The 57,671-nt window shown below is 70.6% G+C and carries 43 protein-coding genes and 5 pseudogenes (2 of these 48 only partly in view); 17 read left to right on the forward strand and 31 right to left on the reverse strand.

The features are described from left to right. The 3 genes from G3I56_RS09680 to G3I56_RS09690 form a co-directional block, all read left to right on the forward strand. Positions 1-2,510: the 3' portion of a S8 family serine peptidase gene (locus G3I56_RS09680; RefSeq protein WP_164408465.1), read on the forward strand. Its footprint begins 853 nt before the window's first position; only the last 2,510 of its 3,363 coding nucleotides appear in the window; its start codon lies beyond the left edge, outside the window; it ends in the stop codon at positions 2,508-2,510. 189 nt (positions 2,511-2,699) lie between these two features. Then, positions 2,700-5,294, forward strand: coding sequence for a hypothetical protein (locus G3I56_RS09685; RefSeq protein ID WP_164408466.1), 2,595 nt, complete (start codon positions 2,700-2,702; stop codon positions 5,292-5,294). Positions 5,295-5,376: 82 nt separating this feature from the next. Further along, complete coding sequence (locus G3I56_RS09690; protein WP_164408467.1) at positions 5,377-5,754, forward strand: hypothetical protein; 378 nt, start codon at positions 5,377-5,379, stop codon at positions 5,752-5,754. A gap of 106 nt (positions 5,755-5,860) precedes the next feature. On the opposite strand, the gene G3I56_RS09695 is transcribed toward G3I56_RS09690, so the two are convergent. The 4 genes and pseudogenes from G3I56_RS09695 to G3I56_RS09705 all read right to left on the reverse strand — a co-directional run bounded on the left by G3I56_RS09695 (position 5,861) and on the right by G3I56_RS09705 (position 8,559). Continuing rightward, complete coding sequence (locus tag G3I56_RS09695) at positions 5,861-6,064, reverse strand: hypothetical protein (RefSeq protein WP_164408468.1); 204 nt, start codon at positions 6,062-6,064, stop codon at positions 5,861-5,863. 287 nt (positions 6,065-6,351) lie between these two features. Then, a complete protein-coding gene (locus G3I56_RS09700; RefSeq protein ID WP_164408469.1) occupies positions 6,352-7,122 on the reverse strand; it encodes a hypothetical protein in 771 nt (256 codons plus the stop codon). Between the two features lie 230 nt (positions 7,123-7,352). Next, positions 7,353-7,499, reverse strand: a pseudogene (locus tag G3I56_RS43690) (NAD(P)-dependent oxidoreductase); the annotation flags it as partial. Positions 7,500-7,509: 10 nt separating this feature from the next. Continuing rightward, on the reverse strand, positions 7,510-8,559 hold the full coding sequence (locus tag G3I56_RS09705) for a Rieske 2Fe-2S domain-containing protein (RefSeq protein WP_239134788.1): 1,050 nt from the start codon (positions 8,557-8,559) through the stop codon (positions 7,510-7,512). Between the two features lie 144 nt (positions 8,560-8,703). Here G3I56_RS09705 and G3I56_RS43695 point away from each other — a divergent pair. Next, positions 8,704-8,874: pseudogene (locus tag G3I56_RS43695) on the forward strand (helix-turn-helix domain-containing protein); the annotation flags it as partial. 88 nt (positions 8,875-8,962) lie between these two features. Here G3I56_RS43695 and G3I56_RS09715 read toward each other — a convergent pair. Beyond that, positions 8,963-10,438 (reverse strand): ATP-binding protein, encoded by a 1,476-nt coding sequence (locus G3I56_RS09715; protein WP_164408471.1) that lies wholly within the window; start codon positions 10,436-10,438, stop codon positions 8,963-8,965. Between the two features lie 450 nt (positions 10,439-10,888). On the opposite strand from G3I56_RS09715, the gene G3I56_RS09720 reads away from it, so the two are divergent. Continuing rightward, complete coding sequence (locus tag G3I56_RS09720) at positions 10,889-11,701, forward strand: methyltransferase domain-containing protein (protein WP_164408472.1); 813 nt, start codon at positions 10,889-10,891, stop codon at positions 11,699-11,701. A gap of 269 nt (positions 11,702-11,970) precedes the next feature. On the opposite strand, the gene G3I56_RS09725 is transcribed toward G3I56_RS09720, so the two are convergent. The 14 genes from G3I56_RS09725 to G3I56_RS09790 all read right to left on the reverse strand — a co-directional run bounded on the left by G3I56_RS09725 (position 11,971) and on the right by G3I56_RS09790 (position 27,648). Continuing rightward, the gene (locus G3I56_RS09725; RefSeq protein ID WP_164408473.1) at positions 11,971-13,641 is read right to left on the reverse strand and encodes an AMP-binding protein; all 1,671 of its coding nucleotides are present in this window, start codon (positions 13,639-13,641) and stop codon (positions 11,971-11,973) included. A 63-nt stretch (positions 13,642-13,704) separates the two neighbouring features. Next, complete coding sequence (gene fabG, locus G3I56_RS09730; RefSeq protein WP_164408474.1) at positions 13,705-14,421, reverse strand: 3-oxoacyl-ACP reductase FabG; 717 nt, start codon at positions 14,419-14,421, stop codon at positions 13,705-13,707. Between the two features lie 243 nt (positions 14,422-14,664). Continuing rightward, on the reverse strand, positions 14,665-16,119 hold the full coding sequence (locus G3I56_RS09735; protein ID WP_164408475.1) for an adenylosuccinate lyase family protein: 1,455 nt from the start codon (positions 16,117-16,119) through the stop codon (positions 14,665-14,667). Next, on the reverse strand, positions 16,116-18,182 hold the full coding sequence (locus G3I56_RS09740; RefSeq protein ID WP_164408476.1) for an FAD/NAD(P)-binding protein: 2,067 nt from the start codon (positions 18,180-18,182) through the stop codon (positions 16,116-16,118). Before G3I56_RS09740 ends, G3I56_RS09735 begins: the two co-directional genes overlap by 4 nt. Then, positions 18,179-19,108, reverse strand: a complete 930-nt coding sequence (locus G3I56_RS09745) for an NAD(P)-dependent oxidoreductase (RefSeq protein WP_164408477.1) — start codon at positions 19,106-19,108, stop codon at positions 18,179-18,181. The genes G3I56_RS09740 and G3I56_RS09745 overlap by 4 nt, the downstream gene beginning before the upstream one ends. A 4-nt stretch (positions 19,109-19,112) precedes the next feature. After that, on the reverse strand, positions 19,113-19,697 hold the full coding sequence (locus G3I56_RS09750; protein WP_164408478.1) for a hypothetical protein: 585 nt from the start codon (positions 19,695-19,697) through the stop codon (positions 19,113-19,115). Continuing rightward, positions 19,694-21,379, reverse strand: coding sequence for a class I adenylate-forming enzyme family protein (locus G3I56_RS09755; RefSeq protein WP_164408479.1), 1,686 nt, complete (start codon positions 21,377-21,379; stop codon positions 19,694-19,696). The genes G3I56_RS09750 and G3I56_RS09755 overlap by 4 nt, the downstream gene beginning before the upstream one ends. Further along, entirely contained in the window at positions 21,366-22,139 is a 774-nt protein-coding gene (locus G3I56_RS09760; protein WP_164408480.1) for a hypothetical protein, read from the reverse strand. The genes G3I56_RS09755 and G3I56_RS09760 overlap by 14 nt, the downstream gene beginning before the upstream one ends. Further along, the gene (locus tag G3I56_RS09765; RefSeq protein ID WP_164408481.1) at positions 22,136-23,455 is read right to left on the reverse strand and encodes a beta-ketoacyl-[acyl-carrier-protein] synthase family protein; all 1,320 of its coding nucleotides are present in this window, start codon (positions 23,453-23,455) and stop codon (positions 22,136-22,138) included. Before G3I56_RS09765 ends, G3I56_RS09760 begins: the two co-directional genes overlap by 4 nt. Beyond that, positions 23,445-23,762, reverse strand: a complete 318-nt coding sequence (locus G3I56_RS09770; RefSeq protein WP_239134789.1) for an acyl carrier protein — start codon at positions 23,760-23,762, stop codon at positions 23,445-23,447. The genes G3I56_RS09765 and G3I56_RS09770 overlap by 11 nt, the downstream gene beginning before the upstream one ends. Continuing rightward, positions 23,759-24,034, reverse strand: a complete 276-nt coding sequence (locus G3I56_RS09775; RefSeq protein WP_203689508.1) for a phosphopantetheine-binding protein — start codon at positions 24,032-24,034, stop codon at positions 23,759-23,761. The genes G3I56_RS09770 and G3I56_RS09775 overlap by 4 nt, the downstream gene beginning before the upstream one ends. Before the next feature lie 135 nt (positions 24,035-24,169). Continuing rightward, positions 24,170-25,567 carry a fatty acid--CoA ligase family protein gene (locus G3I56_RS09780; protein ID WP_164408482.1) on the reverse strand — a complete coding sequence of 466 codons (1,398 nt, stop codon included), beginning with the start codon at positions 25,565-25,567 and terminating at the stop codon, positions 24,170-24,172. Between the two features lie 6 nt (positions 25,568-25,573). Beyond that, positions 25,574-26,815 (reverse strand): 3-dehydroquinate synthase II family protein, encoded by a 1,242-nt coding sequence (locus G3I56_RS09785; protein ID WP_164408483.1) that lies wholly within the window; start codon positions 26,813-26,815, stop codon positions 25,574-25,576. Continuing rightward, positions 26,812-27,648, reverse strand: coding sequence for a 2-amino-3,7-dideoxy-D-threo-hept-6-ulosonate synthase (locus tag G3I56_RS09790; RefSeq protein ID WP_164408484.1), 837 nt, complete (start codon positions 27,646-27,648; stop codon positions 26,812-26,814). The genes G3I56_RS09785 and G3I56_RS09790 overlap by 4 nt, the downstream gene beginning before the upstream one ends. 579 nt (positions 27,649-28,227) lie before the next feature. Here G3I56_RS09790 and G3I56_RS09795 point away from each other — a divergent pair. The 5 genes and pseudogenes from G3I56_RS09795 to G3I56_RS43700 form a co-directional block, all read left to right on the forward strand. Further along, complete coding sequence (locus G3I56_RS09795; RefSeq protein WP_164408485.1) at positions 28,228-29,118, forward strand: ricin-type beta-trefoil lectin domain protein; 891 nt, start codon at positions 28,228-28,230, stop codon at positions 29,116-29,118. A gap of 544 nt (positions 29,119-29,662) precedes the next feature. Next, complete coding sequence (locus G3I56_RS09800; protein WP_164408486.1) at positions 29,663-33,091, forward strand: S8 family serine peptidase; 3,429 nt, start codon at positions 29,663-29,665, stop codon at positions 33,089-33,091. Positions 33,092-33,392: 301 nt separating this feature from the next. Further along, positions 33,393-35,636 carry a hypothetical protein gene (locus G3I56_RS09805; protein WP_343239914.1) on the forward strand — a complete coding sequence of 748 codons (2,244 nt, stop codon included), beginning with the start codon at positions 33,393-33,395 and terminating at the stop codon, positions 35,634-35,636. Positions 35,637-35,666: 30 nt separating this feature from the next. Further along, positions 35,667-36,119: a DUF5955 family protein gene (locus G3I56_RS09810; RefSeq protein ID WP_239134790.1), complete on the forward strand. Its 453-nt coding sequence runs from the start codon at positions 35,667-35,669 to the stop codon at positions 36,117-36,119. Between the two features lie 107 nt (positions 36,120-36,226). After that, positions 36,227-36,511, forward strand: a pseudogene (locus tag G3I56_RS43700) (hypothetical protein); the annotation flags it as partial. A gap of 284 nt (positions 36,512-36,795) precedes the next feature. Here G3I56_RS43700 and G3I56_RS09815 read toward each other — a convergent pair. The 4 genes and pseudogenes from G3I56_RS09815 to G3I56_RS09830 all read right to left on the reverse strand — a co-directional run. Continuing rightward, positions 36,796-37,215 (reverse strand): annotated as a pseudogene (locus G3I56_RS09815) (GtrA family protein); the annotation flags it as partial. Positions 37,216-37,522: 307 nt separating this feature from the next. Beyond that, on the reverse strand, positions 37,523-39,013 hold the full coding sequence (locus G3I56_RS09820; protein ID WP_164408488.1) for an MFS transporter: 1,491 nt from the start codon (positions 39,011-39,013) through the stop codon (positions 37,523-37,525). Positions 39,014-39,199: 186 nt separating this feature from the next. Continuing rightward, on the reverse strand, positions 39,200-40,444 hold the full coding sequence (locus tag G3I56_RS09825; RefSeq protein ID WP_164408489.1) for a histidine kinase: 1,245 nt from the start codon (positions 40,442-40,444) through the stop codon (positions 39,200-39,202). 184 nt (positions 40,445-40,628) lie between these two features. Then, the gene (locus G3I56_RS09830; protein ID WP_343239915.1) at positions 40,629-42,020 is read right to left on the reverse strand and encodes a helix-turn-helix transcriptional regulator; all 1,392 of its coding nucleotides are present in this window, start codon (positions 42,018-42,020) and stop codon (positions 40,629-40,631) included. Between the two features lie 243 nt (positions 42,021-42,263). Between G3I56_RS09830 and G3I56_RS09835 the strand changes: the two genes are divergently transcribed. The 3 genes and pseudogenes from G3I56_RS09835 to G3I56_RS09845 all read left to right on the forward strand — a co-directional run. After that, positions 42,264-43,028, forward strand: a complete 765-nt coding sequence (locus G3I56_RS09835) for a DUF4232 domain-containing protein (RefSeq protein ID WP_164408491.1) — start codon at positions 42,264-42,266, stop codon at positions 43,026-43,028. 337 nt (positions 43,029-43,365) lie between these two features. Further along, positions 43,366-45,117, forward strand: coding sequence for a protein kinase (locus tag G3I56_RS09840; RefSeq protein ID WP_164408492.1), 1,752 nt, complete (start codon positions 43,366-43,368; stop codon positions 45,115-45,117). Between the two features lie 469 nt (positions 45,118-45,586). Then, positions 45,587-46,045 (forward strand): annotated as a pseudogene (locus tag G3I56_RS09845) (SRPBCC family protein); the annotation flags it as partial. A 333-nt stretch (positions 46,046-46,378) separates the two neighbouring features. Here the strand turns inward: G3I56_RS09845 and G3I56_RS09850 are convergent. Genes G3I56_RS09850 through G3I56_RS09860 form a run of 3 tightly spaced genes read right to left on the reverse strand, consistent with a single transcriptional unit; the run spans position 46,379 to position 48,367 of the window. Then, positions 46,379-47,473, reverse strand: a complete 1,095-nt coding sequence (locus tag G3I56_RS09850) for an iron-containing redox enzyme family protein (protein ID WP_164408494.1) — start codon at positions 47,471-47,473, stop codon at positions 46,379-46,381. Further along, a complete protein-coding gene (locus tag G3I56_RS09855) occupies positions 47,473-47,697 on the reverse strand; it encodes a CDGSH iron-sulfur domain-containing protein (RefSeq protein WP_164408495.1) in 225 nt (74 codons plus the stop codon). Before G3I56_RS09855 ends, G3I56_RS09850 begins: the two co-directional genes overlap by 1 nt. Next, positions 47,681-48,367: a HemK2/MTQ2 family protein methyltransferase gene (locus tag G3I56_RS09860; protein WP_164408496.1), complete on the reverse strand. Its 687-nt coding sequence runs from the start codon at positions 48,365-48,367 to the stop codon at positions 47,681-47,683. The genes G3I56_RS09855 and G3I56_RS09860 overlap by 17 nt, the downstream gene beginning before the upstream one ends. 486 nt (positions 48,368-48,853) lie before the next feature. Here G3I56_RS09860 and G3I56_RS09865 point away from each other — a divergent pair, with 486 nt between their 5' ends. Then, complete coding sequence (locus G3I56_RS09865) at positions 48,854-50,230, forward strand: phosphatase PAP2 family protein (RefSeq protein ID WP_164408497.1); 1,377 nt, start codon at positions 48,854-48,856, stop codon at positions 50,228-50,230. Positions 50,231-50,368: 138 nt separating this feature from the next. Here G3I56_RS09865 and G3I56_RS09870 read toward each other — a convergent pair whose 3' ends face one another. The 5 genes from G3I56_RS09870 to G3I56_RS09890 all read right to left on the reverse strand — a co-directional run bounded on the left by G3I56_RS09870 (position 50,369) and on the right by G3I56_RS09890 (position 54,917). Next, positions 50,369-52,132, reverse strand: a complete 1,764-nt coding sequence (locus G3I56_RS09870) for a SpoIIE family protein phosphatase (protein ID WP_164408498.1) — start codon at positions 52,130-52,132, stop codon at positions 50,369-50,371. A 180-nt stretch (positions 52,133-52,312) separates the two neighbouring features. Continuing rightward, positions 52,313-52,486, reverse strand: a complete 174-nt coding sequence (locus G3I56_RS09875; protein ID WP_164312077.1) for a hypothetical protein — start codon at positions 52,484-52,486, stop codon at positions 52,313-52,315. Between the two features lie 60 nt (positions 52,487-52,546). After that, complete coding sequence (locus G3I56_RS09880) at positions 52,547-52,903, reverse strand: PRC-barrel domain-containing protein (protein ID WP_164408499.1); 357 nt, start codon at positions 52,901-52,903, stop codon at positions 52,547-52,549. Between the two features lie 183 nt (positions 52,904-53,086). Next, a complete protein-coding gene (locus G3I56_RS09885; RefSeq protein WP_164408500.1) occupies positions 53,087-53,557 on the reverse strand; it encodes an FMN-binding protein in 471 nt (156 codons plus the stop codon). A gap of 7 nt (positions 53,558-53,564) precedes the next feature. Next, positions 53,565-54,917 carry a ferredoxin reductase family protein gene (locus G3I56_RS09890; protein ID WP_164408501.1) on the reverse strand — a complete coding sequence of 451 codons (1,353 nt, stop codon included), beginning with the start codon at positions 54,915-54,917 and terminating at the stop codon, positions 53,565-53,567. Between the two features lie 247 nt (positions 54,918-55,164). Here G3I56_RS09890 and G3I56_RS09895 point away from each other — a divergent pair, with 247 nt between their 5' ends. The 3 genes from G3I56_RS09895 to G3I56_RS09905 all read left to right on the forward strand — a co-directional run. Beyond that, complete coding sequence (locus G3I56_RS09895; protein ID WP_164312262.1) at positions 55,165-55,914, forward strand: response regulator transcription factor; 750 nt, start codon at positions 55,165-55,167, stop codon at positions 55,912-55,914. Between the two features lie 14 nt (positions 55,915-55,928). Further along, positions 55,929-57,410: a HAMP domain-containing sensor histidine kinase gene (locus G3I56_RS09900; RefSeq protein WP_203689610.1), complete on the forward strand. Its 1,482-nt coding sequence runs from the start codon at positions 55,929-55,931 to the stop codon at positions 57,408-57,410. Between the two features lie 245 nt (positions 57,411-57,655). Further along, a protein-coding gene (locus G3I56_RS09905; RefSeq protein WP_164408503.1) for a helix-turn-helix transcriptional regulator crosses the window boundary here: on the forward strand, positions 57,656-57,671 show its 5' end (the start). Its footprint extends 896 nt past the window's final position; 16 of the gene's 912 nt are visible here — the first part of the coding sequence; the start codon lies at positions 57,656-57,658; its stop codon lies off the right edge, out of view.

A 57,671-nucleotide genomic window follows, 5' to 3' on the forward strand; every position in this document is an offset into this window, starting at 1 on the left:
CGCACTCCGGGGGGAAGTACAAGGGGGTCGCGCCGGGCGCCCGGCTGATCAGCGGCAAGGTGCTCGACGACAGCGGCGACGGCGAGGAGTCCGGGGTCATCGCGGGTGCGCAGTGGGCCGTCGCGCAGGGTGCCAAGGTGATCAACCTCAGTCTGGGCGGCCCCGACAGCCCCGGTGACGACCCCGTCGAGCAGGCGGTGAACGAGCTGTCCGCCTCCTCCGGCGCCCTCTTCGTGATCGCCGCCGGCAACGAAGGCCCGGCCGCCGGCACCGTCGGATCGCCGGGCAGCGCCGCCGCCGCGCTCACCGTGGGCGCGGTGGACCGCACCGACGCGATGGCCGACTTCTCCAGCCGCGGCCCGACGGCGGACGGTTCCCTCAAGCCCGACCTGACCGCCCCCGGCGTCGACATCGTCGCCGCGAAGGCCGCCGAGGGCGCGGAGGGCGACCCGGCCGCCGACGGCTACGTCTCGATGAGCGGTACGTCGATGGCGACCCCGCATGTCGCGGGCGCCGCCGCGATCCTGGCCCAGCGCCACCCCGACTGGACCGGTGAGCGCCTCAAGGCCGCGCTCACCGCATCCGCCAAACCGACCGCCGGTGTCTCGGCGTTCGCGCAGGGCACGGGCCGTACGGACATCGTCCGCGCCCTCGACCAGCAGCTCACCACCACCCCGGCCACCGTCGGTTTCCCCGCCCAGCAGTGGCCGCACACCGACGACCAGCCGGCCACGAAGACGGTCACCTACCGCAATGACGGCGACCGCCCCCTCACCCTCGACCTGACCACCGAGGCGTACGGCGAGGACGGAAAGCCCGCCGCCGAGGGCATGTTCGAGGTCTCGCCCAAGCAACTCACCGTCCCGGCGGGCAGCACGGCGACCGCCCAGGTCACGGCCGACTCCAGCGCGGGCACGGCCGACGGCTCCTTCGGCGGCGCGCTCACCGCGACGGACGGCGCGGGTACGACCGTACGGACCGGCATCGGCGTACACCGCGAGGTCGAGTCGTACGACCTGACCGTCCGGCACCTCGACCTGAAGGGCAAGCCCGCCGCCCGCTCCGAGACGGGTGTGCAGGGCCTGGACAACCAGATCTGGCAGGACTACTCCGACGACACGGACGGCGAGTTCACGATCCGGCTCCCCAAGGGCCGGTACAGCCTCGAAGGCCGGATCGACACGGGCGCGACCCCGGACGCCCGTTCCGGGGAGCTGGCCCTTCTCCTCAACCCGAAGTTCTCGCTCAGCCGTGACACCACCCTCGTCATGGACGCCCGCAAGGCCAAGCCGATCCGGATCACCGTGCCGGACAGCAGGGCGAAGCACACCGACGGCACCTTCAACTACGGGTTCGACATCGCCGGGAACCAGAGCATCTCGACGTACATGGGCAGCTTCGGCAACCTGCGCGTCGGGCAGTTCGGCGCCCGGCTGCCGGCGGGCGAGGCGTTCGCGCAGTACAACGGCACCTGGAAGCACGGCAGTACGAGCTACCGGCCGGTCTGGAACCGTACCGGCGATCTGTCGGGCTTCACCGCGAACCTGAAGCGCGGGCAGTTCGCCAAGATCACGATTCCTGTCGGTACGCCCGTCAAGGGCAAGTCGGCGGCGCTCACCGCCGCGCCGCTGACGCCGGGCGGCTCGTGGTTCGCCTTCTACCAGGGGACGCGCTCCCTGCCGGGCGGCTTCACCGACTACGTCCTGCCGGGCGTGAAGTGGCGGTACGCCGTCTCGCAGGAGGGCGGCAAGGACGCGGACGGCGAACCGGTGTGGGACGGCGGTCAGTGGACCCCGAAGCCCCGCTCCTACACCGCGGGGAAGGAGTACACCGAGCGCTTCAACACCGGCGTCTTCGGCCCGCACCTCACCGGCCCGCTGACCGACGGCGAGGACCGCCCCGGCGCGGTCCGTATGGGCGACACCTTCCTCGCCTACCTCCCCCTGTTCTCCGACGGCGCCGGTCACGTCGGCGACTCCCGCTACAGCAGGGCCAGGAGCACCCTGTACGCGGACGGCGGCACACGAGTCTTCGCCATTGACGAGCCCTTGAACGGCGTCTCATACGAACTCCCCGCCGGCAAGCGCACGTTCCGTCTCACCACGGACGTCTCACGCCCCACCACGCTGTCCTCGGTGAGCACCCGGGTCACCGCCGAGTGGACCTTCACCTCCGCGCACGTCACCGGTGTCGGGCAGCGGCTGCCCCTGTCGGTGGTCCGCTTCACACCCCGACTGAGCTCGGCCACCACGGCCAAGGCGGGTACGCGCTTCTCGGTCCCGTTCACGGTCGAGGGCGCCGCCACCGCGCGCACCGCCCGCAAGCTGGCCTTCTCCGTCTCGTACGACGACGGCCGCACCTGGCACCCGGCGAAGGCGGTCGGCGGCAAGCGCCTCGACCTGAGCCACCCGGCGAAGGCGGGCACGGTCTCCCTGCGCGTGACCCTCACGGACGCGGCCGGCAACACCCTGAAGCAGACGATCCATCGGGCCTACCGGACCACCAAGTAGGCGTCTGTACAAGCACGTTGACAGACCGCCCTGGGTCGGCTTCGGCCGACCCAGGGCGGTCTCGCGCGTGAACTGCCTTTGGTTCTTACCCGATTCATGACGGGATCGGAGCCGGATCGTACAGGTGGGCCAGCAGCGCGAGTTATGGTCCGACCGGCCAGTTCACCCTTCTCCGCCCAGGAGTTCCCCTTGCGTCGGCGCCCCAAGCAGGTCTCGCTCTCGCTGACGACGGCGATATCGGTCGTCGCGGGGCTGACGACCGCCACCGTCGGCCTCACGGGTCTCACGGGCTCCGCCGCCTGGGCCGACAGCACGGCCGCGCTGCCGCTGTCCCAGTACGCGCGCATGCTGGTCGACACCGCTCACCAGCACATCTTCTTCAGTCAGGGCGCCGGTTCGACCGGCATTGTGGTGACCGACCTGTCCGGCACCCCGGTCACCACCATCGGCGACGAGCAGGGCGCGACGGGTCTTGCCCTGTCACCCGACGGCAGCACGCTCTACGCGGCCCTGACGGACGGCGACGCGCTGGCCGCGATCGACACGACGACGCTGACCGAATCCACCCGGGTCCCGACGGGCACGGGCAGCGCCCCGGTCTCGGTGACGGTGGCGGGCGGCAAGCTCTGGTACGGCTACACGGACCCGGCGGCGGACGGTAAGGGCGCCATCGGTTCGGTGGACCCGACGGCAGCGGACCCCGTGGCAACTCCTCAGTCCACGATGGGCAGTTGGTCGGTCGCCCCGCTCCTCGCCGCGGGCGGTGGCGTCCTGGCCGCCGAGGAACCGCAACAGAGCCTCAGTCACGTGGCCACCTACGACGTCTCCTCGGGGACGGCGACGACGAAAGCCAACACGTTCGTCCACGGCGGTACGGCAACGGGCCTGCAGGTAACGGCCGACGGTGCCCAACTCCTGCTGGCCGCCGCCCAGCAGCCGGCCCTCCAGGCATACGGCACCACGGATCTCCTCTCCGCAGCCCGCCCCGGGTACTACACGGGCGGCGTGAACTCGGCCCCGAACTCCGTCGCCGCCGACACGGACGGCACGATCGCCGTGGGCTCGACAGCGGGCTCGGACGCGGGCCTGTACCTGTACGCCGGTTCGGGCCTCGCCGAGAACCAGATCACCTTCCCGACCGGGACCCTGGCCCCGGATGGCCTGAAGTGGGCGGCGGACGGCACGACGCTGTACGCGGTCACGAAGGACGCGACGGGCGCCTACACGCTGAACGTACTGAGCGATGCGAAGCTCACCGACACCGAACTGGCCCTGGACTCCCCGCACTACGCGGTCCCGACCCAGCCGTTCCGGTTCACTGGAACCCTGAGCACGAACGGCTGGCTGCCGACGGGCGCGGCCCTCCAGGTGACCCGGGACGGCGAGTCCCTGCCCGAGGCCACGGCCACGGTCGCGAAGGACGGCACGTTCGCTGTCACGGACACCCGCGGGCAGGTGGGCGCGTACACCTACGAGGTGACGTACGCCGGTGACGCGACCCACCGCCCGGCGACGGCCTCGCTGACAGTGAACGTGCTGAAGCTCCAGACGACGATCCCGAACCCGAACGTCACCTCGGCGAAGTCCGGCGCGGTGGCGTTCACGGACACACTGGCGACATCCCTGAACCTCGGCAGCCTGCCGCAGGGCACCACGGTCCAGGTGTCGAGAACGAACGAGGACACACACGAGACCGTGCAACTCCCGTCGGCCCAGGTCGACCTGTCCACAACGGAGTTCAAGGTCGCGGACGCGCCGGGAACGGCGGGCAGGTTCACCTATCACCTCTCCTACGTGGGCGACGAGACCCACGAGCCGACGGCCACGGACGAGACCCTCCAGGTCTCCCCGTACACTCCGGCCCTGACGCTGAAGGCACCGGCCACGGCGACGCGGGGTGCCGCCCTGAACTTCTCCGGCACGCTGACCGACGCTCCGTACGCGAGCGGCGAGACGGTGACGGTGACGCGGGCGGACGCGGGGCACACCTCAACTCCCGTGCGGTGGAAGTCCGTTGTCGGTGCGGACGGCAAGTTCACGATCAAGGACACGCCAACCATCGGCGGCGCGAACACCTACACGGTCAGCTATCCGGGCGACGCCTCGCACCAGGCGGCGACGGCGTCGGCGATCGTTCAGGTGTCGCGGGTCGCGACGAGTCTGTCGGTGGCGACGAACGCGTCCACGTACACATACGGGGCGACAGCCACAGTGACGGCCCACCTGGGCGCGACGTACAACAGCCGCACGGTGTCCATCTGGGCGACGCCGGCGGGAGGAACGAAGACGCTGGTGAAGTCGGCGGCCGTGGACAGCGCCGGCAACCTGAGGGCGACGTACGGGCTGACCCACAACACGACGTTCACGGCATCCTTCGGCGGCGACTACCGCTACGCCCCGAAGTCGACGACGCGGACGGTGAACGACCAGGTGAGGGTCGCGACGACACTCGGCGGCTACTACGGCACGGCGACGTACGGCGGCACGACGTACCGCGTCTACCACCACACCGTGAAGCCACAGGTGGCGGCCACGGTGACCCCGGACAAGTCGGGCCAGTGCTCGGTTTTCCAGGCCCAGGAGTACTACGGCGGCGCCTGGCACACACTCACCACGTCACCCTGCTTCTCCCTGGCGCCGAGCGGCGTGGCGGTGACACACCTGAGCCTGACCGACGCGGTCAACCAGAAGTTCCGAGTGCGGGCGGAGTATGTGCGCAGCGCCAAGGACACTACGAATGTGAGTACTTGGGGCGGATGGCTGTATCTGACGGTCAGGAACTGAGACGGCCCGAGAACGGCTTGAGGGTGACATGGGAGCGGCCCGAGAACGGCCTGCGGCGCCGTCCGTCGGGCAGGATGACCTCATGACAAATCTGCTGGAACGGTCGACCGGTCGTACCTCCACCGGTTCGGTGCTGTCGCTGTGGTCACAGGACTCCGTGTTGTCGATCGGCTCGGTCGGGTCGGTACTGTCCGTGGGATCCGTCGGTTCGGCCCTGTCGATCGGCTCCATCGGAAGTGCCCTGTCGGTCGGCTCGATCGGGTCCGCCCTGTCGCTGATCTCGACCGGGTCGTGGCTGAGTACGGGATCGCTGTTCTCCGCGCAGTCACGGTGGTCGGTCCTGTCCTGGCGTTCCTCCGGCGGCTTCCTGGCCGCGGGAGCGGTGGGCGTGGGGGCGGCTGCAGGGGGCGCCCTGCTGCTGGCCCAACTGCTGCACAGGGCGGAAACCGGCGCCGAGTAGCCCTGACCGACGGAGCCGACGCACAGTCACTCCGCCTCACCTCACCCAGCCTCAGCTCGGTGGACACGACGGTGCCCACCGAGAAGCCGAATCGGACGGGCCTGTCCTAGTCGTCCCCGTCGGACCCCTGGTTGCTGCTGCCGTTGTTGCTCTTGGTCCCCATCTTGCTCACCAGCCGGGCCGCCAGCAGGGTCGCGGTGGACACCGCGCGCACCCAGGGCGGTCCGCCCCGCGCGGCCCATACGACACAGACGCATCCGCCGACGGCGAGCACGAGGACGCCGATCAGTAGAAACAGCAGCACGCTCATCTCCTTCTTTCCGTTCCGGTATGCGCATCCTCGCAGCACGCGTGGACTCGGGCGGGACTGATCCCGGCTGTGGAGAGCGAGTTGAGCCCCTGGCGGTTCACTCGCGGCAGCAAGTCCGTGCGCGCTGAAGGGAATTCGCAGATCATCACTCGGCGCGGCAAGCAGGAAGCACCGCGCACAGCCTGAACTGGCTTGCCCTGTGCGGTAGTCGGCGCCTCCGCGAGGGGTCACGGAGACGCCGGACCCAGCCGTCGGATTGGCCTTGGGCCAGCGGATGGTCCGGTTGCTCAGCCTGCCTGTGCGGCATCCACCAGCGCGCCGAGGTCGGTGGTGTCCTTGGCCGGCGGGGTCTCGATCGTCACCGGCTGATTGATTTCGAGGAAGGTGATGGTCATGTCGAGCGGCCCGCCGCCGGTTCCGCCCTGCACGTCATACTTCTCGCCCCGCATGCGGAACTGCTTGGCGTGGTTGTCGCCGTCGATCCACAGGTCCATGGTGAGGGTGTTCCCAAGGCTAAGCACCATGAACTGATCCAGACTGTCGATCTGGCGTTGCCGGGTCGCCTTGTCCTTGGCGGCGTCTCGTGCGGCGCCCAAGCCGCTGCTGGTGACTGTTCCTCTGTAGTGGGTGGTCCTGGTTCCTTCGACCGTCTCCGTGCCGATGCTCCGCACGTCCTTGGAGCCGGTCAGGATCGTGGACTGGACTACCGGGCTTGGCTCGATCTGGGTAGGCACTACACCGTAGGTGTTGTTGTCCATACCGCCACGGCCCCATACGGCTGGGTCCGCCCTCAACCAGTTCTTGCCGTTCAGCTTCGGCGAGGCGACCGCGCTTCCGCCCGCGTAGATCACCCCATCGACGAACCGGATCTCCAGCGGGTCGTGCGCACTTTGGCCTGCTGTGGTCAGTTTCATGCTCATGGCCAGCGGTTCCGTCTTCATGGACGCCTCGGCGCTGACACGGCCCCTCTTCGGCAGGCTCCCGACGATCCGGTAGTTGAGGGACGTGATGTCCTCCGCGTTCTCGGCCGCCTTCGCCACGGCCGCCGCAGCCGTCACAGCCGCCTCGGGCGTTGTCCTCGGTGAGTCCGCCTTCGCGGAAGTGCTCTGGGTGCCCTTTGTGCAGGCGGCCGTTCCTCCACCGAGCAGTGTGGCGGCGAACGCCATGCACGTCAGTTTGCGCGGTATGGAGCCGCGCACAGAAATCCCCATGATTCCCCCGGAACCAATGTCATATCCACATCAAGGATGCGAGCCTATCCCGGCGAGTGTCGTGTGATCCGCAGGGTTCAGGTGGCGGTGCTCGCCTGTGCCTCGGCCTTCTTCATGAGTTCCACCAGGCTGGAGGCACTGTCCGCAGCGCGCCCGGCGTCCATTCCCCGTCGGAACAGGTCGGCGACAGCGGCCGGCAGCGATGTGTCGACGCCCGAGTCGGCGATCGGGGAGTCACGGGCCGGCTTCGAATCGTCTCGGTGACGTCGGCTGACGCGCCCCCGGAATCGCCACGTCCGACGACGGATAGAACTGCGCGTACCACCGCCGCAGCGCCCTGATCCCCTTCTCGTGCGGGAGCAGCACCGGGCGGGCCTGGTGGATCTTGTGGTCCCAGATCTCGACCTCCTCGCGCACCTCTCCCAGGGCTTCCGCGCGGAACGCGAGCTTGAAGAGTGGTGTCAGGAAGGGGAGTCGGGCCGGTTTGCGCAGGTAGTACAGCATCCGGAGTTCGCTCGTGCGGTCGTCGATCGGGGTGGTGAGGGCGACCGCGGTCACCGACAGGACGGGACCGTGGACGCGGACCACCATGACGCCCGGGCCGTACATGAACGCGTCGAAGGTGTTGTTGATGTCCCAGGCGAGGACACGTCGGGAGATCCGGCCGCGGGCCTCGGCGTACGGGCCGTCCTCGCGCCAGTCCTGGACGGGGGGTTCGCTCTGGCCGTGGATGAAGTGGAAGTGGGACTCGTCGACGATGTTCTCGCGCATCTCCTGGACGTGGACGCGCGCCCGGCAGGTGTCGTCGATGGGGGTGGCGTAGTCCTTCGATTCCGTCTCGGGGATTTCCGGTATCTCCCAAGTCGGCTCGCCCGGACCGGCGTAGACGAGGACCAGTCCGCTGTGTTCGCGGACCGGGAATCCGCCGAGGGACACCTTGGGGGTGTGCGCGGCGAACGGCGCCTCCACGCACCTGCCGTCCGTACCGAACCGCCAGCCGTGGAACGGGCACACCACCGTGCCGTCCACGACCTTGCCGCCGGCGCCCAGATGCGCGCCGTAGTGGGGGCAGTGCGCGTCCCGGACAGTCGCCCGCCCGTCGGCTCCCCGGAAGGCGATGAGTGCGCGGCCGAAGTAGTGGAGGCTGACGACCTTGCCCGGCCTCAATTCGGCGCTGCGGAGTACGGCGTACCAGCCGTACGGGACGAACGGCATCGGGTACTCGTCGGCCCGGGGGTCGCGGGGGAGGGATGCGACCGTGTCATGACTCCGCCATAAACGCATGTGCCGATGCTAGGTCCTGTCGTCACATTCCTGTCCGGCGGGGAAGGCGGGATCCGTCGTCTGTCCGGGGGCGTGATCTCCCTGCCGTTCGACTTACCGTTCGATCCGGGCATTCAGGTGATTTATGCGCTGACATGGACTTCTGGCTACCTGACATGGTGGCGGATGGCCTCGGCAGCACGCCTGTTGCGGGCGTCTGACGCGCCGTTGAGATCCGTGGCCGTTCAGGTTGGCTACACCTCCGAGTTCCCCTTCGCCCACGCGTTCAAGCGCGCCTACGGGGCAGCGCCAGGCGCGTATCGGCGGAGCGGCTGAAGAGTTCGGGAAGTGTGCCGCAGGTGAACGTGATCACCCGTCGTCGCCCTGGTCGGCCACCAGCACGGTCGCCGAGGGGCGGCCTGTATCAGGCGGAGCGGTAGAGGGCCGCGAGGTCGATCAGCCGGACGTCGGGATTCGCCGTTGACGACGTCTGCGCCTTGTTGTTGAAGTCCGATCCGGTGAAGCAGATGAGCCGGGTGCCGCTCGTGTCGTAGCGGCCCGCCAAGGTGATGAGGTCGCGGATGTGCCGGAGTCGGTCGATGTGGGCGATGCCCATCGTGTCGTTCCATTTGGCCTCGCCGATGGCCAGGAGCGGGGGCTTGGCGTGGCCGTCGGCGATGCCGATGACCGCCACGTCGACCTCGTGGCTGGTGCGGGTTTTCGGATCGTGGACCATTCCGTGGCCGACTCGGGCGGGCAGGCCGCCCAGAAGCTCGGGGTCGGCATGGTGCAGGGCCCACTCGCGGCAGACCTGTTCGAAGTGAGGGCCGAGTACGTTGCTGACGAAGCGCCGACGGCTGGCTGCCCAGACGCGCGCCGCACTGCCGGGGCGTTCGAGCTGGTCCCAGACCGGGCGCATGATCGCGTGGTGGAAGGCGATCAGCGGTTCGGCGATGCGGTAGGTGGGCCGGTTCTCGCGGAAGGCGTCGGCGTCCCGGTGCAGCAGTCCGGCGTCTTCCAGGACGTTGATGGGGTGCGCGATGTCGACGGCCTTGCGTTCCAGGTAGCCGGCGATACCACCGCGGGTGGAGTTGCCGTCGGCGACGGCGGCCAGGACGGACAGGTACAGGGCGGTGTCGCGAAGGTCGGGTTCCTCGGCGAGCAGGTAGCGGGCCTCGCGGAAGAGGGGGGTTTCGGGGTTGAGGACGGTGCGGACCACCCAGTCGTCGAAGTCGTCTGGTCCCTCGGGGGTGTCGCCGCGCGCGAACTCGCGCCGGTAGGCGGGGGTGCCGCCGACGATCGCGTTCACCTTCAACGCCAGGTGGGGATCGGTGATGCCCCAGAATTCCGCAGCGAGACGGTGGTCGAGGGGGCGGACGATCAGTTCCAGGCCGGCTCGTCCGCGCAAGGGTGCGTTGCCCGACAGCAGGCGGCCCATGAAGGACAGGGCCGAGCCGCACAGCAGGAGTCGGGTGCGGGAGGCGGTGCGCTGGTCACGCAGGGTTCGCAGCGCCTCCTGGATGATCGACGGCAGTTCGGGGTTGGCCTTGGCGAGGTAGGGAAACTCGTCGATCACCACGGGGACGGGCCGTTCGGAGCCGAGTGCGAGCAGCGCGTCGACTGCCTCCGACCAGTCGGCGAAGTGGAAGGGGCTGGCCGGGCGCACGTGGGTCGTCAGCGCGGTGCCCATCCGGCGCAGTGACTCGGCGTCAGTGGCCTCGGTCGCCCCGAAGTAGAACCCTCCGGTGGCCCGGCAGGCGGCGTCCAGAAGGAAGGTCTTGCCTTGGCGGCGCCGCCCGGAGACCACGCCAAGGGTCGCACCGGGCTGAGGGTCGGCGATGAACCGACTCAGCGCCGACCACTCGAAATCCCGGTCGAACATCTCGGCGGGCTTGTCCACCGGCCCTCCAGAAGATAGAAGTACGTTTTCATAAAGTGTACTTCTATATTCTGCGCGCTGCTGGGATGGTCCGCGAGGCGGAGCGAAACCTCGCACCTCCTCAGTGCCCCAGCCCCGCACCCCCGTTCACCGGAATCACGGCCCCTCGCACATACCCCGCCCTCGCAGAAAGGTCACCGCGTCCGCGACCTCGTCAGGGCGGGCGAGGCGGACGGCCGGGGGCTGGCGGAGGAGGTCGTGGCGCTTTCGGGAGTGAGGGCGCTGCTCATGTCCGTCTCCGTGAGGCCGGGAGCCACCACGTTGCAGGTGATGTCCCGGGGGGTTGTCCGCACCATAGGTCCAGCCCTCCAGGCTAGCCATCAACTCCCTTGTTGATAAGCTGAGTTGGCCCATCGACAAGCGCCACCCGCACTGAAGCATCAGGCACCCCCCGACGGGAGACAGCTGCACGTGGACACCACCGGACCACGCACCGCCGAAAGTCTTGCCGCACGCTTCCACGACGTCGACTCCTCCGGCGTCCCCGAGGACTTCATCGCCTATCTGCGGAAGATGGAGGAGAGCGAGAGCGGCCGCACCGTACGGGAGGCCACCTACCGGGCCGTGGAGGCAGCCGAGGGCAAGGGAGCGGACATCGGGTGCGGCGCGGGCCGTGCCGTCGCGGATCTCGTACGGCTCGGAAAGGACGCCGTGGGGGTCGACAGTAGCCAGGCCATGGTCGACGCGGCCCTGGCCAGGTTCCCGCACTGTCGCGTCGTCACGGGCAGCGCCTTCGATCTGCCGTTCGAGGACGGTGAACTGTCGTGGTACCGGTCCGAGCGGACCTTTCTCCACTTCGGCGCTCCCGCCGAGGCGCTCTCCGAGGCCCGCAGGGTGCTGAGGCCGGGCGGGACAATCGTTCTCGCGGACCCCGATCTCGGGTCGATGGTGGTGAGTTCGCGGTTCCCGGAGACGACCGCCGCGGTCAAGGACGCGTTCTGCTCAGCCGTCCCGAATCCCCACGCCGGCACCCACAGCGCCTGCCACCTCGCCGACGCGGGATTCACCGGCATCGAGGTCGTTCCCGTCCTGGCGACCCTGAACGACCACGCGTCCGCGTTCGACGTGGTGCTGGAGCCGGCTCTGACAGCGGCTCTCGCCCGGGGCGCCGTCAGCGAGGAGGAGGCGGCGCGGTGGAAGGACGACTTGGGCGATCTCTCTCGCCGGCACGCCTTCACCGCGACGGCGACCTTCTTCGTCACCACGGCCCGCCTGGCGTCGTAGGGGCTGGTACACGCGGTGGAAAGGGAGTTGGAGCTGCTCACCAAGGCGTGCACACGACGCCGAATCGGCTCGGCCGTGTGATGGGCGGCTCCTGGGCTCGCGGTCCCCTGGGCCGTCCGGGTCCACCGTGATCGTGCGATCTCGGACGCCTGGTACGGAGTCTCGGGGAGTGCGGGGCCCCTGCTCCACCGGAGTGACGGTTCAGGGCCTGGCAGTCGGGTCGCCCGGGGACGAATCTCCCGGGCGACCCGAACCTCTCACTGAACCTCTCAGTCGGCCGAGCGGAGCTGAAGCCGTTCCCGGAGCAGGTTCTTCTGTACCTTGCCGGTGTTGTTGCGCGACAGTTCGGGCAGGAGTTCCAGGCGGGACGGCAGGCACCATTCGCTCATGCCGAGCCCGCCGAGCCAGTCGCGCAGGCCCTCGAGGGTGGGAGTGCGCTCCCCGGGGACGACGACCGCGCAGGCGAGCTCGCCGCCTTGGCTGCCCGGGTAGCCGACCAGGGCGACATCCCGTACGTCGGGGTGGTCCAGCAGTGCCGACTCGACGTCACTGACCGGGATCATGATGTCGCCGATCCGGTCTTCGGCGCGGCCGTGCAGCCGCACACCGCCGTGGCCGTCCGGTGCCGCGAGGTCACCGGTGTCGTACCAGCCGTCGTTGTGCTCGGCGAGCACGGTCAGTCGGCCGTCGTCCCGGCCCCAGGTGGCCAGGCACAGCGAAGGGCCGCGGGCGAAGAGACGCCCGGGTCGGTCGTCGCTGATCGGGTGGTCGGCCCGCAGGTCGATCTCGTGGCCCGGGGCGCAGCGCCCGACAGTGCGCCCGGCCAGGTCCGGGTGTTCTCCGGAGCGGGTGAAGATGTTGGCGCCCTCAGTCATGCCCCAGCCCACATCCAGCGGGATTCCGAAGGTCTCGGTCACCCTCCTGAACAGCGGCTGCGGGACCGTGGTGCCTCCCGCGCGGATGATCCGCACGGTGGGCAGTCGCAGCGACGTGCGTTCCATCGCGTCGATCAGGGCGGAGAGGAAGAACGGGACGACGACTATCCAGCTGACGTGGGCCTCGGCCAGGAAGGGGACGACGGCCTCCGGCTCCCAGCGGTCCGTCATGACCGCGCAGGCCCCACGGTGCAGCGGCATGAGGAGCCCCATGGTGAGGCCGACGATGTGCGTCGCCGCGTTCGGTGAGTAGACGCGGCTGTCGGGGCCGATGCCGTCGGCGGCTGCGACGCCGGAGTACCAGGCGTACGAGGTGTTGAGGGTGTGCAGCACGGCCTTCGGCTCGCCGGAGGTGCCGGAGGTGAACAGCACCAGGGAGACCCGGTCCGGGTCCACGACGGACGGATCCGGCAGGGTGGTGTGCTCCGTGTGCTCGAAGTACTCGCGGAAATCGAGTTCGCCGTGGTCCCCGTCGTCCCCGCCGTGCCCGTCTGCGGGCCGCTCGCCGAGCACCACACGGTGGCGCAGTGCGGGCAGCCGGGGTGCCATCTCGGCCAGCGCCGCGGCGTGCTCGAAGTTGTCCCACCGATCGATGGTCACGCAGACGACGGCATCCAACCGGCGGAGCATCCGCTCCAGCTCACGGGGGCGGAACGCGCACATGATCGGCGCGGCGACGGCCCCGAGCCGGGCGCAGGCCAGTACCAGCGGTCCGACCTGCCAGAGGTTCGGCAACTGCATCGCGACGACCTGACCGCTGCGCACCCCCAACGCGTGCAACGCGCCGGCGAAGCGGTCCACATACTCGGCGTACTGCGCGTAGTTCAGCTGCAGGGTGCCCCGGCCGGCCTCCGACACGAGGAGGGCGGGGGCGTCGGGAGTCTCGGCACGCCACCGTGCCAGGTCGTCCAGGATGCTGCCGGCGCGCCAGAGGTCCTCCTTGAGGTACTGCTCCACGGTGGTGGCGGATGGGCGCAACGCGGTGATCGGGTTCACAATTTCCACTCCAATAATTCAATAGGATAAAATTGTGTGTTTTTCTTCTGTTTTATTCCTTCGAGGTAGCCCTCAGTGCCCCAGTCCGGCGCCTCCGTCGACCGGGATCACGGCGCCGCGTACATATCCGGCACCGGCCAGGAACGCCACCGCGTCGGCGACCTCGTCGGGGTGGGCCGGCCGTCCGGCCGGGGTCTGCCGCAGCAACTCCTGGCGCTGCTCCGCGGTGAGCGCACGGGTCATGTCCGTCTCGGTCAGGCCGGGCGCCACCACATTGCAGGTGATGTCCCGGGGGCCGAGCTCCTGGGACAGTGACCGTGCGAAGCCGACCAGCCCCGCCTTCGCCGCCGCGTAGTTGGTCTGCCCGGCGGCGCCGTGGAGGGCCGCCGTGGAGGAGATCAGCACGATACGGCCATGGCGTTCCCGGAGCATGCCGCGCACCGCGCGCTGGGCGACGCGGAAGGCCCCGGTGAGGTTGGTGTCGATGACGGAGGTGAAGTCCGCCTCGCTCATCCGTACCAGCAGCCGGTCCTGGGTGGCGCCCGCGTTGGCGACCAGGACGGTGACCGGACCGTGGGTCGACTCGGCCTTGTTGAAGGCCTGGTCCACCTGCTGACTGTTCGTCACATCGCACCGCACGGAAAGGAAACCCTCGTCGCCGGGTGGTGCCTCACTGCGGTAGGTCACCGTGACCAGGTCCCCGGCCGCCGCGAAGCGGCGGGCTATGGCCAGCCCGATCCCCCTGTTTCCCCCGGTCACCAGGACCGAGCGGGGTGTTGCCTGAGTCATCGTGCCTTCGCTTCCCTTCCTGTCGTGCCCCGTCGTGCCCCGTCGTGCCCTGTCGTGTTGTGCCGTCGGCGTCGGCCGGATCCGGTTCGTCCCCCACATGCCCCTGCGGCCACAGGGCGTGAGGATCGAGGTGCCCGGTGCCCAGCCGGATCGGCATCTTGGCGCAGACCGTCACCAGGAGGACGGCTCAGGGCCGGGGCGGGACGGACCTGCCCGCTGTCCTGCTCCCGCCGCTCGTATCGCTCATCGGACACCCCCGCTGTCTCCGTGGCCCCCGTATCTGCGCAGCGCCCGGTCGACCAGTGCGTCGGCCGCGCCCGTGTAGCGGGTCGGGTCGAGTAGTCCCGACAGCTCGGCGGGGGTGAAACAGGCCGACAGCCCGGGGTGGCCGGACAGCACCTCGCCGATCGTCCGCCCCGTGTCGGCCGCCTCGGCCGAGGCTGTCGCCAGCAGTTTCTTCGCGTGCGCCTTGCCGAGCACCGGGGCGAGTACGACCGCCAGTCGTTCGGTGACGATCGCGCCGCCCGTCAGGCCGAGGTTGGCCAGCATGCGTTCCGGGTGGACGATCAGGCCCTCCGCCAGCTCCACCGCCGTGTGCGCCGCGCCGCCCGCAAGCCGCAGTGCCTCCCGGAGCGGCTGCCACTCGGCGTGCCATGCCCCGGCGGGGCGTTCGTCCTCGGCCAGCAGGCACTGGGCCAACACCAGTGCGTACGCGGGGACTTGGCGGGCGGCCGACACGATGAGGGTGGCGAGGGCCGGGTTGCGTTTCTGCGGCATCGCCGACGAGGCGCCTCGTCCCGCCGCCGCCGGCTCGGACACCTCGCCGATCTCCGTACGGGACAGAGTCTGCACGTCCAGCGCGAACTTGCCGAGCGCCCCGGTGACCAGCTGAAGTACCGCGCCCAGTTCGGCGATCGGCGTGCGTACGGTGTGCCAGGGCAGCGTCGGCTCCGCCAGGCCGAGGGCCTTCGCGAAGGGGGCCAGCAATTCGATTCCGCCCTCGCTCCCCTCGGGCGGCCTGCCCGACCTTCCCGCCCTGTCGTCCAAGGTCGCGTACTCGCGGTATGCGGCCAACGTGCCGGCCGCGCCGCCGAGTTGGGCGGGGAGCTCACCGGCTACCGCCCGTACTCGGGTCAGGGCGTCCGTGACGAGTTGAAGCCAGGTCGCTGCCTTCAGGCCGAGGGTGGTGGGTACCGCGTGCTGGGCCAGGGTGCGGGCCGCCAGGACGGTGTGGCGGTGGGTGTCCGCGAGTGCGGCCAGGGCGGTGGCGGTGCGTTCGAGGTCGGTGGCGATCAGGGTGAGTACGCGGCGGGCGATCAGCATGGCCGCCGAGTCCAGGATGTCCTGGCTGGTCGAACCCCGGTGTACGTACTCGGCGGCGGCCGGGTCCTTCTCGGCGACCACCTCGGTGAAGGCGGCGACCAGGGCGACCACCGGGTTGGCCGCGCCTCGGGCCGCGTGCGCCAGGGCGACCAGGTCCAGGCGGTCCGCGTGGGCCTGGGAGGCGATCGACGCGAGCGCGGCGGCAGGTGTCAGGCCGACCTCGAACTGGGCCTGGCACAAGGCAACTTCAACGTCCAGCATCGCCTGGAGCCATGCCTCGTCGGTCACTTCGGCCGCCGCCTGCGTGCCCGCCCATGTGGGTGCGAGCAGCCCCGCGTCGGTGCCGACGGACGCAGGGGCCGTCCTCCCGTTCATGATCGTCGACTCCCTGCGCCAGAAATCTGATGTGCAGTCAACTGGCTTGCTCGAGGCTGTTGTTCATGCTTCCCCAGTCCCGCTCCCAGCCCCAGTACCGCCCGCGCTATCGCGTCCGAGTCCTCCAGTGTCACCGAGCCCACGCCTGGTCTGATGCCTACCGCCGTCACCCAGCGAACCCCCTCCGTCGGCACCCCGAACGCGAACCGGCGCGGATGCGGTCGCCCCGCCGCGTCCAACAGCCGGGGCGCGCCGTCACTCACCGCCATCCCGCCCGTCTCGTGTGCCTCGTGACCGCCCGGCCGGTACGGGACGCACCCGCCCTCCGCCAGCAGCCCCCGCAGCAGCGGATCGGCGCTGCGCCGCAGGTCGATGCCGGGCAGCCGCGCCTCGACGAGCGCCCTCACCAGCACCGGCTGCTCCGACACCTCCTCCGCGTCCACGAGGAAACCGGGCCCACGGAGACTGTCCTCACCGTCTGTCGGACGCACCCGCATCCCCGGACCGACCACCTGCAGCACCTCCGCCTCGATCAGCGCGATCAGCTGCTCGATCCGGAACGCGGGCGGGCCGATCGACGTGAACGCGTTCAACGGCGTGTACCAGCCGTCCAGTTCGGCCCGGTACGACTCACCGGCGACCCCGCCGTGATCGACCACCAGCCGGACCTCGTTGCGCAGGTCCCGCAACGCGTCCAGCGCTGCTTTCAGCGGCCCGTTCACATTGCCGAGGCGGGCGGCGGAGACGTCCTGCCGCAGGTATGCGAGCAGCCAGTGCCGGAAGTCGGCGCGATCCGTGAAGTGCCTGTCTCCGTAAGGACGTTCAACGCGCCGCCAGTCCCATCGCTCGTCGGGCGGTACGTCGAACCGGTCGAGGAGCGCCGACTCGGCGTCGCGGCCCGCGAGGCAGGACCGCACGAACTCCGTTGCCACCGAAGGGCCTTGGGCGGCCCGGAGCAACGCCTCGTAGTAGACGGTCCGGACCTCTCGGTCGATCAGTGGCCAGATGTCGCTGCGGAAGCCGACCGGCCGCCGTCGCCGGAGTCCCGCGATGACCTCCGGGGTCAGGAAGCGGGGGTGGTGGCGGCCCAGTGCGCCCTTCTCGTTCTCGCCGCGTGCGTGGTACGGCACACCGCGTCGCGAACCGGCGTACAGCACCGGCTCGTTGCCGCTCGGGATGTACACGAGCCCCGCACCATGGCCGTCCTGGTCACCCTGCTTGAACGTGCCGCCGCGGCCCTCGGTGAGCAGCGCCAACTGGTCGAAGAAGTTCAGGCCGAGTCCGCGCAGAGCGACGGGGGTGCCGGGGCGGATTCCGCTCAGGTCGGCGTCGGCCGGGTTGGCGGGACCCACGAAGGACACGCCGGCCCCGACACGGGTACCAGCACCAGTGGTTGTACCGGTGCCGGCACTTGCGTGGCGGGCGGCGAAGGACCGCAGGTCCCGTTCCTCCGGGCTCGGGGACAACTGCCCGTGTCCCAGGGCCAGTACGACCGCGTCCAGGTCGGTGAGGCGGTCGTCGTCCGCCAGGGTCACTCTCTGGCGGGAGCCCGGGGAGTGACCGTCCTCGTCGGACAGTGCGATCGCCGTCGTCCGGTGTGTGTGGACCGTGACCTCGGGCGGGGCGGTGCGTAACAGGCGCCGGAAGACCCACTCCAGGTAGTGGCCGTGGAAGGCGCGGGTCGGGTAGGTGTCCGGGCCGATGCGGCGGGCCTCCGCCCGGACCGGGGGCGGGTACGCGCCCGATTCCAGGGTGCGCGCCCACTCGTACAGGCTCGGGCCTGGTATCGACGGGCCCTCGCACGGCACGCTGTCGTCGGTGAACAGGGTCACCTGGGAGGCGACCGTGTTCATCAGCAGTTCGGGTGGCTGGTCGGTGCGCCACACCGCGCCCGGGCCCGGCGGGTACGGGTCGACGAGGTGAACCACGACCGGGCGGCCGGCCTCGCCCGCGTTGGCGCAGAGTCGCTCCAGGACCGAGAGCCCGCGCGGACCGGCGCCGATCACGCACACGGTGATGGAGTCACGGGCGTCGCCCGAAAGGCCGGGTCCGGGTCCGGTCATTCCTGGCCCAGCCTGTCGCGCCAGCTCGGCCGCAGCGGCTTCCAGCCAAGTTCCGTACGCGCCCGGGCGTTCGAAGCGCCGGCCGCCGCGGTGAGTTGGTGGGCCATGAACCAGCCGAGCAACCGGGGTGCCATCTCCGCAGGGATCGCGGGCGGCGCCGGAGCGTCCAGCGCCCGGGCGTAGTGGGGCAACCACTGGGCGGCCGGGGCCGGTTCGTCGTCCGTGATGTGGAAGACGCCGGTGGCCTCCGACTCCACGGCGGCCACCGCCGCCCCCACGGCGTCCTCCACATGCAGGAACGAGGTGACCCCGGCCCCGTCTCCGGGCAGCGGGAACTTCCCCGCCAGTACGAATTGCGCGGTCCCGCCGCCGGTACGGGCGTACGCGGTGCCGGGTCCGTACAGCGACCCGTACCGCAGCACCGCGCCACTCAACTCCGGTGCAGCGCCCAGCACTTGTGCCTCAAGCTTGGCGACCGCCTGTACGGTGGCCGCCCAGCCGGGGTCCGGGGCGTCCACGTACAGCGGTACGTCCTCGTCGACGAGCGTGTCGCCGGTCGGCGCGGATGCGAAGGCAATGGACTGCGCGACCAGCCGCCGGGCACCGGCCGCCCGGGCCGCCGCGACCAGGTTGGCGGTGCCCTCCGTGCGCAGTCGCGCGGTCTGGGCGAAAGCCCCCGCTGGGTCGTCGCCCATCAGCCGCAGCGCCGTCAACTGATGGACGACCACCTCAGGGCGTGCGTCCGACACTGCGGCCAGCAGTGCTTCCCGGTCGAGAACGTCGGCGACCACGATCGCGTCCGCTTCCGGAGCGCGGGCCCGGGACTCCTCCCGTACCAGCGCGCTCACCTGGTGGCCCCGCGCCCGCAGCGCGCCCACCAGGGGACGGCCGACCACTCCGGTGGATCCTGCGACAAGTATCCGCATGGCGTCAGTCCTTCGTATCGTTCGTATCGTTGTGGACAAGGGGTGTGCGTACGCGCATCAGCAGTCGGCATGCCTTGTCGCCGTCGCGCAGGCATGTCTCGGCGCGGTTCTCCGTCAGGGTGACGCCGAGGCCCTCGGACCAGCCCGCGTGGATGTCGGTGCACGGGCACTGGTAGCCGTCCAGTGAACCGGCCATCCGCACCATGGTGACGGCGAAGCTGCGGCGCAGGGTGAGGACGATCAGGCCGTCGTCATCGGTCGTGTCCTCGACCTCCGTGGAGGCGTTGCGCAGTTCCGGCGGGAACATCCGGTCCCCGCAGTCGTCGTACCGGCGGCGCAGTTCCTCCAGGTCCTTGAGGGTGTCGCCGGTGGCGGGGAGCGGGCCGGCCAGGCGGCCGACGCGCTGTCCGACGTGCGTCGCGACCTTGCGCAGCGCCTCGGCGTTTAGCTCGTTCGCCGCCTCCTGCCCGAACCGGCTCGCCACTCCCTGGTACCAGTTCGCGTCGTGCTGCCACCACAGCCGGTACGCCTCGCTCGCCCGGGCACGGTAGTTGACGTCCCCCGTACCTGTACCCGTACCCGTGCTCATCGCTGCTCCTTGGCCGAGGAGGCGGCGAAGCGGTCGCGCATCACTCGCTTGAGGACCTTGCCGGTGGCGCCCTTGGCGACGTCGTCGGGCTTCATGCGCAGGGCGCGGGTGACAGGGGGGAATCCGGCGGCCTGGAGGGCCGTGTTGACCCGGACGGTCAACTCGCCGTCAGCGCCTGCCTCTTCACCGCCGTCCTCTTCATCGGCGAGCTGGAGCAGTGCGTAGGCGTTTGCCACTCCGTCGCCGTCCCAGTCCGCCCGTATGCCGTCGTCGGCGACCCCGACGACCGTGCAGTCGGCCAGCTCGGGCAGTTCGCGGAGCAGGAGTTCCTCGGTGCGGGTGCTGAAGACGACACCGGCGGAGGTCCGGATGGCGTCCGGGGCGCGGTCGAGGTGGTAGAAGTTGCCGTCCTCGTCCTGGTGGGCGAGGTCGCCGGTGAGCCAGTAGCCGCCGAGGCGCATCCGGTTCCAGGTCAGCGAGTCGTTCCAGTAACCGGGTGTGAGCGTAGGGGACTTGAGGCCCAGGCGGCCGATCTCGCCGGGCGGCAGCGGGGTGCCGTCCTCGGCGAGCACGGCGGCCTCGGCGAAGCTGATCGGCCTGCCGACGCAGCGCGAGTAGGCCGAGGTGTCCTTGGTGTGCCGGTTGTGGAAGACGGAGTAGCCGGCCTCGGAGGAGCCGAGCCCGTCGACGAAGACGGAGCCGTCGAGCCGTACGCGCCGCAGGTCCTTGCCTATCGTCTGGTGGCTGCCGTGCTCCACGAGGGCCCGGATGTGTGACTCGTGCGCCGCGTCACCGGTGTTGAACCACACCTGCACGCTGGACAGGTCGCGGTTCGACAGGTCCTCGGCGGCCATCTCGCCGAAGGTCCCGGCGAAGGCCAGCACGGTAGTCGGCCTGAACTCCTCGATGGCGTCCAGTACTTCGGTGCCGCGCTGGCTGGAGAGCAGTTTGATGTCGGTGCGCAGGAGGAGGCAGTACAGCAGCGTCGCCACCATCGCGTTGTGCGCGCCGGGCAGCCCGACCAGGGTGCGTTCCATGTCGGTGCCGGTGGAGTAACGCAGACGGTGCAACTGCGCGTACATCAGCGTCCGGTGGGTGTGCGGAACCCCCTTGGGCATACCGGTGGTTCCGGACGAGTGCGAGATGAGCACCGGGTCGGTGGGGTCGTGCCGGTACGGGTGAGAGGCCGGGAGTGAGGCGCGGTGTTCGGGGCGGATGTCGGCGGCGGTCGCGCAGAAGCCCAGGTCGGACGCCTCCGTCGCCAACACCTCGCGGTGCTCCCGGTCCGTGAAGGCACCTACGGCGCCCTGCCGTCGTACGTACTCCCGCGCGATGCCCGGCGGCAGGTTGCCGTTGACGAACGACGGGATCGCGCCGAGGGACGTCAGTGCCAGGAAGTTCACCGCGAACTCGGCGCTGGAGTAGGAGTGGAGGGCGACCGGGTCGCGGGGGCGCACACCCTGGGTGGCGTACCAGCCCGCATAGGTCTCGACGACCTCGCGCAACTCCCCGAGAGTGAGGTGGGTGGGGTGACTCCCGTCCGGGGCCTGCCAGTTGCCGTCCATCCGGAGTACGACCTCGTCGTGCGGACGGTCGTATTCCGCCAGACGGGCCAGGATGTTGCCGGCGCCCAGTTCGGTGTCGGAGCAGATCCGGGCCCGCTCCTGCCTACTGATGAGCATGGGTGGAGGTCTCCGTCTCGGTGCTTGCTTCGGCGTGGGCGGTGGCCAGGTCGAACAGGCCCTGGATACTGCCGAGTTGCTTGACCTGGCCGGTTGATCCCGTGGACCTGATCGGCACCTGTGCCCCGGCGTCGGCATCGGTGTTGTCGTCGTCGCCCGGACGGCCGAGCAGCACCGCCGCCGCCAGCCCGGCGGACTCCGGGAGGGCCGGTATCGGGCGCCCGCTGTGGGCTGCGGCCAGTTCGCGGTGCACGGCGGCCACGCGTTCGCCGCCGCCCAGCTCCACGCCCAGCACCAGGACCCGGTCCAGTTCGGGGTCCTCCAGCAACAGGTCTGCCATGGCCAGGAGTTCGGTCAGTGGGTCGTCGAGGGTGGAGAGGCTGAACATCTGGCCGGTGATGCCGAACTCCCGGCTCATGTGCCCCAGCACGGAGTTGGCGGTGGCCTGCATGAACAGCAGCGGGTTGTGGACCCGTCCGGACACCATGCGCCGGCTGGCCAGGTCCGCGGTGGTGGTGTCACCCGCCAGAGTGACCAGCGCCACGGCGGTACGGTCACCGTCCCCGGGACGCGCGGTCAGACACCTGCTGCTCACCTCGTACGCCAGCGGGCTGAACGCCGACTCCACGAAGCCGGGCAGCTTCGGCAGCGTGATGTCGTCGTCCCGGCCGGTGTTGTGGGTCGCGGTGGCGGTGGCGAGGACCGAGAGGGAGGAACGGAACGCGGTCTCGTTGGCCGCGGTCTCGTGGGTCGTGGTCACGGCCGCTCCAGGACGAGTGCGGTGTTGGTGCCCCCGAAGGCGGCGTTGATGGTGAGGGCCCGGCGCGGGTCGGCGGGGCGCGGCTCGTTCGGTACGTAGTCGAGGTCGCACTCCGGGTCGGGGCTGCCGTATCCGGCGGTCGGCGGGAGTACGCCGTCCAGCAGGGTCAGCATCGTGATCACGAACTCCACGACGCCCGCGGCTTCCAGGAGGTGGCCGGTGGTGCTCTTGGTCGAGCTGACCGGTATCGACCCGGCGCGCTCCGGGAAGGCGGCGCGCAGGCCCCGCGTCTCGGCGCCGTCGTTGTACTTGGTGCCGGTGCCATGGGCGTTGATGTAGCCGAGGGACGCCCCGTCCGGGTCCCCGGCCTGCCGCATCGCCTGCCGTGCGGCGCGGGCGAGGCCGGCGCCTTCGGGGTGCGGCTGGGCGATGTGGTGGGCGTCGGTGGCGGCGCCCCATCCGACGACGGACACGAGCGGCCGGGCCCCGCGCCGCCGGGCGTGCTCGGTCGACTCCAGTACGACGGCCGCGACACCGTCGCCGAGCAACAGCCCGCTGCGGTCGGCACTGAACGGCCGCACCATGCCGTCCCGCGACAACGCCCGCCCGGAGTCGAACTTCCCGAAGGTCTCCTCCTCGACCAGATACCCACCCGCGCAGACGGCGGTGTCGATCCGCCCGGAGGAGATCAGCCGACAGGCGTGAATGATCGCGGCGGCGGAAGCGACACAGGCATTGGTGAAGGTGAGCCGCGGCCCGGTCAGCCCCAGGCCGTCGGCCAGCAACTCGGTGAGCTGGGCAGGTACGGCATCGGCGAGACGAGCCCCTTCAGAGGCGGATCCTTGCAACTCGCCGCGGGACAGCGCCCCTTCAGGGGCGCGGGGCTGTGACATTTGCGGCTCTGCCGCGTGGGCGCGACCAGCCACAACGGACCCGCGGCCTTCATACGGCAATCCCCCCGGAGCGGCGGGCACGGATTCCCCGGCCCCCCGCCAATACCGGGTAACGCTCCGATGATCCCCGGCAACCCCCAAAATCACGGCCGCCTCCGCACCGGCGCTCAACCCCGCCATACCGAGCGCCTCGTCACCACACCGCCGGAGCGCGTCCCGCAACGCCCACCCCTCGACCCCGTCGACCCCCTCGGCCCCGTCGGGAGCAGCCGCGGCGAACCCCGTCCGGTACGGCCCGGTGTCGAACCGCGTCGTGGGCCGGAACGCCGGAACCCCCGCGAACACCCCGCGCCGCAGAGCCTCCGCCCCTTCGCCGAACGCGGTCCGTACCCCGTATCCGGTCACTGTCACTTCACGCGTCATCCCGGGCGCCCTCCTTCTGGGCGGTACGCAGGTATCGGGTGAGGCGCCGGAGCGAGGTCAGCCCGGCGATGTCCTCGTCGGTGGGCTCGACGACCAGGCCGTACCGCTCCTCCACCACGTGGAGCAGCCACACCAACCCGAGGGAGTCCAGGACCAGTTCGGCGTCCTCGCCGAGGTCGTCGGGCAGCCCCGGGAAGACCTTGCGGTCAGACAGAAGCTCCCGTACGGAGTCGGCGGTGATGCCAGTGCCAGTGCCAGTCCCGGTGTCGGTGTCGGTGCCGGTGGCCCCCGTGCTCGTACTACTCATGCCTTCGCACCGCGGCGGACGACCTCGGCGACGAGCCCGCCGAGGGTCAGGGTGGCCAGGGGCTCGATGTCGGTGTCGGGTATCTCGACGCCGAACCGCGACTCCAGCCGCAGTGTGAGTTCGATCAGGCTCAGGGAGTCGACATCCAGGCCGCCGACGGTCACCGGGCTGTCGTCCGTGATGCCGTCGCGGCTCAGCAGGATGTTCATGTCGTCGATGACCGCGGTCAGGACGAACTCGCGGATCTCGTCTTCCAGGGTAGACGTGCTCATGCTCGGTATCTCCAGAAAGAGGGGGAGTAGAGCGCCCCCTTTGGGGGCGCGAGGCTGTGACATTTGCGGCTCCGCCGCGCGGGCGCGACAAGCCACAACGGCTCCGCAGACGACCGACAACCGGCGGCAGCAGCCCTACCCGGCGGAACGCAAAGTGTCGGCCTGCCGAACCAACTTCCCGTTGGAAGTACGAGGCAACGCATCCAACACCCGCACAACCCGAGGCACCTTGTAGTCGGCCAACCGCTCCCGGCACCACCGCAACAACTCCTCGGCGGAAGGCCGCTCCCCACCCGCGCGCACCGCGACATACGCCTCGGTCACGTCCTCGTGGACCAGAACCGCCTGTTCGACGGCCGGGTGCTCGCGGAGTACGTTCTCCACCTCGGTGAGGTCCACCTTGAGGCCGCCGATGACGACGAGGGAGTCGGCGCGCCCCTGTACGAGTACCGCGCCGGTGGTGTCCAGCGCGGCCCGGTCCCGGGTGTGCAGCCAGCCGTCGGCGTACTGGGTGCCGCCCGAGTCGAAGAGGTACGGCGACTCGTCGAGGGCGACGTCCAGTTCGCCTCGCGCGACCCGGACCGACACTCCCGGTGCTGCCCGGCCGACCGCGGGGCGCAGCGTGCCGCCGACGTCGATCGCGACGATGCCGGTCTCCGTGGTCCCGTACGCCTCGCCGACCTGGACGCCGTACTGCTGCGCGAACCGGGCGGCGACCTGCGGGGGCATGATCTCGCCGCCCGACACCGCGATCCGCAGGTCGGGCAGCGCGGGTGGATCGGCGGTGGCGGCGAGCAGTTCGAAGTGCGTCGGTACGCCGAACAGGGCGGTGATCCGGTGCTCCAGCGCGGTCCGCAGCATGTCGCGGGCGGAGACGCGGGGCGCGAAGACGACGGAGACGCCGGCGGCCAGGGAGTACAGCAGGCCGCCGATCAGACCGAAGCTGTGCGCCGTCGAGCTGAGCAGCAGCAGTCGGTCGCCCTCGACCGGCATGCCCGGGACGCCGGCGAACCGGTCCACCTCGGTGGCGAGCGACCGGGCGGTCCTGCCGATGACTTTCGGCCGTCCGGTGGAGCCCGAGCTGAACTGGACGAGACGGTGTCCGGTGGTGGCCGCGAGGCCGGTTCGGCGTCGTTCGGTGACGACCTCGTACTCGGACCGGAAACCGAACGTGGCCCGGACGTTGGAACCGGCGCTGACCATGAACTGCGGCCGGCAGGACGCGCAGAGCGCTGCCACCTCGGGTGGTTTGAGCCGGAAGTCGAAGAGCAGCACCTGCGCGCCCAGCCGCCACAGGGCGAGCAGCACCTCGATCTGCGTGAAACTGGGCGGGGTCCGCAGCCCCACGGTGCTGCCCGGCCCGATGCCGTACCCCGCGAAGACGGCGGCCTGCTTGCTCACCCGTTCGCGTAACTCGCCGCGGGTGACGGTCTCCTGCTGATGCGTCAGATACGGCAGCCGATCGTCGCGAGCGTCGAACGACTTCTGGACCAGGTCGGCGAGATCCGACCCCGGGTCTTCGAGTTGGCCCATCGAACCTCAGACCTCCTTGCAGAACTCGCCGATGGGCAGGCCCACATGGCGCTTGTCGGCGGCCAGATAGCCGAGCAACTCGTCGCCCGTCTGCAACTCGGTGACATTGAGGACCTTTCCGCCCGGGCCGAGCACCCGTACGTGCCAGTCGTCCTGCACGGTCAGGCTGACCAGCCGGCCGTCCTCGGCGTGGGTACGGATCTCCAGCAGCGGCCGGGATTCGAGCTTCGCCCGCCCGACGACTACCCGGCGGGTGCGCCCGTCGGCGCCGACCGCGAGCAGTGCGCTGCCCGAGCCGACCTCGCTGAGGTAGCTGGTGCGGTTGTCGGGGCCGAGCGTGTACGAGTGCAGGGCGCCCGCGTTGACCCGGAACGGCCGGGTCGGCATGTAGGGCAGGGGGTGGGTCTCGCTGCAGCACAGCACGAACCCGGAGGAGTAGGAGCCGACGAGGATGCCCTCGTCCTCCTCGAAGTGCGAGCAGGTGTCCACGCAGACGCGGTCGCCGAGCCCGACGTGCCGGATGCTCTCCACGGTCAGGGTGGACAGCTCCAGCTGGGGCGTCGTCGCCTCCAACAGCCGTGCCAGCGCGAAGACCTCGTCGGCGCTGCGGGGCGTGAAGAGGATGCCGTCCGAGCCGCGTTCCAGCACGTCGAAGACGATGGCCGCCTCTTCCAGGCCGTCGACGACCGTCACCAGCTTGCCCTCGGCGGACTCGGCCGCGGCGAGCACGATCTCCAGGGGGATCTTGGTCGGGTCGGCGAAGTGGATGACCGTGTACGGCAGCACCATGGCGCCCGCGCACGACAGTTGGAGGGTGCGGTCGTCACGTACGTCGATGAACCCGGAGACCGGTGTGCCACCGGCGTCACCGGTGCGGGTGCCGGCACGGTGGTCGGCGGCGAGGGCGTCCAGCTGGTCCTGGGTGCCGAACCTCCGCAGGAGTATGTCGAATGCGGAGCCGGACGGAGAACTGCCGCTCACGGCAGGGGACTTGGCGTCCTTGTCCGCGGCCTTCGTCTCCTTGTCGCCGGACTTCTTCACGGCGGCCGGTAACGGTAACGGTGCCGGAGTCGGAGCCGGGCCGCCGCCCTCGGAGACCAGTACCCGGGTGACAGTCGGGGGCAGGGTCCCGAGCAGTTCGGCGTCGGCGGCCACGACACCCGCCATCCGGGCGTGGATTGCCGCGTCCACCACCGCCTGGAGCTGCGGACGGGGGACCTCACGCAGATCGATCCATGCGAACCTCATGCCACTCCTGCCACGATCGTCGAGTAATTGGCCATACGCATGTCACCGCTGATGCCGTCGTTGCCGATGCCGGTGTTCCCGCCGTGCACGACCGCCGAGAGCCGGGACACCAGTGCGGCGGGCGTCGGGGAGGAGAAGATCCGGCGGCCGATGGCCAGGCCCCGGCAGCCGGCCGCCATCACCGCCGTGCCGTATTCGACCAGGTCGGAGCCGTCCGGTGGTCCGCCGGCCGCGAGGACGGGGATGGGGCTGTTCGCCACCACCTCGGCCATGCGCTCGATCGGCAGGGCGACGGAGGTCTTCACGATGTCCGCGCCCAGGTCCGCGGCGACGTTGGCCAGGTGGGAGAGGAGGGCCGGGTCGCGCGGGTCCTCGATCCGGGGGCCGCGCGGATAGACCATCGCGATCAGGGGCATGCCCCACGCGTCGCAGGAACGGGCCACCGCCCCCAGATCGGCCAGTTGCCGTGCCTCGGTGTCCGAGCCGATGTTCACATGGACGCTGACCGCGTCCGCGCCGAGCGTCAGCGCCTCCTCGACATCGGCGACCAGTACCTTGGCATGGACGTCGGCGGAGCAGGAGGTACTGGCGCTCAGGTGCACCACCAGCGCGCAGCTCTTCAGGATGTCCGGCGCGAAGGAGCGGGCGCGCCCCTTGTGGACGATGATCCCGTCGGCCCCGCCGGCCACCAGCGCCCGCAGCAGGTCGTCCCACTTGTCGGCGGCGACGATCGGACCGTCCGAGACGCTGTGGTCGAGCGGGACGAGCAGATGCCGGTCGTCACCCGCGAGCGAAAGCCTTCTCAAGCGTAATTGCTTGCCCGTTTTCAGCATGGGAATTGTGATTCTCCGTGTCCGAAAATCGATGGTTGTAGAACTTTCAAGTTAAGCGATCACGAGCATTCTCGTGTGGCTGTCGGTTGGCAAGGTGCAATCGCCGGTAAATTTTTATACGGCGGACAGCATGATTATTGACAGCGGATTGACAGGTTACGTGGGGTTGACTGCGCCGGGGCGTACTGTTCGTGTGCTCTATGCGCGTTGGGGCGTTCTGCCCCCGCCTGCGAATGAGCTTCTTGTCGAAATTGAATTTCGATGATTAGGGTGACTCTCCTTCCTGCTTTTTCGCTCAGGATTCGGAAGTGCCCCCCCATGCCCGAATTGCCGACACTGCACGCGTCCCCACCGCGGGCAGCGAAGATGGAGGCCCCGAAGGTCGCCGTCGCGAGCCTGGTCGGCACGACGATCGAGTAGTACGACTTCGCCGTGTACGGCACCGCCTCCGTGTTTCGATGTGTGCTCTGGTCTGAGCCGAAGTGGGTCGCGAAATACGCACGGAGTCGCACTCAGGCTAGGAGTTTCCGATTGGCTACTCACCGTTACAAATCCAGGTCCATGCGATACGGATTGGTAATGGCATCGCTGGGGCTGATGACCGCCGGGGCCGCGATATCCGCCCCGGCGGCATCGGCCGCCGTCTCGACCGCGGCCCTTCGGGGTGCTGATTCCGGGCGATGTCTGGACGTCCCCGGCGGAAAGACCGAGAACGGCACCGAACTCACGCTGTGGGACTGCAACGGGGGTAGTAACCAGCAGTGGTCGTACGACACGACGACCAAAGCGCTGGGCGTTTATGGAAGCAAATGCCTGGACAGCGAGAGCGACAGCGCGGTCAACGGCGTGGCCGTGCTCGTACGGGACTGCACGGGCGGCACCACCCAGCAGTGGGACGTCGTATCCGGGGGGACCGTCAGGAACGTCGGTCTGGGCCTCTGCCTGGACGCGGCCGAGCTGGGTGTCGCAAACGGGACTCCGATCCAGCTGTGGTCCTGCAACGGCGGCGGAAACCAGCAGTGGAGCGGAATCACACCCGCCACGCCTGCCGACACGACGGGCATGACGTCGCTGGAGAAGCAGGCGTTCGACACCGTCAACGCGCAACGGACCGCCAACGGCTGCGCGGCCCTGGTGGTCGATGCGAGCCTGCAGAAGGCCGCCCACGACTATGCGGCCGAGATGGTGCGGACCCACAACTTCTCGCACACTTCGGCGAGCGGAAAGAGCCCCACCGACCGGGTCAAGGACGCCGGATACACCCGGGGCGGCGTCGGCGAGAACATCGCGATGGGTTTCGAGGGCGACCCGAACGGCGTGGTCAACAACGCGACCTACGGGTGGATGAGCAGTTCCGGCCATCGCGCGAACATCCTCAATTGCGGCTACACCAGGACCGGTATGGGATACGACTCGGGGAACATCGACCCGAACTACGCCGACGGTTCCTGGGTGCAGGTATTCGGCTGAAGCCTGTGCCTGTGCCGATGCCGATGTGAGGTGACTGGTCCGCGCCGGGCCGCCGATGCCTTCCCGAGGGCGACCCGGCAGGTGCGCGCCGCATCCCACGAAGGCCGCTCCGACCGCCGTCGTGGTCGTGCTTTCTTGAGTACGTCCACTGGGCGGCGGCGGCGGCCGGCGCGGCCACGGCCAGTGTGGTGACCCGTGCCAGGTGCCGGTTCGTCCGCGCTCCGCGCGGCGGTGCCTTCCCCATGTCCGACTCCCCTGCCGTCCGTGTCGCCCCGCGCACTTCTCGCGGGGCCCGGTAGCCCACTCTGCTGCCCCGGAGGGCAGCACCGCCTCGGCCGAACGGCCGGAACCCGCAGACCGGAACCGCCTCTGTACTGGCCGAACGGAGGAGGCGGGGCTCGTGCGGAGAGGCGCACACTGACATCTCGTCAGAAACCCGTCGGACGTATTTCCAACCCGATGCCACCTCCGTCCGTCTCTAGGCCCGAGCCGTCGGGAGTACGTGCGACGGCTCCTGTCCGATGTCGAGGTGTCAGGAGTTCAGGTGCAGTTACGTGCGAGACCGACACGTGCGGTTGTGGCGGCGGGGGTGGCCTCGACGGCTCTTCTGCTGGCCGGTGTCCCGGGTGCGGAAGCCCAGGACACGAGCGGCGCCGGTACTACGGTCGAGGCGGCCGAGACGTCCAAGCCCGCCAAGGCGTCCGGTACGGCCAGGGCGGTGAAGACGGTGACCCTGGTGACGGGTGACCAGGTCATGGTGGACGGCGCCGGAAAGGTCACCGGCGTGGTCCGGGGCGAGGGCCGGGAGAAGGTGGCGTTCTCCGTCCGGGACGTCGGCGGTCACACCCGGGTCGTGCCCGGTGATGCCGAACTGCTGCTGGCGCAGGGCAGGTTGGACGCCCGGCTGTTCGACGTGACCCAGCTGGTCGCGGACGGCTATGACGACGCGGGGCGTGGTGACGTACCGCTGATCGTCACCTTCAGGGGCAAGAAGGCGCCCTCGATGTCCCCGTTCACCGGGGCGGGGGCGAAGGTCGGCCGGGCGTTGCCGGTGGTCAACGGCAAGGCGATACGGCCCGTGAAGAAGCGCGGCGCCGACTTCTGGAACGCCGTGACCGGTAGTGACGGAAAGGCCGACGAGGCAGCGGAGTTCACCGCCTCGACCGCCGTCGAGAAGGTGTGGCTGGACGGCAGGCGAAAGGCCAGCCTCGACAAGAGCGTGCCGCAGATCGGCGCGCCGACCGCCTGGGCCGCCGGCTACGACGGCACCGGCGTCAAGGTCGCCGTGCTCGACACCGGGATCGACACGACCCACCCCGACCTCGCGAGCCAGGTGGTGGCCGAACAGGACTTCAGCGGATCGTCGGGCACCGGCGACAAGTTCGGCCACGGCACGCATGTGGCGTCCACGGTGGCAGGTACGGGCGCCAAGGCCGGGGGCAAGTACAAGGGCGTCGCCCCGGGGGCCAAGATCCTGAACGGCAAGGTCCTCGACGACAGCGGCTTCGGCATGGACTCCGGGATCATCGCGGGCATGGAGTGGGCGGTGGCCCAGGGGGCCGCGGTCGTCAACCTGAGCCTCGGCGGCGAGGACATGCCCGGCATCGACCCGATGGAGGAGACGGTCAACAGGCTCTCCGCCGAGAGCGACACCCTCTTCGTCATCGCGGCCGGAAACGAGGGAGAGGGCGGCGAGAGCACGGTCGGCTCGCCCGGCAGCGCGGACGCCGCGCTCACCGTCGGCGCGGTCGACAAGTCCGACGCTCTCGCCGACTTCTCCAGCCGGGGCCCGCGCGTCGGTGACGGTGGGGTCAAGCCCGATCTGACCGCGCCCGGCGTCGACATCACGGCCGCCTCGGCCCCCGGCAGCATCCTTGAGGGGGAGTACCCCTCCGACATACCCGGCTACCTCACCATCAGCGGCACCTCCATGGCGACCCCGCATGTCGCGGGCGCCGCCGCACTCCTCGCCCAGCAGCACCCCGACTGGACCGGCGAGCGCCTCAAGGCCGTCCTCACCGGCTCGGCCAAGCCGGGCTCGTACAGCTCCTTCCAGCAGGGCACCGGGCGCACCGACCTGGTCCGGGCGCTGGACCAGAGCGTCATCACCGAGCCGCAGCCGCTCGACTTCGGTCTCCAGCAGTGGCCGCACGGCGACGACACCCCGACGACCAAGCAGGTGACGTACCGCAACCTCGGTACCGAGCCGGTCACCCTCGACCTGTCCGTCGACGCCCTCTCGGTGGACGGCAAGCCCGCCGCCCAGGGCATGTTCACCGTGTCGCCGCAGCGGGTCACCGTCCCGGCGGGCGGCACGGCGAGTGCCTCCGTCACCGCCGACACCCGAGTCGGCGGCGTCGACGGCTCCTTCGGCGGCTCGGTGCAGGCCACCTCGACCGACGGCAAGATCCAGGTACGCACCGCCGTCGGCGTGGAGCGCGAGGTCGAGTCGTACAGCCTGACGCTGAAGCACCTCGACGAGAACGGCGCGCCGACCGGCGACGCCGCCACCTCCCTCTCCGACCTCGGCAGCGACTTCTACGCCGACTACGCCGACGAGCAGGACGGCGAGCTCACGGTGCGGCTGCCGAAGGGCGACTATGCCCTCAGCGGGGTGATCCACCCGTCCTACGAATCCGCCACCCACGCCATCCTGGTGCAGCCGAAGCTGACCCTGGACCGGGACACCACCTTCACGGTCGACGCCCGGCAGACGCGGCCGGTCGCGGTCACCGTGCCGGACGCGGCGGCGGAGAACACCGAGGCCACGGCCTACTTCAGCTACGCCCGCGGCGAGGGCCTGCGCCCGGGCCGCATGGAGTTCATCCTGCCCACCTTCAAGGGCACGACCTTCGGACAGCTCGGACCCGAGCCGTCCGCCGGCCAGACGCCCGCCGTGTTCGCCGGCGACTGGACCCGCGAGGATGCCGAGGGCCGGCCGGTCACCTACCACCTGGGCTGGAACCGCCCCGGCGGCCTGGACGGATTCACCGCCGAGGTGCGGAAGAACCAGCTCGCCAAGGTCGCCGTGCAGGTCGGCGTGCCCGTCGCCGGGAGGCGCGTCCAGTTCGAGGTGACGCCGCACACCCCCGACGGTGACCTGATCCGCACCAACTACGACCTGCGGGGCGACCTGCCGCTGCGCACCACGGACTACGTCCTCGACAACGACGTCAAGTGGTCCTTCCGCGCATGGCAGATGTTCGGCGAGGGCCACGACTCGCACTCCGAGACCTTCCTGATGCGGATGCCGAGGACCTGGCAGGCTGGTCACAACTACACCGAGCGGTTCAACGTCGGCGTCTTCGGCCCGACCCTGCCCGCCGCGGGCGACCTCGGACCGGAGCGGGGACTCCCCGGCGTCGTGCGGTACGGGAACGTCATCAGGGCCTTCACACCGCAGTTCGGCGACGGCGCCGGACACTGGGGCCTCAGCGAATACACCTCGGTGACCGGCTCGCTCCAGGCGGACGGCAAGGAGATACCCGACGAATACGGCATCTCGCCGATCGACCTCACCGAGTACACCGTTCCCGCCCAGGACAGCGCGTACAAGCTGACCGTGGACGCGTCCCGTGATCCCGCGGTGTACCCGGTCAGCACCCGCGTCCGTACGGAGTGGACCTTCCGCTCCGCCACCACCCCCGAGGACGCGAACACCACCCTCCCGCTGTCGGTGGTCCGTTTCTCGCCCGACCTGAGCCTGTCCAGCACGGCGAAGGCGGGCAAGCGGTTCACGGTGCCCTTCACCGTCGAGGGCGCGGCGGCCGGAAAGAAGCCCGCCAAGCTCACCTTCGAGGTCTCGTACGACGACGGCGCCACCTGGCAGCACGCCAAGGCCGTCGGCGGTACGCACCTGGCGCTGACCCACCCGGCCACCGCGGGCTCCGTCTCGCTGCGGGCGAAGCTGACCGACCGCGCCGGCAACACACTGGTCCAGACGATCGAACGCGCCTACCTCACCACCAAGTAGCTCTCCGGAAAGCGCGTCGAGTCCCGTTCCGGGCGGTGTCACCCACCGCCCGGAACGGGACTCTTCGTCGTTCCACCGCCGTTCCACCGCCGCTCCATCGTCGTCCCACAACTGTCTCTCCGGTCACGCGAGTTCACGGGTTCCCATTCACCGCGAGCGGGGATAGCCATAGGGTGCGGCCACAGGTCGCGGGGACCGGCGACGGGGGGAACGCCACGTGTTCATGTCCCGATGGAGTGCGTCCGGGGCCAGAGCGCCTTCACTCGGACGCATCGCACTGCTGTGCCTGATCCTTCTCCTCGTGGGCAGCTCCTGGGGGCAGGACCGCGTGGAGGGTTTGTACCTGGACCACTCCGAGAGCGGGCCGACGCGGTGGCTGGTCGTGGGCGCGTACGTCCCGAGTTGGTACTTCTCCACCGACGCGTCCACCGACGCGTCCACCGACGCGTACATCGACGAAGTCGGCTCGAGCATGCGGGTCGTGCAGAACATCAGCGTCGTGCTGCTGCTCGTGGCACTCGCCTGGGTACTGGCGCGGTCGCGGCCCCCGGGGGTGGCCGGCTGGATCCGCTGCCTCGTCGCGGGTGTGCTGGTGTCGGAGATCGTGGCCCTGCTGCGGTGGTGGATGCTCGACACCTTCGTCGACGGACTGACCCTGTCGACCGCCGGACTGCGCGAGGAAGTCACGAACGCGGCCCTCTCCTTCGGCCTGATGGCCGGTGTCCTGCTCGCCCTCCTGACCATCGGGCTGCCGCGTGTACGCGTCAACACGTCAGTCGGCGCCACCAAGTCGCTGTTCCGTCCGAGAAAGGGAGATGCCGCCATGACGACCCCGCAGGCGCACATGCCGGTCGGGAGCATGCCGGGTGATGTCACCCGGTACCTGTGCGCCGGGGCCTACGTCGACGAGGGCTTCGCCGACCGGGTGGTGGAGGGTGTGCTCGCCGACGAGGCCGGCGCCGTGGCGCCCTCGCCCGATGTCGACCTGGTGGCGGTGGCCCGCCACTGCCTGGCGGCGCAGGACCTCCGTCGCGACCGCGACCTGCGGCTGACCGGGGCGTTCGCGGTCGTGGCACTGTTCGCACCGCTGTGGCTGCTGTTCCCCGCGGTGCTCCTGGCCGCCGTCACAGCGGCGAGCCGCCCGCGCCCCAGCCGCGCCACCCGTGGCCAACGCCAGCCCGGCAGCAGGGTGTTGATGGGTACGGGGTTCACCGCGACCGTGGTGGTGCTCTGCGCCTTCCCCTTCGCCATCGGCATCGCGGCACTGCCCGTCTCCGGCCTCGCGAGCTGGCTGTTGGGCGCCTACCTGGCCGGGGTACCGGCCGTACTCGCGTCCGTCGGCGCGACGCTCTTCGCGTACGCGACGGTCGTGCGGCACGATCTCGCCGTCGACAGGCTGCTGCGCACCACCATGACCCGCGAGACGTTCACCCGGCAGCCCCCGCCGTCCGTGCCCCGGCGGGTGTGGATCGCCAGACGGCTGGCGGTCCTCAAGGAGGCACGCGACGGCAACGTCACCGTGTACAGCGGCTTCTCACCGTTCGTCGGTTACGCCAAGGCCGCCTCCAACTGGTCGCTCGCCGTGCCGCTCCTGCCCGCCGACGACACCCCCGGCAAGAGGTCGCGCCCCGCCGAGCCGGAGGCGTTCACCGTCGTCGAACTCGTCGACCACGTACGCGAACAGCTCCGCGCGGTCGCCGTGCACGGCGGTCTCAACGGGACGGCGGACGCCACCTCGGCGGACCTCCGCTCCCTCACCGTCGAGGACCGAATCTTCGTGGACGGTACGACCATCGGCGACGACCCCCGGTTCATGTCGACCACCGGCCTGTCACCGGCCGCGCGGCTGTCGGCCGAGGAGATCCAGGAGATCGTGCTCCGTCCGACCGGCGCGGTCCGTCACCATCTGGCGGTCCACGTACCGCTGTGGGGCGGCGACGTGGTGCCGAGCGTGTTCCTGCACTTCTCGACCGAGGGCAGGACCCTGCACCTGCAGTGCGGCAACCATGTGCTCGGTCCGGTGGCCGCCGCCTACCACGTGGTGGACCGACTGCGTGACCCCCTCACCCCCGAGCGGCAGCGCGGGCTGCTGACGGACGCTCTTCCCCGTACCCGCCCGGCGTTCTTCGGGGCCCCCTCCCGCGCGCTGCGCCAGGCGCGTTTCGAGGCCAGGCGCACCCGGCGGATGGTGGACGAACTGACCGCCCTGGAGCAGGACCCGGTCTTCGACTACGGCGCTCGGCTGAGCGTGAGAGAGATGGCGCTGAGCCCCAGCTACCACAACTACTTCCAGGTGGTGGACGCCGGACGGATCACGTCGGCGGTGGAACGCCACACCCTCGCCGCGATCCGGGAGTTCCTCGACGCGCGCGGCTACGACATCACCGACTTCCGCAGCCAGCAGCAGACCATCCTCAACCAGGGCCTCATCCAGCAGGGCGGTACGAGCATCATCGGCAACCAGGCGATCGGCCCGGGTTCCAGCGCCACCCAGAACGTCACGCGGAAGACCGGCCCGGCCGCCACCGCCGGCGCCGAGAAGTAGCCCCAGATGACCGGAAGGCAGGGATTCGCGATGAGCAGCGCTAGCGGCAGCAGCAGTAGCGGTAGCAGTGAGGTCGGCCGTCCGGAGCCGCCCGTCCGCCCCGAGCCGCCTGTCAACAACGGCCTGGTGATCAACGGCGGTACGCACTACGTGGGCAACCAGGCGATCGGCCACCGCGCCCAGGCGTTCTCCGGTTCGGTCGGCTTCCAGCCGCAGGGCGCGGAGCAGGCCGCCGCCCGGATGACCGAACTCCTCGTCCAGGTCGAGCAGTTGCTCGCCCAACACCGCGAGGCGCTGGCCGACCCCGAGGCCACCACCCGGGAACTGCGCCGCCTGCGGGAGGAACTCGACGAGGAGGAGCCGGAGCCGACGGTCCTGCGACGCGCCCTTGACCGCCTGACCGAGTTTGTCCAGCCGGTGACCCCGCTGGTACTCGCGGTAGGGGAACTCGCGCAGACGGTACGGGGGGCTCTGAGCGTCTGACGGCCCTGGTGCCGACGCGCCGGCCTCCACCGTGTCGGCACTCGGGCGACCTTCGCCGCGGCCCGGGAGCCGGACTGCGGCGAGCGAGAAGGCACGGCCGACGACATCCGTCGCTGGACGACCACCCGGCGGCGGCCCACTCGGTCCGCGCCCGCCACAACGCGCTGGACCCGGACCTGGACCCGGACGTGTACTTCGCCGCAGCCGCAGCCGCAGCCGCAGCCGCAGCCGCAGCCGCAGCCGCAGCCGCAGCCGTGGACGCGGCACCGGCCGCCGACTACGCCACCGACGCGATCCGCACCCTTGACCGGCGCGATTCCCGGACCGTACGACCCTTGAGCCGGCACAGGGCGTTCCGGGTACTGCCCGACGTGCCCGACGACCCACCGCTCCGACGCTGTGGGCGGGTCCCCGTCGGACCTGTCGGACTCGTCGGACGGTGGGAGTGGTTCGGCGTCGGCCGAGGGCGTGGGACGTGGTGCGTTTCCCGCCGGGGGAGATGCGCGGACCGGAGCCCGCGCCCGTACCCGCGCCCGTACCCGTACCCGGAGGGTCCGGCGACCACCGGTCGTGCCGTGACGGTGCTCGCCCCACCGGTGATGGCACTGGCCGGGACGCACTCCTGAACCGGCTCCGCGGCGCGACCGGTACTCGTACCAGTACCGCGACCGGTGGTGGCGAAGACGAACAGCCGCAGGACCAGGAAGCGGCCGAGGCCGGCGAGGCCGGAGGCGCTGAGGTAGACGATCTGCTCGGTCAGGGCCGAGGGCGACGACTGGACCAGGTGCAGCAGGAGCATCGCCGCGCAGGTCACCACGTACGCCACCGCCGCCGAGCCCGCCGACTGCCAGTGTTCGCGTCTGCCGGCGCGGCGACCCGCCCCGAAGGTGAAGCGGGCGTGCAGCTCGGTGCAGAGAAGGGTGGAGGCGACGGTGATCACCGCGTTCGCCAGTCCCCAGGGCATCGACAGGGCCAGCAGTGTCACAGCGAAGCTGGAGAGGACACCGACACCCCCGCCGCACACCACGAACCGGGCGAAGGAGGCGAGCGGGCCGGGAGCGGCCGGGGCCACCGGGGTCCGGGACGCTTCGTCCATGGCGGGTCTCCATCCGCTCCGTACGCGCAGGATCAATGTCTGCGACGTGAACTTGCTTGACTTACTCAAGTATATCGAATTGCTTGAGTTACGCAAGCAATACCGGGTTGGGTGTTGCAGGGATCACGGCCCATCCGCCGCAGCTCGCGCAGGAGGGCGGAAGGCGGACGGGGCGCGGAGGGGGAGAGCGCTGACGGGGACGCGGACAGGGGCGGGGGCGGGGACGGGGACGCGAAGAAGCCGCCGCCCGCGGGTGCGGGTGGCGGCCTCGTCGCGTGTTCGTCGGCTGAAGGGACGGGACGTATGCCTACGCCTTGATCGCGGCGACCTCCGCACCCTCCGGCGACTCGACCGGGCTGTCGGACGCGGTCCCCTTCGTCTCCTCGCGTCGGCGCGGGATGAAGGAGGCGAGGAAGAAGGCCAGCAGGGCGGCTCCGGCGCCGATGGCCATGACGACCTTGAAGCCGTTCTCCGAGGGCAGTGCCACGCCGCCGAAGTCGGTGGTCATCTGGGCCAGGATCACGCCGGCGAGAGCGCTGGCGAAGGAGGTGCCCAGGGACCGCATCAGGGTGTTGAGGCTGTTGGCGGCACCCGTCTGGGTGGGGTCCACGGCGCCCATGATCAGGGCGGGCAGCGCACCGTAGGTGAAGCCGATGCCGGCGCCGATGACGCAGGACACGAGGACCAGGTGCCAGACCTCGGACATCAGGAGGAGGTTCAGGCCGTAACCGCCGGCCACGATCAGCGCGCCGATCATCAGGGTGACCTTCGGGCCCTTGGCCTTGGTGACCTTCGCGGACACGGCGGACATGACCATCATGACCAGGCCCTGCGGAGCCAGCACCAGGCCGACGGTCAGCATGGACTTGCCCAGGCCGTAGCCGGTCGTCCCGGGCAGCTGGAGCAGCTGCGGCAGGACCAGGGACATCGCGAACATCGAGAAGCCGAGCGCGATCGAGGCGAGGTTGGTGAACAGGACCTGCGGGCGGACGGTGGTGCGCAGGTCGACCAGCGGCTGCGGGCTGCGCAGCTCCCACCAGCCCCAGGCCAGCAGGATCACGACGGCGGCGACGCCCAGGCCGAGGGTCGTGGCGCTGGTCCAGCCCCAGTCGCCGCCCTTGGAGACGGCCAGCAGCAGGGACATCAGACCGGCCGCGAGGCCGAGCGAGCCGACCAGGTCGAACCGGCCACCGGCGCGCACCTTCGACTCCGGCACGATCAGCACGACGAGTACGAGGGCGACGACGCCCAGGGCCGCGGAGACCCAGAAGAGGATGTGCCAGTCCCAGTTGTCGGCGATGAACGCGGCGCTGGGCAGTCCCAGCGCACCGCCGACACCGAGCGAGGCGCTCATCAGCGCGGTGGATCCGGCCAGCCGGTCGGCGGGCAGTGCGTCACGCATGATGCTGATGCCGAGCGGTACGACCGCTGCCGCGAGGCCCTGCAGGGCGCGCCCGATGATCATCGGGACGAGGGAGTCGGCCAGCGCGCAGACCACCGAACCGGACACCAGCAGCACGATGCTGACCAGCAGCATCCGGCGCTTGCCGAACATGTCGCCGAGCCTGCCCACCACCGGTGTGGCGACGGAGGCCGCGAGCAGGGTGGCGGTGACCGCCCAGGCGGTGTCGGACGCCGGGGCGTTCAGGAGCTTCGGCAGCTCGGGGACGATCGGGATGACCAGAGTCTGCATCAGCGAGACGACGATCCCGGCCAGGGCCAGTACCGCCACCACGGCGTTCGGCCTCGGCGGAGCGGATTGTTCCGCTCCGGCGGGACGGGTAAGGGCGTTGGACATGGCGTCGGTCCTCCGTGGGGCGAGTCGTGGAATCGAGCGTCGAGTCGGGTACCGGATCGAGTGCTGAGTCGAGTACCGAGTCGAGTACTGAATCGAGTCGAGCATCAAATTGCTTGACTTACGCAAGCATAAAGAGGATTGCTTGACTTACGCAAGTTCAATGAGAGGGGGGTGTGGTGGTCTGCGTCACAGTGGGGCCTGCTCGGCCTGGAGGGGCAGCTCGGCGACGACTCCGAAGCCGCCCTGGCGTCGCTGCTCCGCACGGAAGTGTCCGCCGACGGACTGGGCCCGTTCCCGCATGCCGATGAGGCCGTAACCGCCGCTCGCGCAAGGGGAGTCGGACGAGCTGGACGGGCCGGGTCTCCTCCCCGGTCCCTCGTCGGTGACGGCCAGGACGACGCCGGCCGCCGAGTAGGTGAGCCGCACCTCGGCGGAACGGGCGGCGGCGTGCTTGGTGACGTTGGTCAGGGCCTCCTGCACTATCCGGTACGCCGTGAGGTCCACCCCGGCCGACAGTGGCCGCGGTTCCCCTTCCACGGTGACGGCGACGGTGAGCCCGGCGTGCTGGAAGGAGGCGGCGAGCTCGGGCAGCCGGGCGAGTCCGGGAGTGGGTTCCATGGGTGGGTCCAGGTCGTCGGACTGCCTCAACAAGCCGACGGTGGACTTGAGTTCGCGCAGGGCCGAGGAGGTCGTGCCGGTCAGTTCGGCGACGATCCGCGCCGCCTCGTCGGGCCGGGCGGGCAGCTGACGGGCGACGGCGCCGGCCTGGAGGTTGGCCAGGACCAGGTGGTGGGCGACGACGTCGTGCAGGTCGCGCGCGATCCGCATCCGCTCCTCGGCGACCCGGCGCCGCGCCTCCTCCTCCCGGGTGCGTTCCGCGTGCTCGGCACGGGCCCGGACCGCCTCCAGATAGTCCCCGCGCAGTCGGGTCGCGGTCCCCAGTGAGGTGGGCAGCAGCAGCCAGGCGGCGGGACCGACCAGCTTGAGGACCAGCGGTTCCCCGGCGGGACCGACGAACAGCGCCGTGCCGACCATCAGGACGATGCCGCCGCAGGTGAGGGAGTTGGCGGTCCTGCGGTCGGTCCGCAGGGCCAGCGAGTGGAGCGCGACCATGAGCGGCCCCAGCAGCAGAACCGAGAGAACGTGGCCCATTCCCACCATGACGGTGGCGCAGAGGGCGGTTACCACCACGGTGGTTCGGGGCCGGCAGCGGTGCCACAGCAACGCCAGGCAGGAGACGCCGGTCAGCAGCGCGCCGGGCCACCACTGAAGCTCCGGGCCGCCCGGCAACGTGACGAGACTGCCGGGAAAGGAACAGGCGAAGACGGCGGCGGCGACAGCGGCGTCGACGGGGCCGGGATGCGCCACGGGTTCGGGATGCCCTACGGGGCTTGGGCGGCTGCGCAGTTGCCGCTGCAGGCTGCTGATCATGGGGGAGCGGTCCCTGTGCGCTAGATAATATTGCTTGACTCAGGCAAGCATAAAAGAGTTACTTAAGTCAAGCAACCTTCTTGATCGTTTGGCGTCGCCACCTCAGCCGGAAAAGTTCAGCCCGAAAAAGTCCAACCCGGAAAAGTTCAGCCCGGAACGCTCAACCGAAAGTGCTCAGCAGTGCTCAACCGGGAATATCGGGCTCGTACGGGTGCCGCCCCCACTCGGAGTCACCGAGGGGATAGTTGTACGCGGGCCGCCCCACGTTCCCGCTGGTCCGGAACGGGTTGCCCCTGTCGTCGACGCGTATGACGCCCTGCTCGTCGCCGCTGGACCAGTCCAGCTCCAGGTACCAGCTCACGTTGTGGGTCCGGGCGTCGGCGAAGACGTAGAAGACCTCGGGGTCGGACTCGCTCACCTTGTACGGGAAGTCACGCTGCCCGGCCTTGGTCGAGACCGAGGGCCGCCCGGCATCGAGATCCACTGTGAACGACGTCGTCTGCACTTCACCACCGCACCCGACCCCCATCGCGTAGTCGTTCCAGGCGAGCGGCGCGCTCTTCTCCACCACCCGCACATGCAGCGCCTCCAGGACTACCGTCGCCTTCCCGGTGCCCTGCACGGTGAGCGCGAGCATCTGCTGCCCGCCGGTGATCCCGCCGAGCGCGGTGACCCACCCACGGGCGTCCGGCTCGGTCGGCGGCGGTGGCACCTGCTCCGGCTTCTGGTCGATCAGGTAGTGGGCGCTGCACGGCCCCTCCCACTTGTACGGGTTGACGGCCACGTTGGGCGCGCCGGCCCCGTCCGCGGAACCGTCGCCCTGCGCCACCGCCTCGCCCCCACCGCTCCGGGAGGCGGAAGCGGAGGCGGACGGGGAGACGGACAGGGAGGGGGAGGGGACAGCCGAGGGCCCTGCGTCGCGTGAGGCGGACGGTGTCGCCGATCCGCCCTTCGCGGTGGCCGACACGGAGGCGACCGGACTCCGGCCGAGCGGCGCGGAGCCCCCGGCCCCCGCGGACTGCTTACCGCTCCGGTCGTCGTCCCCCTTGCCGGGTACGAGATTCACCACGAGCGTGGCCGCGGCGACAGCGGCGACCACAGCGGCCCCGGCAAGCGCGACGGTACGCCGACGCCGAGCCGGGGAGGCCCCCGCCGCCCCGGTCGCCAACCCGGCGGCCTCGGTCACCAACTCCGCTGCCGATGCCTGCTGTTCCTCCCCGGCGGCCCCGACGGTCAGGACGGTCTCGGCCGTGGCGGCGGGCGGGGCTGCCTCGGTAGACGCAGCCGCAGCGGAGGAGGCTTCCTCCTCCGGCGGAGCCCCGCTCGTCTTCTGTTGCCTTCGCATGGCATCCGCGAGGATCCACCGGCGATGCAGCTCCACCAGTTCCTCGGGCGTCGCCCTGCACACCCGGGCGAACCGCTCCACGGGTGCGTAGTCCGTCGGTACGGCGTCCCCGTTCACGTACCGGTGAAGCGTGGACGCACTCATGTGCAGTCGCTTCCCCAGCACTCCGTAACTGAGCCCGGACCGTTCCTTCAACCGGCCCAGCAGCTCCGGGAACTCGTCCCCCGTCACCGTTCCTCCATCTCTCCGCGTCCCGGACAACCGTTCCAGGCGACAGTCGTTCCCCCAGGTCAGGGGGGTATGAGCGTTCCAGCGTTCCGGATGTCCCGGCGTTTGTGGCGGCTGGGACGGATCACGGAACAAGCTCTGGCCATCCAAGCACGCCGCTTCCGGATCCCGGTCAAGTGGCCTGCGTACAGAGCCGTTTGACATCCCGTCAATCGTCGATCGCGTCAATCGCACCAGGGGAATCACATGTCCGCACGTACCGCCCGCACCCGCCTGCTCGCCGCCGCCGCACTCACGGCGGTCACTCTGACTCTGACGGCGTGCAGCAGCGGGGAGGGCGCTCACGACGAGGGAGCCGCGACGGGGTCGCCGTCCGTCTCGTCCACCGCGTCCGACTCCTCGTCCACGACCGGTGGAACGTCGACGGAGGCCGGACAGGCCGACGCCAAGAACTCGACGGGCAGCACCGGAAACACGGGCAGCACCGGCAGCACCGGTTCGAGCGGGACGACGGGCTCCACAAACGCGTCCGGCTCCACCGGTTCCTCGGGCTCGACGGGCTCGAACGCCTCCCAGCCCGCCTCCGACTCCGATTCCGTCCGCTCCCCCTGCTCGCCCGCCTCCACCCGGACGACCGCCACGGTGGTCTCCCGCCCGCTGAACCACCTTCTCCTCACCGTCACCAACACCGGCTCGAAGAACTGTGACCTCGTCGACTACCCGGCCCTTCGGTTCGGTGACGCGCAGTCCGTCCCGCCGGTCGTCGAGGAATCCAAGCCGCAGGCCGTGGTCACACTGGCCCCCGGTGAGTCGGGCTACGCGAGCGTCCTCCTCTCGATGGCGGACGGCAGCGGCTCGAGCGGCTACACGGCGAAGACCCTGGGGGTCTACTTCAACGTAGAGAGCCCGAGCGCCGCCCACCCCGCGCTCCCCGCGAAGGGCGTGTACGTCGACAGCTCGATCAGCGTCTCGTACTGGCAGTCGGACATGGGCGACGCCCTGGCCTGGTGACACCGCGCCTCATGGGCACCCGGCCACCGCGGTGACCCCAGACACCGCCACCTCGTCGCGCCCCGACCCGGGCGGACCAGTCGTACGAGCCGCAGGTCGGGCCGTGCGGCGAGGACCTACCGGGTCGGGCGTCATGTGGAGGGAGGTGGGTGTCGGTCCTGTCAGGCTCGGCCGCACACTCTCGCGTGAAAGTATGATTACGCCCTCTGTCGGCGTCGGGCTCTTCAACGGGCCGTAGATCAAGGGCTGTTGGGGGAATCCCCGATTCCTGGAGTGCTGTGCCGTGCCGTGACACTGCTGACCGGCACAGTCCCGCAGTGGCGGAAAGGAACCCACGGTGTCCGACGAAGGACGGCTGGTCGCCGGCCGGTACCGCCTCCTCGACCGCATCGGCCGAGGCGGTATGGGCACCGTCTGGCGCGCCCACGACATCGTCCTCGGCCGCCAGGTCGCCGTGAAGAAGCTCCACCCCCAGCCCCACCTCAGCGAGGACGAGCTGGCCACTCTCCACGAGCGCACCCGTCGAGAGGCCCGCAGCGCCGCCCGGATCAGCCACCCCAACGTCGTCGTCGTCCACGACGTGGTGGACGACGAGGGCCTGCCCGCCATCGTCATGGAGTACGTGCCCTCCCGCACCCTCGCCGACCTGATCGAAGCGCACGGCCCGGTCTCGCCCGCCGAGGCCGCCAGGATCGGCCTCGGCGTCCTGGCCGCGCTGCGGGCGGCGCACCGGGCAGGGGTCCTGCACCGGGACGTGAAGCCCGCCAACGTGCTGCTCGCCGAGGAGGACCGGGTGGTCCTGACCGACTTCGGTATCGCCCAGGCCTCCGACACCTCGACTCTCACCGTCACCGGCCGACTGGTGGGGTCGGTCGACTTCATCGCCCCCGAGCGCCTCGCCGGCGGCAGACCGGGCCCGGAGGCCGACTTGTGGGCGCTGGGCGCGACGCTCTTCCAGGCGGTCGACGGCCACTCACCGTTCCTCCGGGACACGGTGTCGGAGACCATGTACGCCATCGCCCTGGGGCCGCTGCCCGAAGTCCGTCACGCCGGACCACTCGCCCCGCTGATCCAGGGTCTGATCGCCACCAAGCCCGACGAGCGCCTGTCGGCCGAGGAGGCCGAACGCCTCCTGCGAACGGCAGCCGCCGAAGGACCCGCCTCCGTCGCGGTGCCCGCCGCACCCACCGTGCCCGCCGCGAACGTGGGTCCCGGTACGGCTCCGGAGCCGATACCGGCGCGGGATCCGGCTGGTGGTCCTGAGCCGGATCACGGAGAACGAGTGGCGTCGACCGCCGGGGCGGCCCCGGACGGCACGGCGGCCACCTCGGCCGGTCGGCGGCGGTCGCAGCCGCAGTCGCGCCCGGGCCGCTGGAAGAAGCCGGTGGTGATCGGCACAGCGGTCGCCACGGCACTGCTGATCGCGATCCCGCTGCTGATCACACTGACGGCGGGCAAGGGCAGCCCGGGCGCCACGGCACCGGCCGGCACACGCGTGACGGCCGACGGGTCCGCGCCGCAGAGCCCGAGCCCGTCCGGATCCGTGACGCCCGCTTCCGTCTCCTCCCCGTCGAACTCCCCGGGTTCCGACGCCACGTTGCCGACGACTCCGCTCCCCTCCTCGTCGAAGTCGGCATCAGGGGCCGCGAAAGTCGATACCGGCACGAATCCCGGAGCCGACGACACACCCACGAGGAGCGAATCCGACTCCTCGACCTCCCGGACCGGCCATGCCCTGGTGGTCGCCGCCTCGGGGAAGTGCCTGAGCAGTGGCGACGGGACCGAGGGGACGCAACTGTTCCAGGCCGCGTGCGACGGCTCTACGGCGCAGCGGTGGCTGACCGGGTCCGGGACCATCCGGTCGGCGGGCAAGTGCATGACCGTGGCCGGGGGAGCGACCGACGACCGCACCGCGATCCAACTGGCCGACTGCGACGGCCGGGGCAGCCAGCGGTTCAGCCTCAGCGGTACGGAACTGCTGGCAGGGCAGTCCCAGAAGTGCGTCGACATCTTCGGCGGCGCGTCCGGCACGGCGGCGGTCCTCTGGGAGTGCAACGGCAGGGACAACCAGACCTGGACACTCGGCTGACCGACCGCCGGCGCCTGTCGCGTTCGGCGGCGGCATGCCACCAGCCGGGCGGGGACAGGCCGACGACTTCGGCGGTGGGCTGGTCGGGATGCGGTCCGAGCCGCCGTCCAGTACGTCCGCCCGGACACGGATGTCGAACCAGCCGTGCCAGCGGCCGTGAGGCCCGATGCCGCAGGCAGGTCCCCAGCGGATCTCGTCCTGTTCGAAGGGCATCCAGTCGATGCCGCGGTCGCGCAGTCAGGCGCGCGCGGCGGCCATCGGCCGGAGGCGGCGGCGGTGGCGGCGGCGGTCGTCCATAGGGCCCGGGCCCGTCCGGCGGTGGCGTCGCTTGTCCGTGATCGAGGCCGCCGTATGCCCCTCATGCCGGGGGATACGCCCCGATCGGGATGTCTTCATCCCGTCGGCCTGGGTACCCGAGTCTGTGCGGAAGACCGCCAATGCCGCCAACACCTCGAATAAGGAGGAATGCATGAGCACGGTCAAGGAAGTAGTGGACGTGGAAGTTCCCGTACACACCGCCTACAGCCAGTGGACTCAGTTCGAGGAGTTCCCGAAGTTCATGGAAGGCGTCGAGGAGGTCAAGCAGCTGGACGAGAGGCACAACCACTGGACCACCAAGATCGGTGGGGTGAAGCGCGAGTTCGACACCGAGATCGTCGACCAGCTCCAGGACGACCGGATCACCTGGCGTTCCGTCGGCGGCGACACCCACCAGCGCGGTTCGGTCCGGTTCGAGCGTCTCGACGAGACGCACACCCGCGTGGAGCTGACGATGGAGGTCGAGCCCACCGGCATGGTCGAGAAGGGCGCGGACGCGCTCGGCATCATCGACCGCCGTGTCAAGGGCGACCTGCACCGCTTCAAGGACTACGTCGAGGAGCACGGCGGCGAGACGGGCGCCTGGCGCGGACGCATCCGCCCCGGAGACGCGGGTGCCACCGAGACGCCCGGTACCACCAGGACGCCTGGAACGCCTGGGCCCACTGGAACGACCCGTATGCCCGGTGCTCCCAACACTCCCGGTACCCCCGGTACTGCTGGGGCCCCTGGGACGACCGGCATCCCCGGCAGTCCCCACACCCCTGGTACCTCCGGTACCCGTGGCACGCCGGGCACTCCCGGCACCCCCGGTCCGCTCATCTGAGCATTGAGGCCTGGATTCAGAGGCCCGGGTTCTGAGGCCTGAGTCCTCCTCCACCCCGATGGGCGCCGTACGCGGCGCCCATCGGTCTGTCCTCCTCCGGTCCTCCTCCGCGCGACGCTAGGCCGAGCGCCGCCGCCGCTCACCTGCTGTCGGCCCCGCTGCCGGCCAGTCCCCGCGCAGGCCGGTGGCGCCCTCGCGCCAGGCGCCGAGCAGCCTGTCCGCGAGGCGGTTCTCGAGGTGGGCGGTCGCGTGGATGCCGAACACCACGTCGGCGTCCAGATGCGGTTCGCCCTCCAGGAGTCCGCCGACGACGTCGTGCCGTACGACCTGTTCGTGCACCGCGTCCGCCGTCACGTGCTCGGTGTAGAACCGCTCGGCGGCCGGGCCGGCGCCCACGCGGCGCATCGCCTCGGCGAGGCGGCGCGAGCCCGGGGACGAGGTCACCTCGACGGCCGCGAAGTGCCCGACGAGCGCGGCGCGCAGCGCGCGGTGCAGACCGAACAGGGACATCAGGTTGACGGTGGCGAGCATCTCGGCCGGCGCCGCGTCGACGTAGTGCCCGTACGTGGTGTCCAGCCGCAGGTCCGCCATGAGGTCGGCGAACAGCTGCGCGTGGATCTCGTCGGCCCGGCCCCCGCCGAACTCGTCGAACTCCACGGCGACCATGGCCGCCTTCGCCCGGCCGTGGAGCCGGGGGATGACCCAGGCGTGCGGGTCGGCTTCCTTGAGGTGGTAGAGGGAGCGCGCCGCCGCGTACGCGCGCACATGATCGAGGGTGCCTTCGTCCCGCAGGAAGTACGAGACGCCGGTGCCGTCGTCGCCGACCGGTTCGAGCTGGAGATCGTCCAGCGCCTGTTCCGCCGTCTCCGCGCTGTCGATGGGCACGTCCCTGCGCAGTGCGCCCAGGAAGACCTCCTCCATCGCACCGCGGCAGGCCAGCAGACCGCTGTCCCACTCAAGGCTGTCGGGGACGTCCTGGAAGCCCTGGTAGTGCAGCTCGTAGAGGACGTAGAGGGAGAGTTGCAGGTCGTCGCCGTACGGGGAGCAGTTCTCGGGAGACGGGACGGGAAGCGGCGTACTCCCCGGGGCCGTTCCCCGCAGCCGGGCCGTCACCGCGGCGGAGAGCGGGCCACGCGGCTCGGGCAGCGGCGGGGGACGGAGCCGGGACTGCTGCCGGGTGAGGGAAGGGGCGGGGGCGGGGGCGCCGGTCATCAGGTCTTGTCCTCCTTCTCGGACGGTTTGCGGCAGCGGCGGCGGTGGCTGGTGTCGCACCAGGGGAAGTCGCGGCTGCGGCGGCAGGTGCAGATCGCCACGGTGAAGCGGTGCGAGACGGACACCTCACCGTCCTCGCCGACCACCTCGAGCGGGCCCTCGACGAGCAGGGGCCCGTCGCGCTGGACGCGGATCCGGCGTGGACGTTCAGGTGTGTTCGGCACGGATCACCACCAGCTCCTCGGTCGTTCCCTCGTCCGCCGTCAGTCCTTGCTGACGCAGCCAGGTGAGCCGGGAACGCAGCACCCGGCCGTAGGGCAGCAGGGCCCGGTCGACGACCTGCGCGCGCAGCCCGGCCTGCTCCAGGCGGGCCAGCGTCGCGTCGACGCCGCACAGGTGCGAGTGCACGATCAGCAGGGTCCCCTGCGGCCGGAGGACCGTCGGCGCGGTGTCGCAGATGCGGTCGATCAGCAGACGGCCGTCCTGGCCGGCGTCCCAGGCCCTGGCGAGGCCCCGGGGCGGCTCGGTGTCGGGGGCGGGCACGTAGGGCGGGTTGCTGATGACCAGGTCGAAGCGGCTGCCGGGTACGGCCGACGCCAGGTCGCCGTGGCGTACGCGCAGGGACTGTCCGTTCAGCAGGGCGTTCAGCCGGGCGGTGGCGAGCGCCCGCCAGGAGATGTCGACGGCGGTGACCCGGCCGCCGAGCCGGGCCGCCTCGACGGCGAGCATGCCGCTTCCGGTGCCCAGGTCCAGTACGTCCGCCCCCTCCGAGACGCCCTCGCGGTGGATCGCCCGCCGCAGGAGCCGGGTGTCGGTCTGGGGTGCGTACACGCCCCGGGGCACCCAGCAGCGGAGCCGGGGGGCGGCGCTGAGGGATTCGGCTTCGACTGTCATGGGAGCAGCGCCTCGGTGCGGGAGGGCTCAGGGGATTGCTTGAGAGTGCGGTTGTCGACAGGTGCTCGCACGATCGCTCCGACGTAGGGGGACAGACGGCTCACCGCGCGGACACGAGCCGGCAGTCCACCACGGGTACCCCCTGGCAGCAGACGTAACGGGCGAAAGGCGTGTCCATCCGCCTCCTGAGAGTCGACTCACCTGCTGAGGTCGACGAGGGCGCACGGTGGTTCGCCGTCCAGCTGGTGTTGTCCCGGACTTCACCTCGTCCGTCGGCTGGAGTATCGTCCTCGCGGTCCTCTCCGGGCGCGAACGCTTCCGGGAGCACTGCCGCGATCTGCCGCCGGACCCGGGAACTCTCCGAGTCCGGAACCTGGACCGTGATCCAGCCATCTTTACCTGTCGGGAGCCGCTGACAGGTCTCACACAGGTTGACTTTGTGGGGGAGAAAGCTGCCCATAAGGCGAAGCGAACGGGAACTCTTATATGCCGCCAGGAGTGTTTGAGCGAATACATCGCAGAACCGTGTTCTCGACGGTCTCGGTGTGGCGGCAACCCTCGGCGCGGCTCTGGGCCGTGGCGGGTGTGGTGGCTCTCGGGTTCCTTGTCGCGCTGGAGATCGCCGCGCGTCACTACGGCCTGCCGGGGCCGATCACCAACCAGGTGCGAGAGGTGATATTCGCGCCCAAATCGGGGCCCCTGCTGTACGCGAGCATGGCGTTGACGATGGTGGTGCTCACCTGGCGGGAACGGTTCATCGCGGTCGGCGTCGCCATCGGCATCGACGTCGTGCTGGTGCTGGTGCGGGTGGCGGCCGGCGCCAGGTTGGACGGCGGCCACTCCTTCGGCAACGGCGCCCTGTGGGTGATGCTGGGCTGCGCGGTCATCGCCGTCACGCGCCGCACCGGCCAGGAACGGCTCCTGTTGCTGAAGGGCGTCGGGCTGGGCCTGCTGCTGGTGGCCGGCCGCAAGGCGGGCGACACCTGGCTGCTGATCACGTCGAAGACCCGCCCGATGGTGCTCGACCAGTACGTGGCGACCGCCGATCACGCGCTGGGCGATCCGTCGTGGCTGGTGGGCCGGATGGTCAGGGCCACGGGCCCGATCGGCACCCATCTTCTCGACTGGGTCTACATCCAGCTCGCGGTCGCCGCGGTCTGCGTCGCGCTGTACCAGCTGCGCAACGTGGCCGCCGAAGGCCGTTTCCCGCGCCATCACGTGGTGCGCACCTTTCTGGCGATCGGCCTTCTCGGACCGGGCATCTACATGATCTTCCCGGTCGTCGGACCGGTCTTCGCCTACGGCTCCGGCGCCTTCGGCACCGGCGGCGGACACTGGGCGGTGGCCGACCTGTGGCCGAACACACCGCTGCCGATCACCACCCCGCACCCGATGCCGTACGACGGGATCACGCCCCGCAACTGCATGCCCAGCCTGCACACGGCGTGGGCCACCGTGATCTTCGTCCACTCCCGCAAGGGCCCACGGTTCCTGCGGTTCGCGGGCACGTTCTGGCTGGTCGCCACGCTCACCGCGACGCTGGGCTTCGGCTACCACTACGGCGCGGACCTCGTGGCCGGCGTGGTGTTCGCGCTGACGGTCGAGGCGGCTCTGCGCTCGCTCGCACGCGGCTGGGACCGGTCGGCGACCTGGCTGGTCGCCCACGGAGCGACGGTCTTCGCCGCGCTCCTGGTGTCGTATCGCTATCTGTCGACGGAGATAGCCGAACATCCGTGGGTGTTCGGGCCACTGATCATTCTGGCGATGCTCTCGGTGATCGACGGGTACGTACGGACCACCAGACGGTGGGAGCCGACACCCGCGGCGGCGCCGCGACCGGAACGGCGACTCGAACTGGTCTGAGGTACGGGCTACGGACAGGACGGCGCCCCGGCACTCTCCGCCGGCTGCGTTACGCACGAGCAGGCCGGCCGGGCACCGCGCGTCCTCACCGAACAGTGCGCCGCGACCGGCCCTCGTCCCGCCCGATCACCTTCCCTGTCACAGTTCCGGCAGCCGCAGCGCGAGGAGCGCCACGTCGTCCGTGCTGCCCGGTGGCATCCGGGCCAGGAGCTGGTCGCACAGGGTGTCCAGGGGTGCGTGGGCGAGGTCCAGGGCGTGGCGGCGCAGGCGGCGCAGGCCGGTGTCGAGGTCGCTGCCGGGGATCTCGATCAGGCCGTCGGTGTAGAGCAGCAGGGTGGAGCCAGGCGGCAGGGGCTGGGTGGCGGTCGGCCGGCTCTCGGCGTCCCGCTGGTGGGCGCCGAGGAGAAGGCCCTGCCCGGCTTCGAGGTACCGCGCGTGCCCGCCGGGGGTCAGCAGGAGCGGCGGGGGGTGGCCGGCGCTGGTCCACCGCAGGGTCCACGGGCCCGTGTCCGGGTGGCCTTCCACCCGGGCGAGGACGAGGGTGGCCATGGGGACGGTGGTGATGGCCGGCATGGCGTCGTCGAGACGGTCGACGACGGTGCCCGGCGGCCCGGAGCGGTCCCAGGCCAACGAGCGCAGGATGCCGTGCAGTTGGGCCATCCCGGCCGCCGCCGTCAGGTCGTGGCCCACGACGTCGCCGATGACCAGCGCGAGCGTGCCGTCCTTCAGCTCGAAAGCGTCGTACCAGTCGCCGCCGACCTGGGAGCCGACGGGGGCGGGCTGGTAGCGGGCGGCCAGCCGCAGCCGGCCGGGCTGGGGCAGCGGGGCGAGCAGGTTGCGCTGCATGGCCTCGGCGACGGCCCGCTGGCGGCCGAACCGGCGGGCGTTGTCGATGACCAGGCCGACCCGCCGGCCGATGTCGCTCACCACCCCGAGATCGGCGTCGTCGAAGGGGTGCGCCGGGTCGGTGCGCACCACCGTCAGGGCGCCGGTGATCTGCCGTTCGGAGCCGGAGCCCAGCGGCACCGTGATGGCGGACGTCGCGCGCACCGTCCACAGGAAGTCGCTGTGCACGGCGGCCAGGCCGGAGCCGGGCGGTGCGGCGGCGGCCATCTCCGGCACGCCCTGCCGTACGGGATCACCGCCGTTCAGCACCTGGACGAGGGGCGACCAGTCACCCTCCCGCTCCCCGGCCTTGGGAAGGCGCTCGCGCCCGCCCTCCAGCGCGGCGTCCCGGCCCGCGGGTCCGGTCACCGCCACCCGGTGGATCCGCCCGGAACCGGTCCGGAGGTCCACCGCGACCCAGTCGGCGAGGCGGGGGACCAGCAGGCGGCCCAGTCGGGCAAGAGCCTCGTCGGTCTCCAGGGTCTGGCCCAGTACGTCGGTGATCTCCGCGACCAGGGTCAGCCGCTCGTTGAGGTCCTCCAGGGCGCTCGTGTAGGCGGCGCCTTCGCGACGCGCGCCCGGGTCGCCGCTGCTGTCGGTGCCGTCGGCGCTGTCGGTGAGCAGCACCGCCATGCCCTTGAAGGAACCGTCGTCCACCAGGGGAGAGGCGGACCAGGAGACCGTGACCAGGCGGCCGTCGCCGCGCAGACAGCTGTAGCCGTCACCGCGTGCGGCACTCTTCCCGGCCAGCGCCCGGAGCAGCGGGCACCGCTCGCGCGGGAGGGTGCCGCCGGCCGCGTCCCGGTGCAGCAGGTCGTGGGCGTCCTTCCCGCGTACCGCCGCGGCGGTACGGCCCAGCAGCCGCTCGGCGGCCGGGTTGACGGCGTCGATCCGGCCGGTCGGACCGACCACCAACAGGGCTGTGCTCAGCCGCTCGACGACCTGTCTCCAGAACTTCGGCCCGGCCGCCGACCGTGACCCCGACCCTGACCCCGACTCGTCACCCGCACCGGGCACCGTACCCTCCACCACGCCGCCCTCGAGTCAGGGCGGCCTCGCACCGAAGCCCGCGGGCGCGTCAGGGGAAACCCGCCGGACCAGTGTCCGACGGCCCCCCGACAGGAACCCGGCCGCGTGGCCGGCGCGACGATCCGTCCGTCCACGTCCCGGGTTCGCCCCCACCGTACGGCTTCGCGGTCAGCGCACGGGCCGCCGCCTGACGCGCCGGGTCAGCCGTGCCCCGAAGAAGATCAGGTCGGCGGCGAAGATCACGATACCGATGGCCAGCAGATATCCCAGACCATGGGCTGCCACACCGATGATTCCCAGGACGACGGCCACCAGGACCAGCAGAAGGAAGAGCGCCATCATCCGGACCATCTCCTCTGTGCCGTGCGTGAAGTGTGTGAAGTGTGCGTTGCGTACGTCTGTTCAGCGGCGTGCGAGCTGACGTTCGCCCCCTGCTCCGGGCTGGTAGGCCAGGCCGTAGTGCTTGAAGATCTCCGCCTCCTGCTCGGCGGGGAGCACGTCGTCGGTCCCGATCGACGGGGCGTTGCGCACCTGTGTCTTGGCGTAGGCGACCTTGACGTAGCCCGGTCCGAGGACCACGTCGTCGAGGGGGACGAAGACCAGGCGGTGGCGGGTGGGCAGCCCGGTCCGGATGGTGGCCATGGCGGGTTCGTCGGTGGTCGTGTCGACGTAGACCGATTCGAGCAGGCCGATCCTGCGCTGTTTCTCGTCGATCACCTCGTGGTTGCGCCACTCGCGGATGTCGGCTGAACGGATCATGCCCTGCTCCCTGTCTGCGCGCCCCGGCGGACGGTGCGACGGCCCTGGCCCTGACCTGGGCCCGAGCACCTGACCATGCCGACCTACTTGTCATCGTATGACCGAAACAAGTCCCCGGCATCGAGCAATTCATGCAGCGTTCGGCGATCGAATGTGTCCCGGAGTGCGACTCCCGGGGCGCTGTCAGGTGCCCGCGGAGTCCAGTGCCGACTGGAGTGACTGGCGGTAGCCGTCGCTGGTGTACGTGGCTCCGGAGACCGTGTCGATGTCGGCGCTCTGGGCGGTGAGCGCCTCCCTGGTCAGCTGCGGGACGGCGTACGAGTTGATCTGCTGGTCCCTCGGGTTCTCCTGCGGGTAGGTGACCGCGGTGACGTCGGTGAGCTTCCCGTTCGTCAGAGTGACACGGACCTGGACGGGGCCGTAGCGGGTCTGGACCGAGTCGCCGGTGAGAGTACGGGTGCCGGTGGCAGAGCCGCTGGAACTGCTGGAACTGCTGGAACTGCCGGACGGCGCGGGGGAGCTCGCCGACCCGGCGGTGACGGCGGCCGGTGTCGTGTGCGGCTTCAGCGACAGCAGCAGCACCATGCCGGAGACGGTCGCGGCGCTCGCCAGTGCGATGCGGCGCAGTGGACGGTTCTTTCTCAAGGTGTGCAAGGGGGCCTCACAGCTCGAAGGACTCGTGGTGGATACGGCGGTCGGGGACCCCGGCGGCGCGCAGCGCCTCGTACAGGTCCCGTGCGAATCCGTGCGGGCCGCACAGGTAGACGTCGTGGGTGTCCAGGTCGGGCACGGCCGCGCGCAGGGAGCGGGCCGAGAGGTCGGGGCGCCGGCCGTCCGGGCCGTTGAGCGCGTAGAGCACTCTCGCCCCACGCCACCGTGCGACGGCCTCCAGTTCCCCGCCCAGGGCGAGGTCCTCGTTCGTGCGGGCGCGGTAGAGGAGGGTGACGTCGCCGGGCAGTGTCTCGAACAGGGCCCGCAGCGGGGTGATGCCGGCGCCGCCCGCGATCAGCAGGGACTTGTGCGAGGTCTGCCGGTCGGCGGTCAGCGCCCCGTAGGGGCCCTCCGCCCACACCCGGGTGCCGGGCCGCAGCAGGGACACGGCGGCGCTGTGGTCGCCGAGCGCCTTGACGGTGATGCGCAGCAGGCCGGGGCGCGGCGGCGCCGACAGGGAGTACGGCGTGGACGTCCAGCGCATGCCCTCGGTGAGGAACCGCCAGCGCAGGAACTGCCCCGGCAGTACGCCCATCCCGTCCAGTCGCCGGCCGGCGATGACGACGGAGTACACGCCCGGGGCCTCCCGGTGCACGGAGTCGACGCGCAGCCGGTGCCGCAGGTTGAGCCGTACCGGGGCGAGGATCCGGAACCACACCACCAGGGCGGCGACGCCCAGGTACAGCGCGTACCAGGCGGCCTGGGCGGGCCCGTTGCCGGTGAAGTCGGAGCCCAGGGCGAGCTGGTGGCCGAAGGCGAGGAAGATCGCGGCGTACGTGAGCAGGTGCAGGTAGTACCAGAACTCATGGGCGACCCGGCGGCGTACCGCGCGGGCGGAGACGATCCCGACGGCGAACAGGATGACGGTACCGGCGGTGGCCTTGAGCATCTCCGGGTAGTCCAGGACCACGGTGAGCGCCTCGTCCAGGAACGAGGAGCCGTCCTGGGCGGCGTACCCGAGGAGGATCAGCACGATGTGCGCCACCAGCAGACAGACCGTGTAGCGGCCCGCCCTGGCGTGCCAGCGCGTCACCCGGTCCGCCCCGATCCGCCGCTCCAGCAGCGGGACGCGGGCCATCAGACCGACGAGGACGGCACACGCGTACCCGCACAGCAGTCCCGCGATCCGGCCGGCCCCGGTAAGCCAGCCCGCCGTACCGACGACCGAGCCCGTGTCGTGCCACCACAGGGCGATCAGGGCGGCGGCGCCGGCCCACAGGACGGCGAGCACCGGCCCGGCGGGGGAGCGCCGTGCCGCGGGAGGCGCGGGGGCGACCCTTCGTTGCGCGTACGCCGTCGTCATCCGCGTGTCCCTTCGGCTGTCGGTACGTCGGTACGGTGGTACGTCCCTCTGGGCGTCCGGAACGACACTGTGCCGACGCAACCTCTGAGCCCCCTCTCAGCGCGAGGCCCGCCGCACGGCCGAACCCGCAGGTGGGAAGGGCGGTCGGGTGGTCCGTGGCGATGGCGGGCGCAGAGCGGACTCAGAGGGAACTCAGAGGTGGGGAAAGCGGCCGGGGACGCGGCGAGACCGCATCCTGGTAACCGAGATGAACACTCCCCGCCCCCGCGGCTTCGGCCGCCCCACGCTGACCCGGACCGACGGCACTCCGCTCCGGGTCCTCGTCGTCGACGACGACCCCGACCTCGCGGAGGTCCTCTCCGGCGCCCTGCGCTACGAGGGCTGGGAGGTCCGCACGGCGGGCGACGGCGTCTCGGCCGTCACCGAGGCACGCGAACTGCTGCCCGACGCCGTCGTCCTCGACGTCATGCTCCCGGACACCGACGGCTTCGCCGTGCTGCGCTCGCTGCACGCCGTACGCCCCGACGTGTGCGTGCTCTTCCTGACGGCGCGGGACGCCGTCGAGGACCGGATCGCCGGCATCACGGCGGGCGGCGACGACTACGTGACGAAGCCGTTCAGCCTGGAGGAGGTCGTCGCGCGGCTGCGCGGGCTGGTGCGCCGGGCCGGCATGGCCAGGCAGACGGAGGACGGGCCTCGGCTGACCGTCGGCGACCTCGTCATGGACGAGGAGGCCCGCGAGGTCACGCGGGGCGGCGAACTCGTCGAGCTGTCCCCGACGGAGTTCGAACTGCTTCGCTTCCTCATGCGCAACCCGCGCCGGGTGCTCAGCAAGGCGCAGATCCTCGACCGCGTCTGGTCGTACGACTTCGGCGGCCAGGCCCATGTTGTCGAGCTGTACATCTCCTACCTGCGCAAGAAGGTGGACGCGGGCCGCCCGCCCATGATCCACACGGTGCGGGGCGCCGGATACGTGCTCAAGCCGGTGGCCCGGTGAGGGCGCGCGGGTGGCTGCCGCGATTGCCCCGCCCGCATACGCTGCGGGCGCGGCTCACCGCCGGTCTCGTCGTGCTGCTCGCGGTGAGTTGCGCGGCCGTCGGGGTGGCGGCGGTGGTCGAGCTGAACGGCTTCCTCACCGGCCGGCTCGACCAGCAGCTGCGCGAGGCGGGCGTACGGTTCCCGGCGAGCCTGGAACACGGCGGCCCGCTGCCGCTGCCGTCCGACCACGATGGCGACGAGGGCGGCGACGGCGACACCCGCCGCCAGGCCGCCGGGACCTTCGGCGCCCGGCTGGTCGACGGCATGGTCACCAACGCGGCGGTGGTGGCTTCCGGCAGGGGTACGGGCACGGTGACCGTCGCGCTGAGCGCGCGGGACCGGAGACGGCTCGCCGGGCTGCCCGCCGACGGCGAGGGACACACGGTCGACCTCTCGACGCTGGACGACTACCGCATGATGGCGACCGAGGGCAGGGACGGGGACGTCCTGGTCACCGGGCTGCCCACGGAGTCCGTGGAGGCCGCCGTGCACCGGCTGGAACTGGTCGCCGCGGTCGTCCTGGGCGCGGCCCTCGCCGTCGCCGGCGTCGCGGGAGCCTTGTGGGTGCGCTGGTCGCTGCGACCGCTCAGCCGGGTGGCCGCGACCGCCACCCGGGTCAGTGAACTGCCGCTCTCCAGCGGTGAGGTGGGGCTGTGGCCGCGCGCGCCCGAGGCCGATCCGCGCAGTGAGGTGGGACGCGTCGGCAGCGCCTTCAACCTGATGCTCGGGCATGTCGAGGACGCGCTGACCAAGCGGCACGCGAGCGAGGAACGGCTGCGCAGTTTCGCCGCAGACGCCAGCCACGAGCTGCGTACGCCCGTGGCCTCGGTCCGGGGTCACGCCGAACTGGCGCTGCTGCACCCCGGCCCGGTGCCGCCGAAGGTGGTGCGGGCCCTGGAGCGCATCGAGGCCGAGGCGGCCCGCATGGGCGAGATGGTCGACGACCTGCTGCTCCTGGCCCGCCTGGACGCGGGTCGCCCCCTGGAACGGCTGCCCGTCGACCTGACCCGTCTGGTCCTGGACGCGGTGACGGACGCGCAGGCCGCGGGCCCCGGACACCGCTGGACCCTGGAACTGTCCGAGGAGCCGGTGACGGTGACGGGTGACGCCCACCGGCTCCATCAGGTGCTGGCCAACCTGCTGGCCAACGCGCGTCTGCACACTCCCGTCGGCAGCACGGTGACGATCTCGCTGGAGAGCGAGGACAAGGCGACGGTGCTGCTGAAGGTCCACGACGACGGACCGGGCGTCGCCGCCGACATCCGGCCCAAGGTCTTCGAACGCTTCACCCACGCGGACCGCCGCCGCACCGAGGGCTCTGGTCATGGCACCGGCACCGGCCTCGGGCTGTCGATCGTGGCAGCGGTGGCGGAGGCCCACGGCGGCGGCGTCACCCTTGAGAGCGGCCCGGGATCGACCACGTTCACCGTCCGGCTCCCCGCGGGTGACGGGTGAGGGGCGAGGGGCGAGGGTGACGGGTGGATCGGACACCCTCGTATCTTCTGACCCGCGCGATCCGTTGTGTGGTGGCCGACATCCAACGGCGGAGGCTCTTGTGCCGCTCGAACCAAGGCAATTGCCAAGGTAAGAATCCGTTTCAGCTGTCGGCGATCGCGGCGGCATTGCGCGTGATCAACACCCCCCGTGCCGTGGCAACCTGCGTGCCGATACAGCCATTTGGATCCGGAGGTACCCCGCCCGTGACGGCGAAGACCA

This window comes from Streptomyces sp. SID12488, assembly GCF_010548275.1.
Lineage (GTDB): Bacteria > Actinomycetota > Actinomycetes > Streptomycetales > Streptomycetaceae > Streptomyces.

Excerpts from the sequence above, each read along its gene's own strand:
- G3I56_RS09690 (WP_164408467.1), top strand. The coding sequence starts at position 5,377 with ATGACAAATCTGCTGGAACGGTCGACCGGTCGTACCTCCACCGGTTCG.
- G3I56_RS09695 (WP_164408468.1), bottom strand. The coding sequence starts at position 6,064 with ATGAGCGTGCTGCTGTTTCTACTGATCGGCGTCCTCGTGCTCGCCGTC.
- G3I56_RS09705 (WP_239134788.1), bottom strand. The coding sequence starts at position 8,559 with ATGCGTTTATGGCGGAGTCATGACACGGTCGCATCCCTCCCCCGCGAC.
- fabG (WP_164408474.1), bottom strand. The coding sequence starts at position 14,421 with ATGACTCAGGCAACACCCCGCTCGGTCCTGGTGACCGGGGGAAACAGG.
- G3I56_RS09735 (WP_164408475.1), bottom strand. The coding sequence starts at position 16,119 with ATGAACGGGAGGACGGCCCCTGCGTCCGTCGGCACCGACGCGGGGCTG.
- G3I56_RS09740 (WP_164408476.1), bottom strand. The coding sequence starts at position 18,182 with ATGACCGGACCCGGACCCGGCCTTTCGGGCGACGCCCGTGACTCCATC.
- G3I56_RS09745 (WP_164408477.1), bottom strand. The coding sequence starts at position 19,108 with ATGCGGATACTTGTCGCAGGATCCACCGGAGTGGTCGGCCGTCCCCTG.
- G3I56_RS09750 (WP_164408478.1), bottom strand. The coding sequence starts at position 19,697 with ATGAGCACGGGTACGGGTACAGGTACGGGGGACGTCAACTACCGTGCC.
- G3I56_RS09755 (WP_164408479.1), bottom strand. The coding sequence starts at position 21,379 with ATGCTCATCAGTAGGCAGGAGCGGGCCCGGATCTGCTCCGACACCGAA.
- G3I56_RS09765 (WP_164408481.1), bottom strand. The coding sequence starts at position 23,455 with ATGACGCGTGAAGTGACAGTGACCGGATACGGGGTACGGACCGCGTTC.
- G3I56_RS09770 (WP_239134789.1), bottom strand. The coding sequence starts at position 23,762 with ATGAGTAGTACGAGCACGGGGGCCACCGGCACCGACACCGACACCGGG.
- G3I56_RS09775 (WP_203689508.1), bottom strand. The coding sequence starts at position 24,034 with ATGAGCACGTCTACCCTGGAAGACGAGATCCGCGAGTTCGTCCTGACC.
- G3I56_RS09780 (WP_164408482.1), bottom strand. The coding sequence starts at position 25,567 with ATGGGCCAACTCGAAGACCCGGGGTCGGATCTCGCCGACCTGGTCCAG.
- G3I56_RS09785 (WP_164408483.1), bottom strand. The coding sequence starts at position 26,815 with ATGAGGTTCGCATGGATCGATCTGCGTGAGGTCCCCCGTCCGCAGCTC.
- G3I56_RS09790 (WP_164408484.1), bottom strand. The coding sequence starts at position 27,648 with ATGCTGAAAACGGGCAAGCAATTACGCTTGAGAAGGCTTTCGCTCGCG.
- G3I56_RS09795 (WP_164408485.1), top strand. The coding sequence starts at position 28,228 with ATGGCATCGCTGGGGCTGATGACCGCCGGGGCCGCGATATCCGCCCCG.
- G3I56_RS09810 (WP_239134790.1), top strand. The coding sequence starts at position 35,667 with ATGAGCAGCGCTAGCGGCAGCAGCAGTAGCGGTAGCAGTGAGGTCGGC.
- G3I56_RS09820 (WP_164408488.1), bottom strand. The coding sequence starts at position 39,013 with ATGTCCAACGCCCTTACCCGTCCCGCCGGAGCGGAACAATCCGCTCCG.
- G3I56_RS09825 (WP_164408489.1), bottom strand. The coding sequence starts at position 40,444 with ATGATCAGCAGCCTGCAGCGGCAACTGCGCAGCCGCCCAAGCCCCGTA.
- G3I56_RS09835 (WP_164408491.1), top strand. The coding sequence starts at position 42,264 with ATGTCCGCACGTACCGCCCGCACCCGCCTGCTCGCCGCCGCCGCACTC.
- G3I56_RS09850 (WP_164408494.1), bottom strand. The coding sequence starts at position 47,473 with ATGACCGGCGCCCCCGCCCCCGCCCCTTCCCTCACCCGGCAGCAGTCC.
- G3I56_RS09860 (WP_164408496.1), bottom strand. The coding sequence starts at position 48,367 with ATGACAGTCGAAGCCGAATCCCTCAGCGCCGCCCCCCGGCTCCGCTGC.
- G3I56_RS09865 (WP_164408497.1), top strand. The coding sequence starts at position 48,854 with ATGCCGCCAGGAGTGTTTGAGCGAATACATCGCAGAACCGTGTTCTCG.
- G3I56_RS09875 (WP_164312077.1), bottom strand. The coding sequence starts at position 52,486 with ATGATGGCGCTCTTCCTTCTGCTGGTCCTGGTGGCCGTCGTCCTGGGA.
- G3I56_RS09880 (WP_164408499.1), bottom strand. The coding sequence starts at position 52,903 with ATGATCCGTTCAGCCGACATCCGCGAGTGGCGCAACCACGAGGTGATC.
- G3I56_RS09890 (WP_164408501.1), bottom strand. The coding sequence starts at position 54,917 with ATGACGACGGCGTACGCGCAACGAAGGGTCGCCCCCGCGCCTCCCGCG.
- G3I56_RS09895 (WP_164312262.1), top strand. The coding sequence starts at position 55,165 with ATGAACACTCCCCGCCCCCGCGGCTTCGGCCGCCCCACGCTGACCCGG.